The following is a 53,021-nucleotide window of genomic DNA, read 5'->3' on the forward strand; positions in this document are numbered from 1 at the left end:
CCTGCCGTGGATCGACCTGGGCATCGACACGCCGGCCCAGGCCGCCATCGCCTGCATGGTGCTGCTGTACATCGTCGCGGCGCTGTTCAACCTGCGCATCCCGCGCACCGACACCGAGATGGAGCCACTGACGGGCGGCGTGTCCGACCTGGTGCGCGACTTCAGCCAGTGCAACGCGCGCCTGTGGGACGACAAGCTGGGCCAGATCTCGCTGGCCACGACGACGCTGTTCTGGGGCGTGTCCAAGAACCTGCAGTACGTGGTGCTGGCCTGGGCCGGCGTCGCGCTGAGCTATTCGACGACGCGCGCGTCGTCGCTGGTGGGCGTGGTGGCGATCGGGACGGCGGCCGGCGCGGTGCTGGCGTCCATGTCGACGCGGCTCGATCACGCGGTGCGCGTCATCGTGCTGGGCGTCGTGATGGGCCTGCTGGTGGCCACGATGAACACGATCCACACCGTGATGATCGCCGCGCCGTTCCTGATCGTGCTGGGCGCGCTGGGCGGCTACCTGGTGGTGCCGATGAACGCGCTGCTGCAGCATCGCGGCCACAACCTGATGGGCTCGGGGCGCTCGATCGCGGTGCAGAACTTCAACGAGCAGGCGGCCATCCTGGGGCTGGGCGCGTTCTACACCGGCATGACGCGCATCGGGGTGTCGGTCTACGGCTCCATCACGATCTTCGGGCTGTTCACGGCCATCGTCAGCCTGCTGGTGATGTACTGGCACTGGCGCAACCTGAAGAACCATCCGGAGGAGCTGCGCAACCTCCTGGACATCGCCCGCAGCGACAAGCATTGAACGTGACGACCGCCTCGCTTCCGCGGCCCCGCTCCGCGGGACCGGTGCTCGCCCTGATGGTCAACGCCTTCGTGTGGGGCGTGTCCTGGTGGCCGTTCCGCCACCTGCAGGCGATGGGCCTGCATCCGCTGTGGGCCACGGCACAGATCTACGTGCTGTCGGCGCTCGCGATCATCGCCTGGCGGCCGGGCTCGCTGCGCCAGCTGCTGCGCCATCGCGCGCTGTGGCTGATCTTCCTCGCGTCGGGCGCCACCAACGCCACGTTCAACTGGGCGGTGAGCATCGGCGACGTCGTGCGCGTCGTGCTGCTGTTCTACCTGATGCCGCTGTGGTCGCTGCTGCTGGCGCGCGTGATCCTGAAGGAGAGGCTCACCCCCAGCTCGGTCGCGCGCGTCGCGATGGCGCTGGCGGGCGCGGCGCTCGTGCTGTCGCACGGCGAACCGTCGGCCGGCGGTGCGGGCCACCGCGCGGCGATCTTGCCGGACGTGCTCGCGCTGCTGGGCGGCTTCGCGTTCGCGCTGAACAACGTGATGCTCAAGCGCGAGTCGGCGCAGCCCGAGGAAGGCCGCGCGCTGGCGATGTTCTTCGGCGGCGCGGTGGTGGCGGGCGTCACGGCGACGCTGCTGTCGACGGGCGGCGCCGCGGGCGTGGGCTGGCCGGTGGGGCTGGACCAGTGGCTGCTGCCTGGCCTGGGCCTCGCGATCGCCTTCATGATGTCCAACCTGTGCCTGCAGTACGGCGCGGCCCGGTTGTCGGCGGCCGTCACGGCGGTGGTCATGCCCTGCGAGGTGCTGTTCGCCGCGCTCACGTCCGTCTGGTGGGGCGGCGCGATGCTGCACCCCGCGGTGCTGGTCGGCGGCGCGCTGATCCTGGCCGCCACGCTCGCCAGCGTGCTCGAGAAACACTGAGGCCGGCGTCGCGCGCGCGACGCGCGCGGACGCGGCGAACGATCTACCATCCGCACCACATCTCCAGGAGCCTCCATGTCCGCCAAGACGCTTTACGACTTTTCCGCCACCTCGATCCAGGGCAAGCCCGCCGACTTCGGCGCCCAGCGCGGCAAGGTCTTCGTGATCGTCAACACGGCCAGCAAGTGCGGCTTCACGCCGCAGTTCGCCGGCCTGGAGAAGCTCGCCGCCGACTACAAGGCCCGCGGCCTGGAGGTCGTCGGCTTCCCGTGCAACCAGTTCCTGTCGCAGGACCCGGGCTCCAACGAGGAGATCGAGAGCTTCTGCCAGCTGAACTACGGCGTCTCGTTCCCGATGATGGCCAAGGTGGACGTCAACGGCGCCAGCGCCGACCCGCTTTGGAAGTGGCTCAAGTCCGAGAAGCCTGGCATGCTGGGCATCGAGGCGATCAAGTGGAACTTCACCAAGTTCCTGGTCGGCAAGGACGGCAAGGTGATCAAGCGCTTCGCGCCGAACGACGAGCCCGATTCGATGCGCGCGGACATCGAGGCCGCGCTCGCGGCCTGAGCCGTCGCGCGCGCCGGCGGGCGCATGGCCATGGTCGCTGGATGCATTACGAAGGCTCGGGTGCAGGGCTCGTCGATAATCGACGGTCGTCCCTCCAACCGAGCCCAAGCCCCATGTTCGAGCACATTGAACCGTTCGCCGGTGACCCGATCCTGTCGTTGAACGAGGATTTCCAGAAGGATCCGCGTCCCCACAAGATCAACCTGTCGATCGGCATCTACTTCGACGACGAGGGGCGCATCCCGGTGCTCGATTGCGTGAAGAAGGCCGAGGCGCAGCTGCTCGAGAAGAGCGGCGCCAAGCCCTACCTGCCGATCGAGGGCAACGCCGATTTCCGCCGCGCCGTGCAGACGCTGCTGTTCGGCGCCGGCTCGAAGGCCGTGGCCGACGGCCGCGTCGTCACGCTGCAGACGGTGGGCTCCAGCAGCGCGCTGAAGGTCGGCGCCGACTTCATCAAGCGCTGGTTCCCCGACTCCGGCGTGTGGGTCAGCGACCCGACCTGGGACAACCACCGCTCGATGTTCGAGGGCGCGGGCATCAAGGTGTCGACCTATCCGTACTACGACGCGGCCACCGGCGGCCTGAAGTTCGACGCGATGGTCGCGGCGCTGTCCGACCTGCCCGCGCGCAGCATCGTGCTGCTGCACGCCTGCTGCCACAACCCGACCGGCGTCGACCTGACGCCGGCGCAGTGGGAAGCGCTGATCCCCGTCCTGAAGTCGCGCCAGCTGCTGCCCTTCCTCGACATCGCGTATCAAGGCTACGGCGACGGCATCGACGAGGACGCGTTCGCGATCCGCGCGCTGGCCGACGCCGGCGTGCCGTTCTTCTGCGCCAATTCGTTCTCCAAGAGCATGAGCCTGTATGGCGAACGCGCCGGCGGCCTGAGCGTCTGCTGCCCGACGGCCGCGGAGGCGCAGCTCGCGCTGGGCCAGCTCAAGGCGACGGTGCGCCGCAACTACTCGAGCCCGTCCATCCATGCCGGCGGGGTCGTCGCCACGGTGCTGGACTCGCCGGTGCTGCACGAGTCCTGGGTCGCCGACGTCAACGCGATGCGCACGCGCATCAAGACGATGCGCAAGACGCTGCATGGCGTGCTCAGCGCCAAGGTGCCCGGCCGCAACTTCGACTACTTCCTGACGCAGCGCGGCATGTTCAGCTACACGGGCCTGTCCGCAGCCCAGGTCGATCGCCTGCGCGAGGAGTTCGGCGTCTACCTGATCCGCTCGGGCCGCATGTGCGTGGCGGGGCTGAACACGCGCAACGTCGAGGCGACGGCCAACGCGATCGCCGCGGTGCTTTGAGCCATCGAGCAATCGGGGGCTCGCTCACTCCTCCAGGAACTTCCAGGTGTCCGCGCCGTCGAACTTGCGGACACGCACGGAGGCGATGAGCTGGGGATCGAAGTTGCCGAGGTGGACACCGTGCCTGGCGCCGGCCACCGCCTCGACCGGCTCCCAGTGGGTCACGCAGCCGCAATGCCGGCAGCGGATCGTGCGCAGGGTCCGGTCGCCCTGGACGTAGTCCTCGGTCGAGTCGGGGTGGCCTTCGATCGCCACCGTTCCGAACTCGAAATAGACCCACGGCCCCCCGATCCTGCGGCAGAGCGAGCAGTTGCACGATGTCGCGACTTCCGGGGTCGACGGCAGCGTGAGGCGGACAGCGCCGCAGTGACATGCGCCTTGATGCATTTCGGGACTCGCAGTTGATCCAGGACCAGGACAGGCTATCCGAAAGCCGCCCGCCGTGGCCCCGAATTTTCCCGCCGACCTGCCTGGCGCTAGCGCCGCACCAGGGTCTGCCGCGCCGCCGCGTCGACCAGCAGCTGCCGCAGCCAGCGATGCGCCGGGTCGTCGTCCTTGCGCAGGTGCCACACCATCTCGACGTTGACCGACGACAGCGACAGCGGCAGCGGCTTCTGCACCAGCCGGTGCTCGACGCCCGTGGCCGGCAGGAACTGCTGCGGCAGCACGGTCAGCAGGTCGGAGCGCGCGACGACGCTGCCGGCGGTGGCGAACTGGTTGACGGTCAGCACGATGCGGCGCTGGCGGCCCAGCGCGGCCAGCGCCTCGTCGACGAAGCCGTGCGCGCGGCCCGAGAAGGTGACGAGCAGGTGGTGCGCCGCGACGAAGGTGTCCAGCGTCAGCTCCGCGGCGGCCAGCGGGTGGTCGCGCCGCATCACGCAGACGTATTCGGTCGCGTAGAGCTGGCGATGGTGCAGCGTGGCCTCGTCGCCCTGGGCGACGATGGCGGCGATCGCGTTCGGGAAGTAGCCGACGGCCAGGTCGGCATCGGCCTCCTCGACCAGCCGGCGCGGGTCGCGCGTGGTCAGCGGCAGCACGCGGATGTTGGCCAGCGCCCGCGCCGCCTCGATCGCCGAGACCACCTGCGGCAGCAGCATCGCGGCGGTGGCGTCGGCCATGGCGATGTTGAAGGTGGCGGCGTCACGGGTCGGGTCGAAGCTGGGCGGCGACAGCGCGGCCTGCAACTGGGCCAGCGCGGCGCGCACCTGCGGCCACAGCAGCTCGGCGCGCGCGGTGCCGCGCATGCCGTGCGCGGTGCGATGGAACAGCTCCTCGCCGACCGCCCCATGCAGCCGTTTCAGTGCGTGGCTGGCCGCCGGCTGGGTCATCGCGAGGCGTTCCGCGGCGCGCGTGAGGCTGCCTTCGGCCATCACGGCATCGAAGACGCGCAACAGGTTGAGGTCCAGCGTGCGGAAGTTCACGGAGAAGAGGGGTCACCGGAGATATGCACAGTATGCATATCTTGGATGCTCAACATTCATTGGAGCATCCAGGGGAAAACCCTTAAAGTTCCTCCATCGCCTCTTATCGAGAGGCCTCAGCAGGGGACATCACCATGACCGCCATCACTTCCGGTACCTACGGCCACAGCCCGCTCTTCGGCGGCTCGCTGCGCCAACTCGCCAATTCGTTGTTCTCGTCGCGCCCCGCCGCGAAGAAGTCGGCCGCCGCGCCGATCAGCGCGACCTCGGTCGCCAGTTCGTTCCGCGTCCGCGTTCGCGAAGCCAACGAAGTGCGCGACCTGGCGCGCAGCGTCGAGCTGCACTCCCCGGGCTTCGCCGCCGACCTGTACGCCGCCGCGTCGCGCCACGAAGGCTACGACGACTGAGCTTGACGCCGGCTCCTGAGGAGCCGGTGCATCGAGGCGATCTCGCTATCGCTTCTCGACGATCGTGGGCACCAGTTGCAGCGCCGTGCGGATGCGCTCCGCCGCGCCCTTGGCATCGTCCCGCGTCACGTAAGGCCCGGCCTGCAGCTTGTTGAGGCCGTGGTCGTTGAAGACCGCCAGCAGCGGCGCCAGCCAGGGCTGCTCGTCGATGAGCCGGCGCTGGAAGTCCAGCGCGCCGTCACGCTGCTTGAACGCGCCCAGCTGGAGCCACCAGCCGATACCTGCCGTGGTATCGGCGCGTCCGCGCTCGTCGGGCTTGTCCGGCGCGCGCGCTGTGGTGCTGGCCACGACCGTCTCGCTGACCGTCGTCACAGCACCGGGCACGGCCGAGGCCGAATCCGCCGCCGCGGCGGCCCCCAGGTCGACCCCCGGTGCAGGCGTCGCGCTCGGCGCGCCGACGGCCGTCGCCGGACGCAGCGGGTCGACGGCCGCCGCCACCACGTCGCCGGACGTCGGCGGCAGCGGCGTCGCCACCGACGATGCCGCCGCGGCGACCGGCTTCGCGCGCGAGGTCGCCAGCGGGCGATCGAGATCGCCGACGGCCACCACGGCCGGCTTGTCGGCCGCCATCGTCGCCGGCTTGCTGAGCGCGGCGCCGGTGCGGATGTCGTCCTGCGTGATGCGCGTGATCTCCACCGGCGTGACGCCGTTGAGCACGCCCAGCTTCAGCGCCGCGGTGTACGACAGGTCGATGACGCGGCCCGGCGAGAACGGCCCGCGGTCGTTCACGCGCACGATCACCTCCTTGCCGTTGGACGGGTTGCGCACGCGCGCGTAGCTCGGGATCGGCAGCGTCTTGTGCGCGGCGGTCATCGCGTACATGTTGTAGGCCTCGCCGCTCGCGGTGCGATGCCCGTGGAACTTCTTGCCGTACCAGGACGCCAGGCCCTTCTCGGTCAGCGCGCGGTCGTCGGTCAACGGCACGTAGGTGTGGCCGGCGATCTCGTACGGCTTGTTCGGGCCGCCCGGGCGCACGGGCTCGATTTGCGGGACGGCGTCCGGCACGGCCTCCAGGTTGGGCGGCGGATGGGCCTCGGGGCCGTCGCGATCGGCGTTGCCGGGCGGCAGGCGCGAGACGTTGCCCGGGCCGGCCGGCGGGGTCGGCGTCGTCTGGCAGGCGGCCAGCACGGCCAGCAGCACGGGGGCGATCGTGAGGCGCAGCGCGCGCAGCGGCAGGGTCGGCGGCGATGGACGGGCGCGAGTCAGCATTCGGCGCGAGCTTACACCGCGTGCCGCCTACGACTGTCTCAGATGGCAAGCGACCTGGTGACCCGGCGCGATCTCCTTCAGCGCCGGCCGCTCGACGTCGCACAAGCCCTTCTGCGCGATCGGGCAGCGCGTGTGGAACGCGCATCCGGCGGGCGGATCGAGCGGGCTGGGCACGTCGCCCTTGAGCACGATGCGCGCGCGCCGCACGCGCGGGTCGGGCACCGGCACCGACGACAGCAGTGCCTCGGTGTACGGATGGCGCGGCCGCGTGTAGAGGTCGTGCGACGACGCGATCTCGACGATGCGCCCGAGGTACATCACGGCGACGCGGTCGCTGATGTGGCGCACCACGGACAGGTCGTGCGCGATGAACAGGTAAGCGAGGCCCAGACGCTGTTGCAGATCTTGCAACAGGTTCACGACCTGGGCCTGGATCGAGACGTCCAGCGCCGACACCGCCTCGTCGCAGACGATCAGCCGCGGGTTCGTCGCGAGCGCGCGCGCGATGCCGATGCGCTGGCGCTGGCCGCCCGAGAACTCGTGCGGATAGCGGCGCGCGTGTTCGGCCTTGAGCCCGACCAAGCTCAGCAGCTCGGCCACGCGCGCGGCGCGCTCGCCCGCGTTGGCCGCGAGCTGGTGGATCACGAGCCCCTCGCCGACGATCGCGCCGACCGTCATGCGCGGGTTGAGGCTGGCGAACGGATCCTGGAAGATGATCTGCATGGCGCTGGCCAGCGTGCGCCGCGCGGGGCCTTTCAGCGTGCCGGTGTCGACATTGTCGAAACGCACCTCGCCCGAAGTCGGCTCGACGAGGCGCAGCACGCAGCGGCCGGTGGTGCTCTTGCCGCAGCCGGACTCGCCGACCAGCCCGAGCGTGGTGCCGGCGTCGAGGTCGAAGCTCACGCCCTCGACGGCGTGCACCTGGCCCGTCTGGCGCTGCAGCAGGCCGCCGCGCACGGGGAAGCGCTTGACGAGATCGCGCACGCTCAGCAGCGGCGGGCTCATTGCGGCGCCTCCTCGAGGATGCAGGCGACCCGATGCCCGGGCCCGACCTGGCGCAGCGCGGGCGTCGCCTGCGTGCACGCGTCCCGCGCGTACGCGCAACGCGGCGCGAAGCGGCAGCCGGGCGGCGGCTCGACCAGCGACGGTACGGTGCCGGGTATCGACACCAGCCGCGACCCGCGCGAGGCGTCGGCGTCGATGCGAGGGATCGAGCGGATCAGCCCCTGCGTGTACGGATGCCACGGCCGCTCGAAGACCTCGTCGACGCTGCCCTCCTCGATCACCTGCCCGGCGTACATCACCACGACGCGCTGCGCGACCTCCGCGACCACGCCCATCGCGTGCGTGATCAGCAGCACGGCCATGCCCAGGCGCTGCTTGAGCTCGTCGAGCAGGTCGAGGATCTGGGCCTGGATCGTGACGTCCAGCGCGGTGGTCGGCTCGTCGGCGATTAGCAGGCGCGGCTTGCAGGCGAGCGCCATCGCGATCATCACGCGCTGGCGCATGCCGCCCGAGAACTGGTGCGGGTAGTCGTGCACGCGGCGCGACGGCTGCGGGATGTGCACCAGCGCCAGCAGTTCGGCGGCGCGTTCCATCGCCGCGGCGCGCGACAGGCCCTCGTGCAGCCGCAGCCCCTCGCAGATCTGCTCGCCCACCGTGTAGACCGGGTTCAGCGCGGTCATCGGTTCCTGGAACACGACGCCGATCTCGCGCCCGCGCAGCTTCTGCATCTCGGCCGGCGGCAGCGGCACGAGGTCGCGGCCGTCCCACAGCACCTGGCCGGCGACGATGCGCCCCGGCGGCATCGGCACCAGCTTGAGCACCGACATCGCCGTGACCGACTTGCCCGAACCCGACTCGCCGACGAGGCATACGGTCTCGCCGCTGTTGACCGACAGGTCGACGCCGTCGACCGCATGCACCCAGCCGTCGTCGGTCTTGAAGTGGGTCTTGAGACCGCGGATCTCGAGCAGCGCCATCTCAGAGCACCCTGCGCGGATCGAGCGCATCGCGCAGTCCGTCGCCGACGAAGTTGATGGCCATCACGGTCAGGAAGATCGCGCCGCCGGGAAACAGCGCCCAGTGCGCGGCGATGTCCAGGTGATCCTTGCTGTCGAACAGCAGCCGGCCCCAGGTCGGGATGTCGGGCGGAAAGCCCAGGCCGAGGAACGACAGCGTCGACTCCGCGATGATGGCCGAGGCCACGTTGATGGTGCCCGCGACGATCACCGGGCCGAGCGCGTTGGGCAGGATGTGGCGCCAGACGACACGCGTCGTGGTCGCGCCCAGCGCCCGCGCGGCCTCGACGAACTCCTTCTCGCGCAACGAGAAGAACTGCGCCCGCACCAGCCGCGCCACCTGCATCCAGCCGAACAGGCCGATGACCAGCACGATCAGCACGAACACGCCGCCCTCGGGCCCGAACACGGCCTTCAGCGGCTCGCGGAACAGGTAGATCAGCAGCAACAGCAGCGGCAGTTGCGGAAGCGACAGGAACAGGTCGGTGAGCCACATCAGCGCGGCGTCGACCGGGCCGCGCGAGATGCCGGCCACGGCACCGATGGTCACGCCCACCAGCACCGCCATCCCCATCGCCGCGACGCCCACCGCCAGCGAGATGCGGCCGCCGTAGAGCATGCGCGCCAGCAGGTCCTGGCCGAGGTCGTCGGTGCCGAACGGATGCGCCGCCGACGGGCCCCGCGTCGTCGCCGAGAAGTCGATCGCGTCGATCGGCATGCGCCACGCGAACGGCCCCAGCACGACGGCGGCGACGAGCAGCGCCAGCACGCCCAGGCTGATGGTGGCCATGCGGTGCCGCCGGAAGCGCCGCCAGGCCTCGGCCCACGGCGAGACCGGCCTACCGGTAAGCGATGCGGGGATCGAGGAGGCCATACAGCAGGTCGGCGACGAGGTTGAAGAGGATGACGAGCACGGAGAACACGAAGGTCACGCCCATGATCACCGGCGTGTCGTTGCGCAGGATCGCGTCGATCAGCAGCGAGCCGATGCCCGGCACGCGAAAGATCTGCTCGGTGACGATCGCGCCGCCGAACACCGTGGGCATCTGCAGCGCGACCAGCGTGACGACGGGGATCAGCGCATTGCGCAGCACGTGGCGCGTGATGACGCGGCGCTCGGGCAGGCCCTTGGAGCGCGCGGTCGTCACGTGGTCGAGGCGGATCACGTCAAGCACCGCGGAGCGCACGTAGCGCGTCCAGCCGGCGCCCTGGAACAGGCCCAGCACCGTCACCGGCATGACGGCCTGGCGCACGTGCTCGGCGACGGCGCGCCAGCCGGTGGCCTCGACGTCGGCGCGGTAGACGAAGGGCAGCCAGTCCAGCTTGATCGAGAACAGCAGGATCAGCAGGATGCCGGTGAAGAACGTCGGCAGCGAGAAACCGGCCAGCGTGATGGTGCTGGCGATGCGGTCGAACCACGAGTACGGCTTGACGGCCGACAGCGTGCCCACGGGAATCGCGATGGCCAGCGCCAGCAGCTGCGACGTGCCGATCAGCCCCAGCGTGACCGGCACGCGCTGCCAGATCAGCGTCGTGACGTCGATGCGGCTGATGAACGAGAAGCCCCAGTCGCCGTGCAGCATCGCCCAGAGCCAGTGCAGGTAGCGCAGCGGCACCGGGTCGTCGAGCCCGAGGCTGGCGCGCAGGTGCACGCGCACCTCGGGCGGCACGTTGGAGTTGGTGGCGAGCTCGGCGAACGGGTCGCCCGGCGCCAGCGCCAGCACCGCGAACAGCACGACGCTGATCCCCAGCAGGCTGGGCAGCGCCAGCGCCAGGCGGCGCAGGATGAAGCCTCCCATGCCTCAGGCGGCCACTAGGTGCGGAACCAGTCGTGGATGCCCGACATGTCCAGGTCCCAGCCGGTGAGCGGCGCCGAGATCGACTTGCTCAGCGCCGTGACCTGCGCGCGCACCGCCACCGGCACGACGTAGCCGGCGTTGCAGGCCATGTCGTTCATCTGGATGAACAGCGCGGCGCGCTTGACCGGGTCGAGCTCGTTCTCCGACGCGCGAAACGCCTTGTCGTACTCCGGGCTGGACCAGCGGCACTTGTTCGCCAGCTGCCAGCCGTTGGACTTCTGGCAGATTTCCCACGACACCCATTGCTGCATCGTGCGATCGGGGTCGGTGCCGGCGCGGCTGTTGAGGAACATCTCGATGTCCGAGAAGAACTTGCCGTAGGTGTCCGGGTTGGTCAGGTCCGACGAGAAGAACACCGACGCCTGCACCGTCTTCAGCTCGATCTCGATGCCGGCCTTGCTGCAGGCCTGCTTGACGATGGCCTGCACCTTCTGGCGCACCGAGTTGATCGAAGTCTGGAAGACCAGCTTCAGGCGCTTGCCGTCCTTGGCGCGCACGCCGTCGGCGCCGCGCTTCCATCCGGCGGCGTCGAGCAGCGCGTTGGCCTTGTCGACGTTGAACTCGGCGACGATCGCCTTGCTGTTGTACTGCGCCGGGTTGTTGAGCGCGTTCGCCGTGGCCGCGGCGGCGCGGCCGTAGACGAAGTCCTCGATGCTCTTGCGATCGATCAACAGCCCGAACGCCTTGCGCACCGCCGGGTCCGAGAAGGCGAAGTGCTTCGACTTCACGCTGGCGCGCTCGCCGTCGACCTCGGCCCAGGGGTCGGCCGCGTTGAGGAAGATCGACTCGGGATTGCCGGACGGCTTGAACACGACGCGGCCCTTGCCGGAAGCCTCCATCGTCTTCAACACGTTGTCCTCGACCTGGATGTTCCAGGCGTAGTCGAACTCGCCGGTCTGCAGCACCGCGCGCGCGGCCGACGTGGCGTCGCCGCCGCCCTTCATCTCGATGGTGTCGAAGAACGGCCGGTTGGGCAGGTGGTAGTTCGGATTCAGCTCGCCGCGCACGAGGTCGCCCGGCGTGAAGGCGACGAACCTGTACGGGCCGGTGCCCACGGGCTTCTGGTTGGCCGGCGCCTCGCGCGACTTCGCGCCCACGTAGCCCGAGAACAGGTGCTTGGGGATCAGCCAGAGGTTGCAGCTGCGATCCCAGATGGGCGTCGGCTTGAGGAAGTTGATGCGCACCGTGTGGACGTCGATCTTCTCGACGCTCCTGACGTTCGCGTAGAAGCCGACGCTGAACGCCCCGCCGGCCGGATCCGTGGCGTACTGCCAGTTGAAGACGACGTCGTCGGCCGTGAACGGCTGGCCGTCGTGCCATTGCACGTTCTGCTTCAGCTTCCAGGTGGTGGACAGGCCGTCGGCCGCGATGCCGCCGTTGGCACGGGTCGGGATCTCGGCGGCCAGCACCGGCACCAGCGCGCCGTCGGCGTCGTAGCGTGCGAGCGACTCGTAGAACGGGCGCGAGCCTTCCTGGTCCTTGGTGCCGGTGGCGAAGTGCGGGTTGAGCAGCGTCGGGCCTTGCCACAGCAGCAGGCGCAGCGGGCCGCCGCCGCCGCGCTTGGTCGGCTTGTAGGGCGCCTCGATGCTGCTGCCCTGGGCGACGGCGACGTCGGCCAGCATGGCCGATGCCAGCGGCACGCCCACGCCCAGCGCCACCATGCGGGCGATGAAGTCGCGCCGCGCCAGCTTGCCGTCGCGCACCTGGTCGACCAGGTCGCGCAGTGTCGTTTCGTTCATGGAGCCTCCCGCCGTGTCCGGGCGTGTGTCGCCGGTGTAGGCCGGACTCTAGGGGAATGCCAACGGGCGCGAGTAAGGGTCTACGCGCAGCCCGCAGTCGGGGCGCACGAAGGCGGTGCGATGCACCAGCATGTCCACTGGTTCCTACCCGGTGCGCGAAGCTGTTCGAGGTGATCCAATGCCTGCGCGCCCGATGCGGGCGCGAGAGCGCCAGAGCGATGCCGTCGCGTCGAGGGAACCCCTGCATGCCGATCGATCTGCTTCGCCAGTCTGCGCGCCTGGGCGCGTGGGCCGTCCTCGGTGCGGGCCTGTGCGCCTCCGCGGCCGTCATCCCGCCCGGCACGCCGCTCGCGGCGAAGCAGGAGATGGTGCGCAACAACGGCGAGGAACCCGAGTCTCTCGACCCGGCGCTGACCGAGTCGACCGCCGCCGGCAACATCCTGCAGGACCTGTTCGAGGGCCTGACCGCCGTCGACGATCACGGCCGGGTCGTGGCCGGTGTGGCGCAGTCGTGGCAGCAGACCGACCCGGCCACCTGGGTCTTCAAGCTGCGCCGGGATGCTCGCTGGTCCAATGGCGAGCCGGTCACAGCGCAGGATTTCGTCTACGGCTGGCAGCGACTGGTCGACCCGAAGACCGCCGCGCCGCAGGGCGCGATCTACGGCGCCTATCTCCTCAACGGCCTTGCCATCACGCAGGGCAGGATGCCGGCGTCCGCGCTCGGCGTACGCGCGATCGACGCCGGCACGCTGGAGGTCAGGACCGCCGGCCCGCTGACCTTCCTGCCGATGCTGCTGGTCAGCCCGCCGTTCAGCCCGGTGCCGCGAGCGACCGTCGAGAAGTTCGGCCGCGACTGGACCAAGCCGGGCAACATGGTCAGCGACGGCGCCTACGTGCTGAAGGACTGGCAGGTCAACAGCAAGGTCGTCGTCGAGAAGAGCCCGAAGTACTGGGACGCCGCCAACGTCGCGCTCACGCGGGTGACCTACCTGGCCGTGGCGGACGGCAACGCCGACCTGAAGCTCTACCAGTCCGGCGAGGAGGACATGGTGCTGCGCCTGCCGCCTGGCACGTACGCCTCGCTCAAGGCCCAGTATCCGAAGGACATCCACACCAGCGTGCTGGTCGCGATGCGCTTCTACAGCCTGAACACCGCCGACCCCTTGCTCAGGGACGTCCGCGTGCGCAAGGCGCTGTCCATGGTGATCGATCGCGAGATCCTGGCCGGCAAGATCACGGCCGATGGCCAGACGGCGCTCTACGGCATGACCGTCAAGGGCAGCGAAGGCGTCGACCCGGTGCGCTACGACTGGGCCGACTGGCCGATGGACAGGCGCGTTGCCGAGGCCCGCAGGCTGCTCGCCGAGGCCGGCGTGAAGCCCGGCACGCGGCTGGGCTTCGTCTACAACACCAGCGAGTACTACAAGAAGATGGCGATCTTCACGGCCTCCGAGTGGAAGACCAAGCTGGGCCTCGACACCGGACTCGACGCCATGGAGCTGAAGGTGCTGATGCGCCGATCGCACGACGGCAACTTCCAGGTCGGCCGCAAGAACTGGACGCCCGGCTACGCCGACATCACCGGCTTCCTGCAGCTGGTGCAATGCGGCGCGGAGGAGAACGACAGCCGCAGCTGCAACCAGGCCGCCGACGACCTGATCCACCAGGCGAGCGCGCTGTCCGACCCCGCCAGGCGCAAGGCGCTGATGACGCAGGCGACGCGGCTCGAGATGGACGACTACCCGATGATCCCGCTGCTGCAGATGTCCGTCGCGCGGCTCGTCAAGCCGTGGATCGGCGGCTACGACGACGCCAACGACCAGGACGCGTTCCGCAGCAAGGATTTCTACGTGATCAGGCACTGATCCCGTGGCCCGGAACCTGCTTCTCGGGATTGACGAGCGACCCCTATACTTCACCGCGCCGTGTCCCCGTCATTCTTGGAGTCTTCCGCAATGAGCCCGCGTCGCCAGCCACCGCTCGCACGAGCCCTTCTTGTCCTGGCACTCGGCGCGATCGCCGTCGCGACGGCGACCGCCGCCACCATTCCCCCGGGCACGCAGCTGGCGGCCAAGCAGGAGATGGTGCGCAACAACGGCGCCGAGCCGGAGTCGCTCGATCCGGCCTACATCGAGTCGGTCAACGGCGCGGAGATCGAGCGCGACCTGTTCGAGGGCCTGACGTCCACCAACCATCACGGCGACGTCGTGCCCGGCGTGGCCGAATCGTGGAAGCAGGCCGACGCCACGACCTGGGTCTTCACGCTGCGCAAGACGGCGGTCTGGTCCAACGGCCAGCCCGTCACGGCCGACGACTTCGTCTATGCGTGGCGGCGCTTCCTCGATCCGAAGACCGCGTCCAAGATCGCGAGCACCTACGGCATCTACCTGCTCAACGGCCTCGACGTCGTCGGCGGCAAGAAGCCGGTGACCGAGCTCGGCGTGCGGGCGATCGACAAGGAGACGCTGGAGGTCAGGACCGCCGGGCCGGTGTCGTTCCTGCCGCAGGTCGTGTCGGTGGCGCAGTATTCGCCGCAGCCGAAGGCGACGATCGAGAAGTTCGGGCGCGACTGGACCAAGCCGGGCAACATCGTGGGCAACGGCGCCTTCGTGCTGAAGGACTGGTCGGTCAACAGCAAGGTCGTCATCGAGAAGAACCCGAAGTACTGGGACGCGGCCAACGTGCAGCTGACGCGGGTGACCTTCCTGTGCGTGGAGGACAACAACGCCGACCTGAAGCTGTACCAGTCCGGCGAGGAGGACTTCATGCAGCAGCTGGCGCCCGGCGCGTACACGGCGCTCAAGGCGCAGTACCCGGCCGAGATGCACAACGGGCCGATGCTGGGCATCCGCTACTACTCGCTGAACAACCTTGATCCGCTGCTCAAGGACATCCGCGTGCGCAAGGCGCTGTCGATGGTGATCGACCGCGACATCCTCGCGAGCAAGGTGACCGCCGACGGCCAGGCGCCGTTGTATGGCCTGGCGGTCAAGGGCCTGGCGGGCATCAGCCAGACCCGCTACGACTGGGCCGACTGGCCCATGGACAAGCGCGTCGCGGAGGCCAGGAAGCTGCTGGCCGACGCCGGCGTGAAGCCGGGCACGCACGTGAAGTTCACGTACAACAACAGCGACTATCACAAGAAGATGGCGATCTTCGCGGCCTCCGAGTGGAAGACCAAGCTGGGCCTCGAGACCGACATGGACAGCCTCGAGTTCAAGGTGCTGATCCGCAAGCGCCACGACGGCGACTACCAGATCGGCCGCAACGGCTGGATCGCCACCTTCAACGACGCGACGATCTTCCTGGCGCTGGTGCAGTGCGGCTCGGAGTCCAACGACGACAAGAACTGCAACCCCAAGGCCGACGAGCTGATCGTGCAGGGCAACCAGCAGACGGATCCGGCCAGGCGCGAGGCGTTGCTGACGCAGGCCGCCAAGCTCGTGATGGACGACTATCCGATGATCCCGCTGCTGCAGTACACGGTGCCCCGGCTGATCAAGCCCTGGATCGGCGGCTACGACGATACGAACGGCACGGATCGCTATCGCAGCAAGGACTTCTACATCGTGAAGCACTGAGGCGGGCGAACCCGACATGTGGGCCTACGTCGTCAGACGCCTCCTCGTCACGATCCCCACGGTGCTCGCCGTGGTGACGATCTGCTACCTGCTGCTGCACTTCACGCCGGGCGGCCCGTTCGACAGCGAGCGCAAGGTGTCCGACGCGGTGCTGGCCAACCTGCAGGCCAAGTACCACCTCGACATGCCGCTGTGGAAGCAGTACCTGTATTACCTGGACAGCCTGCTGCACGGCGATCTCGGGGCGTCGTTCCGCTACGCCGACTGGTCGGTCAACGACCTCGTCGCGCGGGCGCTGCCGGTGTCGCTGGCGATCGGCGGCACCGCGATGGTCATCGCGGTGGTCGTCGGCGTGGCGATCGGCATCGTCGCGGCGCTGCGCCAGAACAGCGCGGTCGACTACGCCGTCATGCTGGTCGGCAACGTGGGCAGCGTGCTGCCCTCATTCGTGCTCGGGCCGGTTCTGGTGCTCGTCTTCGCGATCGCGCTGCCGTGGCTGCCGTCGGGGGGCTGGGACGACTTCGCGCCGCGCTACATGATCCTGCCGATCGCGCTGCTCACGCTGATCAACATCTCCACGATCGGCCGCATCATGCGCGGCAGCCTGATCGAGGTGCTCAGCTCCAACTTCATCCGCACCGCGCGCGCCAAGGGCCTGCCGATGCGCGTGGTCGTGATGCGTCACGCGCTGCGGCCGGCGCTTCTGCCGGTCGTCTCGGTGATCGGGCCGCTGGCGATCGCGTCGATCACGTCGGCCATCGTCACCGAGTCCTGGTTCTCGATTCCCGGGCTGGGCAAGCTGATCGTCAACGGCGCCTCCGACCGCGACTACACGCTGGTGCTCGGGCTCGTCGTGCTGGTCACGGTGCTGGCGGTGTTCCTGAACCTGGTCGTCGACCTGATGTACGCCTGGCTCGACCCGAAGATCCGATATTGATGACTGCCGCTCTCACTCCCGTCGACATCGCCCCCGCCGGGCGCAGCCCGTGGCGAGACGCCCGCGTGCGCTTCCTGCGCAACCGCGCCGCGGTCGCCAGCGTCGTCGTGCTCTCGATCATCGCGCTGGCGTGCGTGTTCGGCCCGATGCTGCTGCCCAACGCGTTCGACTCCGTCGACTGGAACCTGATGAGCGCCGCGCCGACGCGCGCCGGCTGGCACCTGTTCGGCACCGACGAGCTCGGGCGCGACCTGCTGGTGCGCACGCTGATCGGCGGGCGCATCTCGCTGCTGGTGGGCGTGCTGGCGACGCTGGTGTCGGTGACGATCGGCGTCGTCTGGGGCGCCGTGGCGGGCTTCGCCGGCGGGCGTGTCGACAGCGTGATGATGCGCATCGTCGATATGGCCTACGCCGTGCCGTACCTGCTGATCGCCATCCTCGTGGTCACCGTGTTCGGGCGCGACATCCTGCTGGTGGTCGCGGCGATCGCGGCGTTCTCGTGGCTGGACATGGCGCGCGTGGTGCGCGGCCAGACGCTGTCGATCAAGTCGCGCGAGTTCGTCGAAGCCGCGCGCGCGATCGGCGTGCCCACGTGGCGCATCATCTTCCAGCACGTCGTGCCCAACCTGATGGGCGTGGTCGTGATCTACACGTCCATCGTCGTGCCGGGCGTGATCCTGAGCGAGTCGGTGCTGTCGTTCCTCGGTCTTGGCGTGCAGGAGCCGATGACCAGCTGGGGCGTGCTGATCCACGACGGCGCCGCCGTGATGTCGGCCACGCCGTGGATGCTGCTGTTCCCGGCCGCGGCGCTGTCGATCACGCTGTATTGCGCCAACTTCATCGGCGACGGCCTGCGCGACGCGCTCGACCCGAAGGAGCGCTGAGATGGCCGACACGACGCCCGTGCTGCAGGTCAGGGATCTCAGCGTCCAGTTCCGCACCAACGACGGCCCGGTCTACGCCGTCAACCACGTGGATTTCGAGCTGGGCCGCGGCCAGACGCTGGGGATCGTTGGCGAGTCGGGCTCGGGCAAGTCGCAGACGATGCTGGCGATGATGGGCCTGCTCGCGCGCAACGGCACGGCCAGCGGCGAGGTGCTGCACCACGGCCGCAACCTGCTGGGCCTGCCGGCCGCCGAACTCAACGCCGTGCGCGGCGACCGCATCGCGATGATCTTCCAGGATCCGATGACGTCGCTCAACCCGTACCTGAGCGTCGAGCGCCAGATGACCGAGGTGCTGGAACTGCACCGCGGGCTGGGCCGGCGCGAGGCGCGCGTGCGCGCGATCCAGGCGCTCGATGCGGTGAAGATCCCCGACGCGAAGCGCCGCATCGACTTCTACCCGCACGAGTTCTCCGGCGGCATGCGCCAGCGCGTGATGATCGCGATGGCGCTGCTGTGCGAGCCCGAGGTGCTGATCGCCGACGAGCCCACCACCGCGCTCGACGCCACCGTGCAGGCGCAGATCACGCAGCTGCTGCGCGAGCTGCAGCGCGACCACGGCACGGCCATCGTGATGATCACGCACGACCTGGGCGTCGTCGCCGGCCTGTGCGACGACGTGATGGTGATGTATGGCGGCCGCGTGATGGAGCACGCGTCGGCCGACGACATCTTCCACCGCCCGTCGCACCCGTACACGCGCGGCCTGCTGGCGGCGCTGCCACGGCTGGACACCACGGGCCCGCTCGCGAGCATCCCCGGCAATCCGCCCAACATGAACGCGCTGCCGCCGGGCTGCCCGTTCTCGGCGCGCTGCCGCTTCGTGGAGCAGCGCTGCGTCGCGACGATGCCGATGCTGCAGCAGCTCGCGCCGACGTCGCGCACGCTGCGCGCCTGCCATCGCCCGGTGGCCGATCTCGACGCGATGGAGGCCGCCGGTGTCTGAGCCGCTGCTGTCGGTGCGCGACCTCAAGGTGCACTTCAGGGTGCGCGACCGCAAGGCCTGGCCGTGGACGGCCGCCGCCACGCTCAAGGCCGTCGACGGCGTGTCCTTCGAACTGCGCGCCGGCGAGACGCTGGGCATCGTGGGCGAATCGGGCTGCGGCAAGTCGACGCTGGCGCGCGCCTGCCTCAACCTGATCCCGGCCACCGGCGGCGAGGTCGTGTGGGCGGGCAAGACGCTGCGGCCCGACGACCACGCCGCGTGGCTGGCGGCGCGGCGCGACATCCAGATCATCTTCCAGGACCCTCTGGCGTCGCTGAACCCGCGCATGACCGTCGCGCGCATCATCGGCGAGCCGCTGCGCGTCCACCGCCCCGAGCTGAGCGACGACGAGGTGCACGCGAAGGTCGCCGCGGTGATGGCCGAGGTGGGCCTGACGCCGCAGCAGATCAACCGCTACCCGCACGAGTTCTCCGGCGGCCAGTGCCAGCGCATCGGCATCGCGCGGGCGCTGGTGCTCGAGCCGAAGCTCATCATCTGCGACGAGCCGGTGTCGGCGCTCGACGTCTCGATCCGCGCGCAGATCGTCAACCTGCTGCAGGAGCTGCAACGCCGCAAGGGCCTGGCGTTGATCTTCATCGCGCACGACCTCGCGGTGGTCAAGCACATCAGCGACCGCGTGCTGGTGCTCTACATGGGCAAGGCGATGGAACTCGCCGAAAGCGACGCGCTGTACGCGCGGCCGGGGCACCCGTACACCGAGGCGCTGCTGTCGGCGATCCCGATCCCCGACCCGCGCATCGAGCGCAGCAAGGTGCTGCAGCTGCTGTCCGGCGACATGCCCTCGCCGATCGACCCGCCGTCGGGCTGCGTGTTCCGCACGCGTTGTCCGAAGGCGATCGCGGTCTGTGCGCAGGAGCGACCCGCGTTGCGGCAGCTCGATGCCGAGACGGCGGCGGCCTGCCTGCTCGCGGCGGAACGTGCGGATCGAACGTAGAAAAGCCCCGCCAATCACGGATCGGCGAGGCTTCGCATCTGGCGCGCCCGACACGGTTCGAACGTGCGACCCCTGCCTTCGGAGGGCAGTACTCTATCCAGCTGAGCTACGGGCACTGAAGGCGCAAGTTTAGCCGATCGTGGGCGCGGGCCCGTCACGCGGGCGCTTTAGACTGGCTCGATGACGCAACACTCCTGGCCCGCCATCGCGCTGGCGCGGGCCTGCGACGGCCCGCCGCGCATCCCGTTCGTGCTGATGGACGAGCGCGGCCCCGTGCTTGGGTCGGTGGCGATCCGCCACCTCGACGCGCTGCGCGAATGGCCCGACGCCTTCGAGCTGCTGGCGGCCGACGACGGCACGCCGAGGGCGCTCGCGCTGCGCCTGCCCGCGCACGCGCGTGACGCGCGCCTCGCGCAGGTCCATGCGCGGCTGCGCGCGGACGGGCTGATCGTCGCATGGCGCGACGAGCCCTATCCGCTGCGCGACCGCCGCGGCGGCGAGCACGGCAGGCTGGAGCGCGCCGCCACTCGCTTCTGGGGCATGCTGACGCTGGGCGCGCATTGCAACGGCTACGTGGCCGATGCGTCGGGCCGCCCGACGCATCTGTGGATCGCGCGGCGCTCGCTGACCAAGCCGACCGATCCCGGGCGGCTCGACAACCTGATCGGCGGCGGCGTGCCTGCGGGGCAGTCGCCGCGCGACGCCGTCGTGCGCGAAGGCTGGGAGGAGGCCGGGCTCGAGGCGCGGCAGATGGCCGGGCTCGCGACGGGCGGGCTGGTCGACCTCGAGTGCGACATCCCGGAAGGCCGCCAGCACGAACGCCTGCACGTGTTCGACCTCGCGCTGCCCGCTGGCCTCGTCCCGCGCAACATCGACGGCGAGGTCGCCGAGCATCGCCTGATGCCGGTGGCCGAGGCGCTCGCACGCGCGGCCGCCGGCGAGCTGACCACCGACGCGGCGCTCGCGACGCTGGACTTCGCGGTTCGTCACGGCCTGGTTGAACCGGCCCCGGGCGCGCGGGAATCCACTCCGGCGGTGCTGACGGCGGCGCAGCGACGGGCCTTCGAGGCGCTCCGACCCACGATCTCGGGGAGTTGTAAGGGCTTGAAGGGCTGAACTACCATTCAAAGCAACTGAAGTGCGGCGTCAATCGCACTCAACCGAACGGTGTCGCAACGCCCGGACACTGCCTTCACGATGCCACGCCGCATCCAACGCACGCCCCGCAACGCCATGAACCAGCCAGCCACCCGCTACTCGAGCACCGCCATCGCCCTCCACTGGCTGATGGCGCTGGCGATCGTCGGCAACTTCTGCCTGGGCTGGTACATGTCGGACCTGCACATGTCGCTGCTGCGGCTCAAGCTCTTCAACTATCACAAGTGGGCGGGCGTGACGATCCTGCTGCTGGCCACGCTGCGCCTGCTGTGGCGCCTGGCCAAGCGGCCGCCGGCCGACCTGCCGGCCCCGAAGTGGCAGCACGTCGCCGCGCACGTGACGCACTGGGCGCTGTATGCGCTGTTCTTCGCCGTGCCGCTGGTCGGCTGGGCCTACAGCTCGGCGTCGGGCTTCCCGATCGTGCTGTTCGGCGTGCTGCCGCTGCCCGACTTCGTCGCCAAGAACCACGAGCTGGCCGAGACGCTGAAGGGCCTGCACGGCACGCTCGCCTGGACGCTGATCACGCTGGTCGGCCTGCACATCGCGGCCGTCGGCAAGCACATGGTCATCGACCGCGACGGCCTGCTGCGTCGCATGATGCCCGGCCGCGCCTGAACTCCTTCGACTGAGAGAAACCACCATGCTCAAGATCCGCACCGCCGTCGTCCTCGCCGCCTCGCTTGCGCTCACGGGCGTCGCCTTCGCCCAGGCCAAGGTCGTTCCCGCGCAGAGCCAGATCACCTTCGCGATCAAGGAGATGGGCGTGCCCGTCGAAGGCAAGTTCGGCAAGTGGACGGCCGACATCGCGTTCGACCCGAAGCAGCCTGCGGCGGGCAAGGTCGCGTTCACGATCGTCACGGCCAGTGCGTCGTTCGGCGTCCCGGAGACCGATGCCGAGGTGCCCAAGCCCGAATGGTTCAATGTCGCCAAGTTCCCCAACGCGACCTTCGCATCGACCGCGATCACGGCCAAGGGCGGCGGCAAGTTCGACGTCGCCGGCAAGCTGACGGTCAAGGGCACGACCAAGGACGTCGTCGTGCCGATCGCGCTGACGCAGGCCGGCCCGACCACCACCGCCACCGGCGCGTTCACGATCAAGCGCAACGACTTCAAGGTCGGCGAAGGCGAGTGGAAGGACACCTCGCAGCTGGCCGACGACGTGTCGGTCAAGTTCAAGATCGCGCTGACGGGCGTCGCCCCGCTTTAATCGATTCCTCAAGCCCCGCACGGGGCGGCAGCCGGTGGCGCGGGTCAGCGCCGGGACGCTTTCATTCCTTTGTTCCTGACCCGCGGAGACCCTCCCATGAAAAAGCTTTCCCTGATCGTCGCCGCACTCGGCTTCTTCGCCGCCGCCGCCCACGCCGAACCGGCCACGTACTCGGTCGATCCCAGCCACACGTTCGCCTCGTGGGAGATCGCCCACTTCAACACGTCGACCAACCGCGGCCGCTTCAACAAGACGACCGGCAGCGTGACGCTGGACAAGGCCGCCAAGACCGGCTCGCTGGACGTCACGGTCGACACGACGTCGCTGGACACCGGCACCGCCGCCTTCACCAAGCACATCTCCAGCGACGAGATGCTCAACGTCGCGGCCTTCCCGGCGGCGCACCTGGTCGCCAGCAAGTTCGTCTTCAACGGCGACAAGGTCAGCGAGATCGACGGCAACCTGACGCTGATGGGCAAGACGAACCCGGTCGTGCTGAAGGCGACCAACTTCAACTGCTACATGAGCCCGATGGTCAAGCGCGAGGTCTGCGGCGGCGACTTCGACATGATGATCACGCGCAGCCAGTTCGGCGTGTCGTACGGCCTGAACTACGGCTTCCCCGACACCATGCGCGTCGTCATCCAAGTTGAAGCCGTCAAGCAGTGAGCCCCCGGTCGGCGGATCACCGCTGACAGCCCCCCGAGGGGGCGCGCGGCCTTGCTCCGGAGCGGCCGCGCGCGGCGGCCGCGCGCTTTCGCCCTGCGCCTGGCCGGCACGCACCGTGGCTTCATCGATGGTTGCACTTCTGTGCGCCTGCCCGGGATTCGCTCTCGCGCAGGCGCAATCCGTTTCCGGCCCGATCACCTACAGGCTCGACCCGAACCACACGTTCGCGACGTTCGAGGTGCGCCATTTCGGCACGTCGACGCTGCGCGGGCGCATCGGGCCGATCACGGGCGAGGTGATGGTCGACCGCGCGGCGAAGGCGGGCGACCTGCGGCTGCGCATTCCGGTCGCGAGCGTCGAGACCGGCATGGGCGTGCTCGATGCGCGGCTGAAGGCGCCCGACCTGCTCGCGACGGCCGAATACCCGGAAGCGTATTTCGTCGCGACGCGGTTCCAGTTCGACGCCGCCGGCGGCGTCAAGGAAGTGCGCGGCGAGTTCACGCTGCGCGGCGTCGGCGAGCCGCTGTCGCTGGTCGCGCGGTCCTTCGCGTGCCGGCACGACGAGATGCTCGAGCGCGACGTCTGCGGCGGCGATTTCGAGGCCGACCTGAAGCGCGGCCGCTTCGGCGCCACGCTGGGCGAGCCGTTCGTCAGCGACGACGTGCACCTGGTGATCCAGGTCGAGGCCATAGCCCCCTGACGCGCGGACGCAACGCCGCTGCCCGATAATCGGGCATGCGCCGCCGCGTGCGGCACGCATTCCACGAAAGCCTTGGCGATGACTCTCCCTGACGATTGGCGGCACGACCGCGAGATCGGCGTGCAACCCGGCACGACGCTGGACACCACGCGCGTCGACGACGTGCGCATCGGCGCCGTGCGCCCGCTCATCTCCCCGGCGCTGCTGCTGGACGACATGCCCGCGCCCGACAGCGCGGTGTCGCTGGTCGAACACGCGCGCGTCGAGCTGGCCAAGGTGCTCAGCGGCGCCGACGACCGGCTGATCGTCGTGGTCGGCCCGTGCTCGATCCACGACCACGACCAGGCGCTGGAGTACGCGCGCCACCTGAAGGTCGTCGCCGACGCGTTGAAGAACGAGCTGGTCGTCGTGATGCGCGTCTATTTCGAGAAGCCGCGCACCACCGTCGGCTGGAAGGGCTACATCAACGATCCACGCCTGGACGGCAGCTTCCGCATCAACGAGGGCCTGCGCAAGGCTCGCCAGCTTCTGCTGGACGTCGCCGAGATCGGCCTGCCGGCTGGCACCGAGTTCCTCGACCTGCTGAGCCCGCAATACATCGCCGACCTGGTGTCCTGGGGCGCGATCGGCGCGCGCACCACCGAGAGCCAGAGCCATCGCCAGCTGGCGTCGGGCCTGTCGTGCCCGGTCGGCTTCAAGAACGGCACCGACGGCGGCATCAAGGTGGCGGCCGACGCCATCCTGGCGGCCAACTCGTCGCACGCCTTCATGGGCATGACCAAGATGGGCCAGGCCGCGATCTTCGAGACGCGCGGCAACGCCGACTGCCACGTGATCCTGCGCGGCGGCAAGGCTCCGAACTACAAGGCGCCGGATGTCACCGCCGCCTGCGGCGCGCTGGCCGAACGCGGCCTGCGCGAGCAGGTGATGATCGACTTCTCGCACGCCAACTCCGAGAAGAAGCACATGCGCCAGATCGACGTCGGCGCCGACGTCGCCGGGCAGATCGCCGGCGGCGACCGCCGCATCACCGGGGTGATGATCGAGAGCCATCTGGCCGACGGCCGGCAGGACCTGAAGCCGGGCGTGACGCCGGCCTGGGGGGTGTCGATCACCGACGCGTGCATCAGCTGGGCCGACACCGAGCCGCTGCTGGTGCGCCTGGCCAAGGCGGTGCGCGAGCGCCGCGCGGGCGCGGCGTCGTGAGCGTCGATGCGCTCGCGGGTGCCGTGGAGCGCCAGGCGGAAGGCGTCCGCTACGTCGGGTTCTGGGCCCGCCTGGCCGCGGGCCTGCTCGACCTGATCCTGGTGCTGTTCGTCGTCATCCCGGTGCTGGTCTGGCTGTTCGGCGACGGCTGGACGGAAGGACGAGGCGTGGTCGGCTTCGTCGTCAACTGGGTGCCGCTGGGCGGCGCCATCATCGCGTTCTGGGTGATGAAGGGCGCGACGCCCGGCAAGATGGCGATCTCGGCGGTCGTGGTCGATGCGCAGACACACTCGCCCGTCGACTTCTGGCAGGCGCTCACGCGCTACGTTGGCTACTTCGTCTCCACCATCCCGCTGTTCGCCGGCCTGGCCTGGGTGGCGTTCGACGCGCGCAAGCAGGGCTGGCATGACAAGATGGCGCGCACGGTGGTGGTCTACCGCCCACGTTGAGCGAGGACGGCAGCGATGCAACGAGTGACCGGGATCGGCGGCGTCTTCTTCAAGGCGCGCGACGCCGACGTGCTGCGAGCCTGGTACAAGCGCCACCTGGGCCTGGACATCCAGGACTGGGGCGGCCTCGCCTTCCCGCCGGCACCCACGCAGCCCGCCGGGAGCAAGTCGCCGCTTGCCTCGCACACCACCTGGTGCATCTTCCCGGGCGACAGCGACTACTTCGGCGGCACGCGCGGCGCGGGCTTCATGGTGAACTACCGCGTCGCCGACCTCGACGCGCTGCTCGCCGTGCTCAAGCGCGAGGGCTGCGCCGTCGACGACAAGACCGAGGTCTCCGAGTACGGCAAGTTCGGCTGGGTGACCGACCCGGAAGGCAACCGCGTGGAGCTCTGGCAGCCGCCTTCCTAGCGCCGGTCAGACGCGTTCGACGACCAGCGCGATGCCCTGGCCCACGCCGATGCACATCGTGCACAGCGCGTAGCGGCCCCCGGTGGCATGCAGCTGGTTGACGGCCGTCGTCACCAGCCGCGCGCCGCTGGCGCCCAGCGGGTGGCCGAGAGCGATCGCGCCGCCGTTCGGATTGACGCGCGGGTCGTCGTCGGCCACGCCCAGCTGACGCAGAACGGCCAGGCCCTGCGCGGCGAAGGCCTCGTTCAGCTCGATGACGTCCATCTGCGAGATCGTCAGCCCCAGGCGCGCGAGCAGCTTCTTGGACGCCGGTGCCGGCCCGATGCCCATCACGCGGGGCGCGACGCCGGCCACGGCCATGCCCAGCACGCGGGCGCGCGGCGTGAGGCCGTGCGTCTTCGCGGCGCTGGCGCTGGCGAGCAGCAGGGCGCAGGCGCCGTCGTTGACGCCGGAGGCGTTGCCCGCGGTGATCGTGCCGTTCGGGCGCACGATGGGCTTGAGCTTCGCCAGCGCGTCGAGCGAGGTCTCGCGCGGGTGTTCGTCCCTGGCGACGACGAGGGCGTCGCCCTTCTTCTGCGGCACGCTGACCGGGGTGATCTCGGCGTCGAAGAAGCCGCGCTTCTGGGCCTCGACCGCGCGCAGCTGCGAGCGCAGCGCCATCGCGTCCTGGTCGGCGCGGTTGACGCCGAAGTCGTCGGCGACGTTCTCCGCCGTCTCGGGCATCGAATCGACGCCGTATTGGGCCTTCATCTGCGGGTTGACGAAGCGCCAGCCGATGGTCGTGTCGTAGATCGCGTTCTCGCGCGCGAAGGCCGAGGTCGCCTTGGGCATCACGAACGGCGCGCGGCTCATGCTCTCGACGCCGCCCGCCAGCAGCAGGCCGGCCTCGCCGGAACGGATCGCCTGGGCGGCGCTGCCGACGGCGTTCAGGCCCGAGCCGCACAGGCGGTTCAGCGTGACGCCGGGTACGTCCACGGGTATGCCCGCCAGCAGCGCGCTCATGCGGGCGACGTTGCGGTTGTCCTCGCCGGCCTGGTTGGCGCATCCGTACAGCACGTCGTCGATCGCCGCGGGGTCGAGTTCGGGATGGCGTGCGAGCAGCGCGCGGATTGGAATGGCCCCGAGATCGTCGGCGCGCACCGCCGACAGGGCGCCGCCGTAGCGGCCGAAGGGGGTGCGCAAGGCGTCGCAGATGAAGGCGTCGGTCATGGTGGGGTCGTCTCGCTGGCGTGGAATTTGTTCGCAGGAAGAACAATTATTCGAATAGTGGCTCCTGCCGTCAGGATTTTGCTCGTTTTCGGTGCGCTCCCGGTTTATATGGGATCTGTCCGCTCAAGTCGGGCAGGGGAATGGCCGATTCCAGCTGAGGAAAGAAACCGTTCGCGAGCCTGCGTGCGGTGAGGACAACTCCGAATGACGACCCCTATCCAAGCGAGCGCCTTGCGAATCGGCATGTTCGTTCATCTGAACGTCGGCTGGATGTCGCATCCGTTCCCGTTGTCAAGCTTCAAGCTGACCTCCAGCGAGCAGATCGAGACGATCCGCTCGCTCGGCCTGACGCGCCTGACGTGGAGCCCGGAGCGCAGCGACATCGAGGAGCCGGCCGTCGAGGCGTCCGCCGCCGCGGCGGGCGTGCCGCCGGTCGAGGAAGAGGCACCCAAGCCGCTCGACGCGCGCCAGCTGGCCAGGCTGGCGCTGCACGCGCAGATGGAGATCGCCCAGCGCTGCGAGCGCCAGTTCACCGAGGCGTGCCGCGACCTGCGGCGCGCCAACGACAAGGTGCTGACCGACCCCGCGCAGGCCAACGCCGACGCGCAGCAGCTCGCGCGTGCGATCCTGGACAAGATGCTGGTCGAGGGCGAGCCCTGCCTGCGCGTGCTCGGCGAGATGGCCAGCGACCGCCACGCCGCCCATTCGCTCAACGTCACCGTCGTCTCGCTGATGCTGGGCCGCCAGCTGTCGATACCCGCCAATGTATTGCTGGAACTGGGCGTCGGCGCGTTGATGCACGACATCGGCAAGGTGGCGCTGCCCGATCGCGTGCGCCTCGCGCGCGAGGATTTCAACGCCGGCGAGGCCGCGCTCTATCGCGACCACGTCGCCCAGGGCCTGATCCTGGGCCGCCGCATGGGGCTGTCGGCGGACGCGCAACTGGTCATCGCCCAGCACCACGAGCTGGCGGACGGCAGCGGCTTCCCGAGCGCGCTGATGCTGCCGCGGATGTCGCTGCCCGCGCGCATCGTGGCGCTGGTCAATCGCTACGACAACCTGTGCAACGCCGCGTCGCCGGCGCAGTCGATCACGCCGCACGAGGCCTTGTCGCGCCTGTTCGCGCAATGCCGTTCGAAGTTCGACGAGACGCTGCTGTCCGGCTTCATCAAGATGATGGGCATCTACCCGCCGGGTTCGGTGGTGCAGCTGAGCGACGACCGCTACGCGATGGTGATGACGGTCAACGCCGCGCACCCGCTCAAGCCGCGCGTGCTGGTCTACGACCCGGCCGTGGCGGCCGAGGACGCGATCCATCTCGACCTCGAGAAGACCCCGCAGCTGGGCATCCGCCGCAGCCTCAAGCCGGTGCAGCTGCCCACGCGCGCCGTCGACTACCTCAAGCCGCGCCAGCGCATCTCGTACTTCTTCGACGTCGAGAGCGCGCCGAAGGAAGACGCGCGGGAAGAGGCGGCGGCATGACCTCCACGCTGCCGCTCCTGACGCAGGTCGCGGCCAAGGAGTCGTTCAAGGGCCTGCTCGCGGGGGTCGCCGCGCTGGGCCACGCCGCGTGGATCGTCGACGCGGCGCAGGGCCACATCCTGGCCGCGAACGCCGAGGCCGAGGAACTGCTCGAGCGCAAGGACCTCGAGGGCCTGGACGCCGACGACGCCATCGCCGACCTCGAGGACATGGCCTACTGGGACGGTGTGCGCTGCGGCGTCGTGACCGTGCTCGAGAGCGACGCCGAGCTGCACCTGCCCAGCGGGCGCAGCGTGGCCGTCTCGCGCCGCATCGCGCCCGTCTGGCTCGCCGACGGAACGCCGCTGTTCCTCGTGCACGTGCGCGACCGCAGCCGCGAGCACCGCATCGAGGTCGAGCGCGAGACCGCGCTGGCCGAGCTGCGTGCCACGCTCGAGGCGACGGCCGACGCCATCCTCGTGACCGACCTTGCCGGCAACATCCGCGCGTTCAACCGCCGCTTCGCGCGCATGTGGTCGCTGCCCGACGCCGTGCTGCACGCGGGCGACGACCGCGCCGTGCACGACTGGGTGCGCATGAACGTGATGGACGTCGACGCCTACGACCGCCGGCTGGAGGACGTCTACGCGCACACGCTGTCCGAGGCGGTCGACCGGATCGGGCAGGTCAACGGCGCGATCATCGAGCGCCACGCGCAGCCGCAGTGGAGCCACGGCCGGCCGATCGGCCGCGTGTTCTCGTTCCGCGAGACCAATCCGCACCGCGCCGGCGCGCCGCGCGAGCCGGGCAACCTCGGCGTCGACCAGCTCACGCACTTGCCCAACCGCACCGGCTTCCTGGCGACGCTGGAGGACGCGCTGCGGGCGAGCCGCCAGAGCGCGGGCTTCGCCGTGCTGTGCATCGAGTTCAACCGCGACGCGCTGTTCGGCGAGGGCGGCGACAGCGCCGCCGGCGCGCGCCGGCTGTCCGAGCTGGCCGGCCATGTGCGCGGCGCGATGCGCCAGCCGCACCATTGCGCGCGCCTGGGCGGCAGCCGCTTCGGCGTGCTGATCGCCCACGCCAGCGAGGCCGCCGCCGAGGCCGCGGCGCGGCGGCTGATCGACCTGCAGGAGCGCGCCGACGGCGTGCCGGTGGCGATCGGCATCGGCACCTATCCGGGTGCCGGGCTGTCGGCCGACGAGGTGCTGCGCCACGTCGAGATCGCGATGCATCGCGCGCAACAGGCGAGCCGCTCGTCGTTCGCGGTGCACAAGTTCGGCTTCGAGTCCTGGCAGCGCAAGCGCGACCGCGTCGAGGCCGGCCTGCTGCGCGCCGCCGGCGAAGGGCGCTTCCGCCTCGCCGCGCAGCCGCGCTTCGACACCGCCAGCGGCCTGGCCGTCGCGCTCGAGGTGCACCTGCGCTGGCGCGACCGCGAGCTCGGCGAGGTGCCGGCGAGCCAGTTCATGGGCGTCGCCGAGGAGCGCGGGCTGGTCGGCGCGCTCGACGACTGGGTGCTGGAGCACGGCCTGCTGCAGCAGCGTCGCTGGCGCGCCGCGGGCCACGCGCTGCGCCTGAACATCAACGTCTCGGACTGGCAGCTGACGCAGCCGGGCTACGCGCGCCGCGTCGCCGCCGCGCTCGAGGCGGCCGGCTGCGCGCCGTCCGAGCTCGAGATCGACGTCGCCGAATCGGCGCTGGACACCGACCCCGACGCCGCGCTCGCGGCCGTGCGCTCGCTGGCGCGCCAGGGCGTGCGCGTGATGCTCGAAGGCTTCGGCGACGGCACCAGTTCGCTCGCCGTGCTGCAGCGCCTGCCGCTGGCCGGCGTCAAGCTGGACTCGGCGCTGTCGCAGGCCTGCGCCGGTGCGGGCGCCGAGGCGCGCTGGGTGCCGGCGCTGGTGCAGCTCGCGCACGCGATGCAGCTCGAGGTGCACGCCACCGGCGCCGACACCGAGCTGCAGTGCGCCGCGCTGATCGCGGCCGGCTGCGACGGCCTGCAGGGCCGGCGTCTGGGGACGTGGATGGAAGAGCGCGCGCTCGAGTCCTGGTTCAGCCTGCCGGCGTCGCAAAGAAGGCTCTAGGCATCCTGCATCTGGTCTTCGCCGCCCAGGTTGGGCGCGATGTCCTCTTCGAGATCGAGATCTTCGGCGGGCGCCTCGCCCTCGCGTGCGGGCGCGGGCGGCGGCTTGGGCGAGGGCGGAGGGGCGGGCGTGCTCATGGGAATCCTTTCTGCAACGCAGTCGACGGCTTCGATTCTGATCCTCGCACGCCCCCAGCGCCGCCTGGCGTAGGACAGGCACTACAGGGCGTCGGGACACCGGCCGGCAGCCAGCGGCGCGCTTTCGGCGCATTCTCGGGGCGTCCGTCCAAGCCATTCCGCGAAAGCGTCGTCCCATGTCCGTCTTTTCCGTCCGCAACGTGCTGCCCGTCGTCACCTCGGTGGTCGCCACGCTGTTCCTCGCCACCGCCGTGCCGCACGGCCTGGTGCCGGAGGCCGCGGCCGCGGAGTTGACGCCGGACGTCATCATCGGCGCCGAGGTGCAACGCTGCGAGGCGAGCGGACGCGACACCGACGCCTGCCTCGACGAGGCGGACGGCAAGGCCCTGGTGGAGCGGGCCGAATGGCTGGCGCGCGACGACAGCGCCTCTCGACGAGCGAGCCGCCGATGAATCCCCGGGGCGCCACCGCCGATGCCGCAGGCGCCGCCCTGCGAGTCCGGCCGCGCGGTGACGACGCGCCGGCGCGCGCGCTGGAGGTCTATGTCGTCGAGGACAACGTGATCGTCCTCGAGAGCCTGATCGCCGCGCTCGAGGAACTCGCGCCCGTGCGCGTGGTCGGCACCGCGTCCGACGAGAGCGTGGCCGTCGACTGGCTGCGCGCCGACGGCGAGCGCTGCGACCTGGTGATCATCGACATCTTCCTGCGCACCGGCTCCGGCCTGGGCGTGATCGCCGCCGCGCGCCAGAAGCGCCCCGGCGCGGCGCTGGTCGTCCTCAGCAACTATGCGACCGACGAGATGCAGGCGCGCTGCCTGGCCAGCGGTGCCGACCGCGTGTTCGACAAGTCGCGCGACATCGACCAGCTGGTCGCCTACTGCATCGCGCTGTGGTCGCGCGAACCGGGCGAACTGCCGCACTGATTCTTGCGTCGGCGGCGCGGTCTTGGCCCCGCGGTGCAGCCCGAGCGCGCATGCTGATTGCCCTGTAGTTCGCGTCCTACGGCTGTGACCGTGCCCGCCCGACAAGCAGGCGCGCCCCAGCCCTACCGGCAAGCGCAGGCCTGTCGCGCACACTGAAAACGTCTCTTCAGAGCTTTGGCCGCACCCCCGGCTGCAGCGACGAATCCAACCTATCCAGGAGCTCAAAACATGTCCGAAACCTCGCTGTCCAACGCCGCTTCCACGTCTTCCGATCACTTCAACCGCGCCGCTGCGTCGCTGAAGGCCGCCGAGCGCGATGCCCGCACCGCCATCGACAGCGCCGTCGACGGTCTGACCAGCGCCTATGGCGAAGCCAAGCCGGCGCTGTCGCGCTATGCCCAGCGCGCCCGCGACTACGCCAGCGACGGCTACGACGCTGCCCGCGAACGCGCCGCCGCGCTGAAGGATCGCGGCCAGCAGGCCGTCGAATCGACGCGTGGCTACGTGTCGGAAGAGCCGATCAAGTCGCTGCTGATCGCGGCGGCCGTCGGCGCTGCCGTCATCGCGCTGGTCGAAGTGGTGCGCATCCGCCGCAACCGCTGAACGTAACCCCTCGAAACGCTGGGTGGTTCACGTCGAACCGTCGAGCGGATCGTCGACAATCGCGGCCAGGGCTTCCCCGGCCGCTTTTTTTTGTGGAAGCGAACCATGATCTACAAGTTCAAGAGCAAGGCCACCGGCGACCTCATCATGACGCAGCCGGTCGGCGAGCGCGTGCTGTCGCTGATCGGCAAGCCCGCCACGCCGCAGGGCATCATCGACGTCGACCAGCTGGCCGCCGCGATGAGCGCGCTGGAGGCCGCGGTGGCGGCCGAGAGCCCGGCGCCCGCCGGCTCCGACGACACCGCGCCGAAGGGCGATCGCGTCAGCCTGCGCCAGCGCGTGTGGCCGATGGTGGAGATGATGAAGCGCGCGCTGGCCGAGAAACAGCCCATCACGTGGGGCGCATGACGTTGGAAAGAGTGTTCGAATGAGCCACGGGGAAGCGACGCGCCTGATCGCGGTGCGGCACGGCGAGACGGCCTGGAACGTCGAGGCCCGGCTGCAGGGCCAGCTGGACATCCCGCTCAACGAGCGCGGCCTCGAGCAGGCGCGCCGCACGGCCCACTGGCTCGCGGAGGATTGCCCCGACGTGGTCGTCAGCAGCGACCTCGCGCGCGCGCAGGCGACCGCGCAGGCCATCGCGAGCTTCAACCGAATTCCGCTGGAGCTAGACGCCGGCCTGCGCGAACGCAGCTTCGGCGGCTTCCAGGGCATGACGCACACCGAGGTGTCCGAACGCTGGCCCGAATTGTCCGCGCGCTGGAAGAGCCGCGACCCCGAGTTCGCGCCCGGGATGAACGGCGACGGCGAATCGCTGACCGCCTTCTACGCGCGCTGCATCGAGGCCACGCTGCGCATCGCCGAGCGCCACGAAGGCAAGACCGTGGTGTTGGTGGCGCACGGCGGCGTGATGGACTGCCTTTACCGCGCCGCCACCCGCGTGCCGCTCGACGCGCCGCGCATCTGGCAACTCGACAACGCGGCGATCAACCGGCTGCTGCACACGTCGTCCGGCCTGACGATGGTGGGCTGGAACGACACCAGCCACCTCGATCTCAACGCGCCGACGCTGGACGAATCGGCGGACAAGATGCCGGTGGCCGCGGCGCTGGCGGCGCGCACCGACTGACGCCGCCCTCGGCGCTCAGAATTCGGGCGGGACGCCGAAAAGGTCCGAGCCGTTGCGCGCGGGCGGCGCCAGCCCCAGGTGCCGATACGCCGCCACCGTCGCGATGCGTCCGCGCGGCGTGCGCTGCAGGTAGCCCTGCTGGATCAGGTAGGGCTCGATGACGTCCTCGATCGTGCCCGACTCCTCGCCGATGGCCGCGGCGACGTTGTCCAGGCCGACGGGGCCGCCGTCGAAGCGGTGCACGATGGCCTCGAGCAGCTTGCGGTCCATCACGTCGAAGCCTTGCGGATCGACGTCGAGCATCGCGAGCGCCAGGTTGGCCACCGGCACGGTGATGCGGCCCTGGGCCTTGACGTCGGCGTAGTCGCGCACGCGGCGCAACAGGCGGTTGGCAATGCGGGGCGTGCCGCGCGAACGGCGGGCGAGCTCGAAGGCGCCGTCCGGATCGATGGGCACGCCCAGCAGGCCGGCCGAGCGGGTGACGATGGCGGCGAGTTCGTCGGCGGTGTAGAACTCCAGCCGCGCGACGATGCCGAAGCGGTCGCGCAGCGGGTTGGTGAGCATGCCGGCGCGCGTGGTGGCGCCCACCAGCGTGAACGGCTGCAGGTCGAGCTTGATCGAGCGGGCGGCGGGGCCGTCGCCGATCATGATGTCGATCTGGAAGTCTTCCAGCGCCGGGTACAGGATCTCCTCGACGACCGGCGACAGGCGGTGGATCTCGTCGATGAACAGCACGTCGTTGCGCTCGAGGCCGGTCAGGATGGCCGCCAGATCCTTCGGCTTCTCCAGCACCGGGCCGGAGGTCTGGCGCAGGTTGACGCCCAGTTCGGCCGCGATGATGTGGGAGAGCGTGGTCTTGCCCAGGCCCGGCGGGCCGAACAGCAGCACGTGGTCGAGCGACTCCGCGCGCTTGCGGGCGGCGCCGATGAAGATGTCGAGCTGCTCGCGTGCCTTGACCTGGCCGACGTAGTCGTCCAGCCGCTTGGGGCGCAGCGCGCGTTCCATCGCCTCTTCGTTGGGCGACGTCGGATTGGCGCCGACGACGCGCGCGGGACGCGGATCGCGAGCACCGGCGCCGTTGAAATCGTCGGTCTGTATGGACATGCAGTGATTATCAGCGCTTAGTCGAGCCTGCGGCTACGATGACGAGCAATTGAATCGCTCCGGACGTCCTTGATGATGAAAATCGCCGCTTTTGCCGCCGTCGCCGTGTTCGCGACCGCCGCCGCCAACGCCCAGGTCACCGTCGACAAGCCCTGGGTGCGCAGCACCGTCGCCCAGCAGACGACGACGGCCGCCTACCTGACGATCACCTCGGCCAGGGGCGGCAAGCTGGTGTCCGCCAGCTCGCCGGTGGCCGCCGCGGTGGACGTGCACGAGATGAAGATGGACGGCGACCTGATGAAGATGCGTGCCGTCGACGCCGTGCCGCTGCCGGCGGGCCAGCCGGTGGAATTCAAGCCCAACGGGCTGCACGTGATGCTCACCGGCCTGAAGGCGCCGTTGAAGGCGGGCGACGTGGTGCCGATCAAGCTGGTCGTCGAGGACGCGAAGGGCAAGCGCGAGACGGTGGACGTGAAGGCCGTCGCGCGGCAGAACTGACGACTCCCGAAGGCGTGTCAGGCCATGGGGCGCTACGACAAGGCCTTCATCGCCAGCTTGATGCCGTCGCTGACCCCGACGTCCTTCGGCAGCCCCTTGATCGCCATCGCCGCTTCCTTCTCGTTGTAGCCGAGCGCGATCAGCGCCTGCACGATGTCGCCCTGCGCGTCGCTGGCGATCGCCGCGCCGCTGACGACGAGCTCCGGCCCGAGCTTGCCCTTGAGTTCGAGCAGCAGGCGCTCGGCGGTCTTCTTGCCGATGCCCGGCACCTTCTGCAGCCGGCCGCCTTCCTGGCGCGCGACGGCGCCGGCGAGGTCGGCTACCGACAGCCCCGACAGGATGCCGAGCGCGGTGCGCGGCCCGACGCCGGAGATCTTGATCAGCGTGCGGAAGGTCGCGCGCTCCTCCGGCGTGAGGAAGGCGAACAGCTGCTGCGCGTCCTCGCGCACGACGAAATGCGTCAGCAGGGTCACGCGTTCGCCGAGGCCCGGCAGGTTGCAGAACGTGCTCATCGGCACGTCGACCTCGTAGCCGACCCCCTGCACGTCCAGCAGAACCTGCGGGGGCGTTTTTTCCGCGACGATGCCCGTGAGACGACCGATCATGCGGCGATTATCGGTTGGACGGACAATCGCGCCTCGCTCCCTCCAACGCACCCACCCACGTGATCGTCCGCCGCGCCTTCTCCCCACCCGACAACGAACGCCTCGCGCACGTCTGCGGCGTCCTCGACGAGAACCTGCGCGCGATCGAGCAGGGGCTCAACGTCGTCATCACGCGGCGCCAGGAGCACTTCCGCGTCGAGGGCGGCAAGCTGCAGGCGCCGCGCGCGCTGGCGCTGATCGAGGCGCTGTACGAGCGCAGCGGCCGACCGATCGACGAGGAGCAGCTGCAGCTGATGCTCCACGACGCGCAGCGCGACGTGATCCAGGGCCACGCCAAGCCGGTGCCGCCGGCCGAGCCCGCCGCGGGCGGCGAGATCGTGCTGCACACGCGGCGCGCCAACCTGATCGGCCGCACGCCCAACCAGGTGCAGTACCTGCGCCAGATCCTGTCGCACGACATCACGATCGGCCTCGGCCCGGCCGGCACGGGCAAGACCTTTCTCGCGGTGGCGTGCGCGGTCGACGCCCTCGAGCGCGCGAGCGTGCAGCGCATCGTGCTGACGCGGCCGGCGGTCGAGGCCGGCGAGCGGCTCGGCTTCCTGCCGGGCGACCTGTCGCAGAAGGTCGACCCCTACCTGCGCCCGCTGTACGACGCGCTGCACGACCTGATGGGCTACGAGCGCGTGACCAAGGCCTTCGAGCGCGGTGCCATCGAGATCGCCCCGCTCGCATTCATGCGCGGGCGCACGCTCAACCACGCGTTCGTGATCCTCGACGAGGCGCAGAACGCCACGCCCGAGCAGATGAAGATGTTCCTGACGCGCATCGGCTTCGGCACCAAGGCGGTCGTCACCGGCGACCTGACGCAGGTCGACCTGCCGCGCGGCGCCCGCAGCGGGCTGGCCGACGCGTCGGAGATCCTGCGCGATGTCGCGGGCATCGCGGTGACGCGCTTCGGCGCGTCGGACGTCGTGCGCCATCCGCTGGTCGCGCGCATCGTCGAGGCCTACGAGGCGGCCTCGTCGCGCGGCGAGAACGGCGCGCCCGCCGAACGCCCCGAACGCGCCGCGCCCGCGCCGGCCACGTTCCAGGAAGGCCGGCGCAGCAGCCGCGGAGGACGTTCCTGATGGCCCGCACCCCCCTGCCCGACCTGCAACTGAGCCTGCAGTTCGCCGACGCCACGCACCGCGCGCTGCTGCCGCGCCACAAGGTCGCCCGCTGGATCCGCGCCGGGCTGGAACTGCCGGCGGCCATCACCGTGCGCATCGTCGGCGAGGACGAAGGCCGCACGCTCAACCGCGAATACCGCCACAAGGACTACGCGACCAACGTGCTGACCTTCGACTACGTGCAGGAGCCCGAGATCGAGGCCGACCTGGTGCTGTGCGCGCCGGTGGTCGAGCGCGAGGCGCGCGAGCAGGAGATCGACCTCGTGGCGCACTACGCACACCTGCTGGTGCACGGCACGCTGCACGCGCAGGGCTACGACCACGAGGTCGACGACGAGGCCGCGTGCATGGAGGCGCGGGAGACCGAGGTGCTGGCCGGGCTGGGCTTTCCCGATCCCTACGCCTGAGCCGGCACGCGCGGCAGCTGGGGCGCGTCCAGCCCGGCGAACGGGTCGGACCACGCCGGCAGCGCCTGCAGGCGTGCGTACCAGGCGACCACGGCCGGATAGTCGTCCAGAGGCATCCGCGCCGCGTCGTTGAAGGGCAGGAAGGCGGCCATGCGGAAGTCGGCATAGCTCAGGCCGCTGGCGAGCAGCCAGTCGCGCCTGCGCAGGTGCGCGTCGAGGATGGCGGCGCTCTCGTGGAACACGCCCAGGCCTTCGGCGACGAGCGCCTCGTCGATCGGCCCGATGCGGTAGCGCTGCTTCGTGCCGCGTTCGAAGTGGACGACGTCGCAGGCGCGCATGAAGTGGTCGCGCGCCCAGCTCACCCAGCGGATCATGTCGGGCAGTTCGCGCCCCGTGCGCCAGAATTCCGAGCCCGTGAGCTGCGAAAGCCGACACGCGATCGCGTCGGCCTCGAACAGCGCGCTGCCGTCGTCTTCCTCGAGGATGGGAATGCGCAACGACGGGTTCATCGACCGGTAGCGCTCGGCCTGGCCGGGCGCGAACGGCGCCGCGAAGACGAACGAGACCGGCGCGTCGAGGTGGCGCGCGACGGCCACTGCCAGCCGGGGATTGGGGTTGCGGGAGAAATGCAGCTTCATCGCGGTCCCCGCCACCGGTCGTTCAGCCTCGCTTGAGCACCCGCGCCGCTTCCAGCGCGAAGTAGGTCAGCACGCCGTCGGCGCCGGCGCGCCGGAACGCCAGCAGCGACTCCATCATCACGGCCTCGCCGTCCATCCAGCCGTTCATCGCGGCGCCCTTGAGCATCGAGTACTCGCCGCTGACCTGGTAGACGTAGGTCGGCATGCGGAACTCGTCCTTCACGCGGCGCACGATGTCCAGGTACGGCATGCCGGGCTTGACCATCACCATGTCGGCGCCTTCGGCGATGTCGAGCGCGACTTCGCGCAGGGCCTCGTCGGCGTTGGCCGGGTCCATCTGGTAGACCTTCTTGTTGCTCCTGCCCAGGTTCGCCGCCGATTGCACCGCGTCGCGGAACGGGCCGTAGAACGCGCTCGCGTACTTGGCGCTGTAGGCCATGATGCGCGTGTGCAGGTGGCCGTCGGCCTCCAGCATCGCGCGGATCGCGCCGATGCGGCCGTCCATCATGTCGCTGGGGGCGACGATGTCGACGCCGGCCTCGGCCTGCACGCGGGCCTGGCGGGTCAGCACGGCCACGGTGGTGTCGTTGACGATGTAGCCCGTCTCGTCGAGCAGGCCGTCCTGGCCGTGCGACGTGAACGGATCGAGCGCGACGTCGGTCATCACGCCCAGCTCGGGGAACTGCTTCTTCAGCGCGCGCACGGTGCGCGGGATGAGGCCGTCCGGGTTCAGCGCCTCGGCGCCGTCGGGCGTCTTCAGGTGCGGCTCGATGGCCGGGAACAGGGCCAGCGCGGGCACGCCCAGGCTGACGCATTGCTCGGCCACGCCCAGCAGCCGGTCGACCGTCAGGCGCTGCACGCCCGGCATGCTGGGGATGTCCTGCACCTGGTTGTGGCCGTCGATCACGAACACCGGCAGGATGAAGTTGCCGGCGCTCAGCCGGTGCTCGCGCATCAGCTCGCGGCTGAAGGCATCGCGGCGCATCCGGCGCGGGCGGCTGGCGGGAAATGGGGGCAGGTGCGACACAGTCGAATCAACCTTTTACTTCAAAAACACTGATCAGTCGTGCTGTTGACAGCAGTTTGCTGTCGCGCAAGGCGCATGATCTGCTACATTCCGTTTCGGACGATGTCCGTGAGGATATTGTCCCCTGCTTTTCCTCCCTGAGCAGGTGCCTTGCGTGATGACAGCGTCAAGGCTTTGCAGCCTCGGTCGTCCACCTCGTGGATACCGGGGCTCTTTCTTTTGGACCGCGCCGCGCGGTTCGTGCCAGGGACGCGCCGAGTCGGCCGACATAATGGCCGGATGATCGGACTTCTCCCCTGGGTCAAGGCCCTGCACATCGTCTTCGTCTCCAGCTGGTTCGCGGGGCTGTTCTACCTGCCGCGGATCTTCGTCAACCTGACCCAGGTGCCCAGCGACAGCCACGCCGAACGCGAGCGCCTGCTGCTGATGGCGCGCAAGCTGTACCGCTTCGCCAGCCTGCTGATGGTGGTCGCGATCGTCCTGGGAATCACGCTGGTCGCGCTCGAGCCGTTCGTGCTGCGCGGTCAGTACTGGCTGCACGCCAAGCTGCTGCTGGTGGTCGTGGCGATCGGCTACCACCACATGTGCCGCGGCATGCTGCGCAGCTTCGAGAAGCTCGAGAACCGCCGCCGCGAGCGCTGGTTCCGGGTGTTCAACGAGATGGCGGTGCTGCTGTTCGCGGCCATCGTCATCCTGGTCGTCGTCCGGCCGTTCTGAGCGGCGGCGCGGCCTTCAGGCGACTGCAGCGATGGCCCCGCCCCCCCGCGCCGCCGCGCGCATCCCGCGCCTGCCGGCCGGCGCGCCTGCGCGTCCGCGCGAGAGCTCCGCGCTGACGCTGGCCGTCGTCTTCACCGGACTGGTGATCTACGCGAGCCTGTATCCGTTCAGCGGCTGGTTCTGGCCGGCCGGGCAGCCGCTGTCGGCGCTGCTGGTGCTGCGCTGGCCGCGCTACCACGGCGGCTTCGACGACTGGTCCAACTTCGTGGGCTACATGCCGCTGGGCGCGCTCGTCTACGCCAGCGCGCTGCGGCTCGGGCGCCGGCCGGTCGTCGCCGGGCTGGTCGGCCTCGTCTTTCCGTCGGTGCTGTCGTGGGCGATGGAGTTCACGCAGCACTTCCTGCCGGGGCGCTATTCGTCGCTGATGGACTGGGCGCTCAACTCGCTGGGGGCCGCCGCCGGCCTGAGCCTGGCGGTCGCCATCCATTCAGCCGGCCTGGGCGTGCGCTGGTCGACGCTGCGCGAGAACTGGTTCGTGCCGCACAGCGGCGCGACGATCGCGCTGCTGGTGCTGTGGCCGGTGGGCTTCCTGTATCCGAGCACGATCCCCTTCGGCCAGGGCGTGTCGTGGGAACGCGTGCAGGAGGCCGCGTACGACCTGCTGAGCGACCACCCGCTGGCGCCCTGGTTCGGCTGGTTCTGGGCCAGCCTGGGCGAGAACACCGGCACGATGTCGCAGGCCGCCGAAGGCTTCGCGGTGGCGATCGGCCTGCTGGGCCCGTGCCTGCTGGCATTCTCGATCACGCGGCGAGGCTGGCGCCGCGCGCTGCTGGTGCCGGTCGCCGTGGCGGTGGGCCTGGCGGCCAACACGCTGTCGGCCGCGCTCAACTTCGGTCCGGTGCACGCGCTCGGCTGGGTGACGTCGACCGTGCCGATCGGACTGGCGCTCGGCGCGCTGCTGGCGCTGGCCTGCGTCTTCATCGGCGAGCGTCCGGCGGCCGCGCTGGGGCTGGTGGCGTTGTGCGTCAACGTCGCGCTGGTGGCGCAGGCGCCGTCCGATCCGTACTACGCCGAGAGCCTGCAGCAATGGGAGCAGGGCCGCTTCATCCATTTCCACGGACTCGCCCAGTGGGTCGGCTGGCTGTGGCCGTTCGCGGCCGGGGCCACGCTGTTCGGGCGCCTCGTGCGCAGCGACGGCGCAGGTCTGGCGTGACCCACCCGGCCCGCCCAGGGCCGCTTCGCGCAGCTCTGCCGTCCCGTCTTCCTACAATGCAGGCCATGTACTACAAGCACCAAATCTTCTTTTGCCTCAACGAGCGCAAGCCGGGCGAGGACAGCTGCGCGCTGGTCGGTGCCCAGGCCGGGTTCGACCACTGCAAGTCGCGCATCAAGTCCGCGGGCCTCGCCGGGCCGGGCGGCATCCGCGTGAACAAGGCGGGCTGCCTCGACCGCTGCGCCGGCGGCCCGGTGGCCGTCGTCTATCCGGACGAGACCTGGTACACGTACGTCGACAAGAGCGACATCGACGAGATCGTCGATTCGCACCTCGTCGGCGGCAAGCCTGTCGAACGCCTGCTGCTGCCGCCGGACGTCGGCCGCTGATCGATTTCCTGCCCCAGCCATGAACACCTTCACCAAGCGCGGCGAGATCGCCGGGCCGGCGGGCGCGTTGAGCGTCGCCGTCGACACCACCACCGACGTCCCCACGCGCGGACTCGCGGTCATCTGCCATCCGCATCCGCTGCAGGGCGGCACGATGGACAACAAGGTCGTCACGACCGTCGCGCGCGCGCTCGTCCAGCGCGGCTGGCGGGTGGTGCGCTTCGACTATCGCGGCGTCCGGCAATCCGCCGGCAGCTGGGACGAGGGCCGCGGCGAGGTCGACGACGCGCTCGCGGTGGTCGCCGCCCACCGTGTCGCCGGCGAGCCGCTGGTGCTGGGCGGGTTTTCCTTCGGCGGTTTCGTCGCGGCCAGCGCGGCCGCGCAGCTTGCGGAGGCCGACAAGCCTCGGAGCATGGTGCTCATCGCGCCGTCCACCGCCAAGCACGATGCCCCGCCGGTCATCGCGGACACCTTGCTGGTCCACGGCGAGGTCGACGACGTCGTCCCGCTGTCTGCCTCGATGGACTGGGCGCGTCCGCAGGCGCTGCCGGTGGTGGTCGTGCCGGGAGCCGGGCATTTCTTCCACGGCCAGCTCGTGCTGCTGAAGTCGCTGGTCTTCCGCCATTTTGCCGAGTGACGTCGGCGTTCCGATGAAAAGACTGTTCGCACTCGTGGCCCTGGCCACCGCCGGCATCGCGGCCTTCGGCCAGGCGCTGCCCGCCCCCGAGATCGCCGCGCGCGAGTACCTGCTGATCGACATGAACGCCGGCCAGGTGCTGGCCGAGCGCGCGGCCGACGCACCGGTCGATCCGGCGTCGCTCGCGACCCTGATGACGGCCTACGTCGTGTTCGTGCAGCTGAAGGAGCACAAGCTGTCGCTCGACCAGAAGCTGCCGGTGTCCGCGCGCGCGCTGGCCGAGCGCAAGGGCGGCGGGGCGTTGATGTATGTCGACGCGACGGCCACGCCCACGGTGGACGAACTGCTCCAAGGCCTGGTGGTCGACTCCGGCAGCGACGCCGCCGTGGCGCTCGCCGAAGGCGTGGGCGGCAGTGTCGACAACTTCGTCGCGATGATTAACCGCCAGGCCCAGGCCTGGAACCTGAAGAACACGACGTTCAGGAACGTCACCGGGCTGACCGAGGTCGGCCAGCGCAGCACGCCGCGCGACCTGGTGACGATCGCGCAGCACGTCATTCGCGACTTCCCCGAGTACTACCGCTACTACGCGCAGCGCGACTTCACGTTCGGCAACATCCACCAGGACAATCGCAACATCCTGCTGCGGCGCGACCCGAGCGTGGACGGCATGAAGACCGCCTACACCGAGGCCGCGGGCTACTGCCTGCTTGCGAGCGCGCAGCGCGACTTCCCGAACGGCAAGCGCCGCCTGGTCGCCCTGGTGATGGGCACGGGCGCCAAGGAGGCGCGCGCCGACGAGGCGCAGAAGCTGCTCAATTGGGGCTACACCGCGTTCGACGACATCCGTCTGGTCGAGGCCGGCAAGGCGGTGGGCGCGCCCGTGCCGGTCTGGAAGGGCAGGCAGGCCCAGGTCGCGCTCGGCAGCGCCGATGCCATCTACGTGGCGGTGCCCAAGGGCGAGGGCGATCACCTGAAGACGCAGATCGAGCGCACCGACCCGCTCGTGGCGCCGTTGACCAAGGGCCAGCGCGTCGGTTCGCTGAAGGTTGCGACGGCCGCGGGGGTGCCGATTGCCACGATTTCGCTGACCGTGCTCGAGGATGTGCCCCAGGCCGGGCTGTTCGGACGCGCATGGGATGCCATCCGGCTCTGGATCAAGTAGTCTTGTGACCTGAGCGAGGAACGCGTCGAACCGATGCCTCCCCTCGCGCGGGTTTCCAGTGCCGCCGCGCCGCGGCTCGCCCAGGAGCTTTCACCATGATCGCCTTGCCCGATTCGCTGTGCTACCTCGACGGAGAGTTCCTGCCGTTGAACCAGGCCAAGGTGTCGGTGATGGATCGCGGCTTCCTGCTCGGCGACGGCGCGTACGAGTCCATCCCCGTCTACGGCCGGCGGCTGTTCCGCTTCGACGACCACATGGCGCGCTTCGAGCGCAGCCTGGGCAAGCTGGACATCGAGGTCGACCTGGATCGCGAGACCTGGCTGGCGCGCCTGCGCAAGGTCGTCGAGGCCTTCCCGGCCGACGAGCAGCTGGCCTACCTGCAGGTGACGCGCGGCGTCGCGCCGCGCTCGCACCTGATGCCGGCCGGCCTGTCCCCCACCGTGTTCATCACCACGAGCGAGCGGACGCTGCCCACGCCGGCGCAGCGCGTGCAAGGGCTCGCCTGCGTCACGGCACGCGACTTCCGGTGGCAGCGCGCCGACATCAAGAGCACCTCGCTGCTGGGCAACGTGCTCGCACGCAAGATCTCCGCCGACCAGGACGCCGACGAGACGATCCTGCTGCGCGACGACGGCCCCGGCGGCCCGTGGCTCACCGAAGGCTCGCACAGCAATGTCTGGATCGTGCACGAAGGCGCGCTGCTCGGGCCCGCACCCGACGAACACGTGCTCGCCGGCGTGCGCATCGAGCTGCTGCGCGAGCTGTGCGAGGAGACCGGCATCGCGTTCAACCTGCGGCCGGTGAGCGAGGCCGACGTGCGCGCGGCCGACGAGGTGCTCCTGAGCTCCGCGTCCAAGGAAGTCATCGCGGTCACGCGCATCGACGGCGAACAGGTCGGCCACGGCGCATTGCGCGGTCGGCCGGGTCCGGTTTATGCCCGTCTGCACGAGGCTTACCAACGTGCGATCCAATCGCAATCCATCTGAACGAACCAGACCACCATGCACGAGATTCCTCCCGAACAGTCGCTGATCACCTACCCCAGCGCGTTCCCCATCAAGGTGATGGGCCCGCAGGCTGACGGTTTCGTCGAGGCGATCGTGCAGGTGGCCAAGCAGTTCGATCCGGATTTCGACCACACGACGGTGGAGACCAGACCCAGCAAGGGGGGTAATTACCTGGGCATCACGATCACGGTCACAGCCACCAGCCGTCCGCAGCTGGATGAGTTGTACCGGACATTGACCGCGCATCCGATGGTCAAGATCGTTCTGTGATGGACAGGTGGGGGAAGCGACTCTCAGAGGCTTCATGCATCTCACCAGAAACGAGACCGAAAAGTGCGTGATGGCACGCATCGTTCGGCAGAAAAAGCTACATCAGAAGAACTTCACGCTGAAGCAGTTCGGCACCTGGGCCAAGGCTGAAACCGCGGCCCGGAAGTGGGTCAAGGTGACTCTCGCCGAACTGCCGCCACCGATCGGCATGAAGAACCGGATGACCAGCCGCAACACCTCCGGCGTTGTCGGCGTGCGTCTGGTTCACGCGGTGCGCCGGCGCGAGGACAAGGAATATCCGGACTGGCGCTGGATCGCCTTCTGGCCCGGCTGCCCCAATTCGGGCGGCATCGGCTGGTCGGTGAACAAGTACGGCGACGAGCACGCCTTCGTGCTCGCATGCCTCGCGCGCAAGCTCGAGAGCGTCGATCGCGATGCCATCGACGCCGAGTTCGAGACGTTCAAGACCACGCGCGACTACAAGCGCTTGCTGAAGCTGAAGCAGATCACCCCGGCCTGAACGGCGGGAAGGCCGGTGCCTTAAAATCGGGCATGCGGCGCGCTCCTGCGCCTGCAGGAAAGTTCCCTGTCGATGACCATCGCGGCTGACCAAGGCCCACCCATCCCGCCTTTGCTGCGCCCGCTCGGCCGCGTGCCCTATGAACCGACCGTGGACGCCATGAAGGCGTTCACCGCGGGCCGCGGCCCCGAGACACCGGACGAGATCTGGATCGTCGAGCACCCGCCGGTGTTCACGCAGGGCCTCGCCGGCAAGTCCGAACACCTGCTCGATGCCGGCGACGTGCCGGTCGTCCAGACCAACCGCGGCGGCCAGGTGACGTACCACGGGCCCGGCCAGGTGGTCGCCTACCCGCTGGTCGACCTGCGGCGGCAGGGCATCTACGTCAAGGAATTCGTCTTCCGGCTCGAGGACGCCGTGCTGCGCACGCTGGCCGACTTCGACGTCACCGGGCACCGCGTGCCGGGCGCGCCGGGCATCTACGTGAAGCTGGCGGATCCGTTCGGGCACGCGGCGCTCGGCAACGACAGGCCGGCCTCGGATCCGTTCCAGGGTCTCGGAAAGATCGCGGCACTGGGCGTCAAAGTGAGCAATCACTGTACGTATCACGGCGTCGCACTCAACGTCGCGATGGATCTGCAACCCTTCGAGCGAATCAACCCGTGCGGTTATGCCGGGCTGAAAACCGTCGCCCTCGCTACACTGGGCGTCGTTGCCGACTGGGCAACGGTGGCCGACGTGCTGGGCCGCCACCTCGGCGCAAGGTTCACGCGCTGAGCTGAAAGGGGCGTTCCGCCGGCCCCGCCGCAGCCCATTTCCGAGCCTGACGCTCGATCCATCCCCGCACCGAATGTCCACCGAAGCCAACACCCCCGACGTCGCCACGCCCGCCTACGATGCCACGGCCAAGCAGAAGGCGCAGGCCAAGACGTCGCGCATCCCGATCAAGATCGTCCCGGCCGAGCAGTTGAAGAAGCCGGACTGGATCCGCGTGCGCGCCGCGCTGCCCAGCAGCCGCTTCTACGAGATCAAGCAGATCCTGCGCGAGCACAAGCTGCACACGGTGTGCGAGGAGGCGTCCTGCCCCAACATCGGCGAGTGCTTCGGCAAGGGCACGGCCACGTTCATGATCATGGGCGACAAATGCACGCGCCGCTGCCCGTTCTGCGACGTCGGCCACGGCCGGCCTGACCCGCTGGACGTCGACGAGCCCAAGAACCTCGCGCGCACGATCGCGGCGCTCAAGCTCAAGTACGTGGTCATCACCAGCGTCGACCGCGACGACCTGCGCGACGGCGGCGCCGGCCACTTCGTGGAGTGCATCCGCCAGATCCGCGAGATGTCGCCCGAGACGCGCATCGAGGTGCTGGTGCCCGACTTCCGCGGCCGCGACGACCGCGCCCTCGAAATCCTGAAGGCCGCGCCGCCCGACGTGATGAACCACAACCTCGAGACCGCGCCGCGCCTGTACAAGCAGGCGCGCCCGGGCAGCGACTACCAGTTCAGCCTGAACCTGCTCAAGAAGTTCAAGGCGATGCACCCGGACGTGCCGACCAAGAGCGGCATCATGGTGGGCCTGGGCGAGACCGACGAGGAGATCCTGCAGGTCATGGCCGACATGCGCGCCCACGACATCGACATGATCACGATCGGCCAGTACCTCGCGCCGTCGGGCCATCACCTGCCGGTGGCGCGCTACGTGCACCCGGACACGTTCAGGATGTTCGAGCAGAAGGCCATCGAGATGGGCTTCAGCCACGCCGCCGTCGGCGCGATGGTGCGCTCGAGCTACCACGCGGACAAGCAGGCCGAGCACGCCGGGCTGGACATGGGCCCCGCCAACTAGGCTGGCTTCAGCCTCCGCTCGAAGAACGCCAGGATCTCGTCGCGTGCGGCGAGCGTCGGCTGGCCCGCCTCGTCGATCAGGTGCACGGTGACGACGCTGTGCGCGCCCTTGATCACGTGCTCGAAGAACGGCGGCAGGTCGCGCGTGTTCGCTGAGTCGTCGGGCAGCACGCGGCCCTCGAAACGATCGCCGAGCGCCGCCGAATAGGCCGCGAAGCGTTGCGCCGTGCAGAAGCGGTCCCCGGCGAAGCGCCAGGCGCGCACGGTGAGGTCGTCGCGCTCCAGGCGCGCGCGGATCGCGGCGAGTTCCTGCGGGCCGCTTTCCACCGACGCCGCATCCTCCAGCGGCATCGAAGGCTGGCACAACACCGGCGCGAGCACCGCGGGCTCCAGCATCATCGTCAATGCGTAGTTGCCGGTGAAGCACATGCCGATCGCGCCGACGCCGGGGCCGCCGCACTCCGCATGCGCGATCCGTGCGAGGCCGCGCAGCCAATGCGTGATCGGGCTCGGCTGGTCGGCGGCCAGCTTGCGGAACTCGGCGCTGACGCAGGTGCGCCTGAAGGTGGCGACGGCCTCCTCGGCGTCGGGCAGCGCGCCGTCGCGGCCGAACAGCGACGGCATCCACACGGCGAAGCCGGCGTCGCGAACCCAGCGTGCGAATCGCGCCAGGTGCGGGCTGATGCCGGGCGTCTCGGGCATCACGATCACCGCCGGGCCGGCGCCGGCCACGTGCACGGTCCTGGCGATGCCGTCGACGTCGACGTGGCGCGGCGCGAAGTCCTCGAGCGGGTCGGGCTCGGTCAGCTTGCGTTGCAGGGAAATGGTCTGCGGCATGGGGTCTCCTGATTCGGGACTGGCATTGCACCTGTCGCGGCCCTAGACTGCGAGTGTCCGATCAGGCATTTATCGAGCGAAACAGGACATGCACGATTTCTCGATCCTCGTCTTGCCGGGAACCTACGCGAGCAGCGTGTCGGTGACGCTCGACATCCTCCAGGCCGCGGCCACGCTCGCGCCCCGCGCGAAGACGCCGCGCCCGACCTGGCGCGTGCTGTCGCCGGATGGCCAGGCCGTCGCCCTCAGCGCGGGCCTGCGGCTGGACGCGGCGCCGTTGCCCGCGAGGGCGCGCGTCGATTCGTCGACGTGGATCGTCCCGGGGCTCGGCACCGACAACCCCGGCGTGATCGAGCAGCGTCTCGCCCGGGACGACGCGCGTCGCGCGATCGCCGCGATCCGCCGCCACGCCGCTCGCGGCGGGGCCGTCGCGGCCTCGTGCTCGGCGGTGTTCCTGCTGCAGGCCGCCGGGCTGCTGGCGAACCGGCGCGCGACGACCTCGTGGTGGCTCGCGCCCGAACTGCGGCGCCTGGAGCCGGCCTGCATCGTCGACGCCGACCGCATGGTGTGCGCCGACGGCCCGGTCACGACGGCCGGTGCGGCGCTGGCGCAGTCCGACCTGATGCTGCACCTGCTGCGCGAGCGCTTCGGCATCGCGCTCGCGGATGCGGTGGGCAAGGTGCTGCTGATCGACGGCCGCCAGGCGCAGGCCCCGTTCGCAGTGCCGGCGATGATGGCCAACGGCAGCGAGCTGATCCGCCGGCTGACGCTGCGCATCGAGGCGGCGCTGCCGAATCCGCCGAGCGTCGCGGCGTTGGCCGGCGAGCTCGCGATGTCGCCGCGCACGCTCGCGCGTCACGTGCGCGCCGCGAGCGGGCGCGGGCCGCTGGCGCTGGTGCAGAGCGTGCGGCTCAATCGGGCACGGCAGCTGATCGAGTCGAGCCGGATGACGATCGCCCAGGTGGCCGAGAGCGTGGGCTACGAGGACGCCACCGCGCTGCGGCGCCTGATGCGCAAGGCGGCCGGCGCGGTGCCGAGCCGCTTCCGCGCGGCCTGGCCCACGACCTAACCCCGGCCGTCGAGCTCCGCGATGAGCGGCGCCAGCGCTTCGAAGTCGGTCTTGCCGACCCAGCGCTTGACGATCTCGCCGCGCTTGTTGATCAGCAGCGACGTCGGCGTGAACTGCACGTTGCCCAGCCTGCGTGCGACCTCGCCGGTGTTGTCGATGACCACGCCGAACGGCAGCGCGCGCGCCTGGGCGAAGTTGGAGACGAGTGCGGGCGGGTCGGTCTGCATCGCGACGGCCAGCGTCTCGAAGCCTTGCGGCGAGAAGCGGCGCCAGTTGGCGACCATCGCCGGCATCTCCTCGACGCAGGGCGCGCAGTCGGTCGCCCAGAAGTTCACCAGCACGACGTGGCCGCGCAGCGCCGCGAGTTCGGTCCGGCGGCCATCGAGCAGCGTGTACGAGACGGCGGGTGCCTGTTCGACGCGACTGCAACCCGATAGCATGGCAGCCACCAACGCCGCGGCGGGTGCGAGCAGGGCCAGGGCGCGATCAGACTTCATGGGGATCCACGATGCAACGACGTCAGTTTACGCCGGCCCTGGCCGCGCTCTTTCTCGCACGCGCGGCCTGCGTCGCGCTGCTGGGCGAGTCCGCGAAGGCGTTCGCGCTCGATGAAGGCACGGCGGCCTCGGGCGTGCGCGCGGCGCTCGAGCGCGGGGCGGACAGCGCCGTCTCCCTGCTCGGCAAGCCGGGCGGCTTCCTGGACAACCCGCAGGTCCGGATCCCGCTGCCCGGCGCCCTGAAGAGCGCGGCCTCCATGCTGCGCGCGCTCGGCCAGCAGCAACGCGTCGACGACCTGGTCAATTCGATGAACCGCGCCGCGGAGCAGGCCGTGCCGGCCGCCAAGCCGTTGCTGCTGAACGCGGTGCATGCGATGTCGGTGGAGGACGCGGTCAAGATCGTGCGCGGCGGCGACACCTCGGTCACCGATTTCTTCGCCGCCAAGACGCGCGCACCGCTGGGCGAGAAGTTCCTGCCCATCGTCACGGCCGAGACGGAGAAGGTGTCGCTGGCGGCCAAGTACAACGCCGTCGCGAGCAAGGGCTCGTCGTTCGGACTCGTCAAGCCGGAGGACGCCAACGTCGAACAATACGTCACGCGCAAGGCGCTCGACGGCCTGTTCCTGATGATCGGCCAGGAGGAAAAGAAGATCCGCGCCGACCCGATGGCCACCGGCAGCGCGATCCTCAAGTCGGTCTTCGGCGGGCATTGAGCCCGCGTGGCATCGCGCTCAGACCGTTCGCGAGAGTTCGTAGATCAGCGCCGAGGGCAGCGACTGCATCACGGCGTCGCGGCCGATGCGCGCGTGGTTGTCGGCGCTGTTCGTCGACAACTGCAGCGCGCCGCCTTCGGGTGCCACCTCGATGAACACGAACGTCGGCATGTCCATCGAGATGCCCAGGCGCAGCTTCTGGAACTTCTCGTTGGCCAGCACCGATTCGTAGATGATCGCGTGCGGCAGCGCCTCGCGGCAGAACTCCTCGGCCTCGTCGACGCTGCCGACGAAGTCGACCAGCAGCCCCATGTGGCGGATCGATTCCTTGATCAGCGAACGCATGTCGCGCGAACCCGCCACCACCAGCACGTGGCTGCCGGCCAGCGGCTTGGAGTTCTCGGACACGCCGAAGCCCTGGTCGATCTCGACGACGCTGACGCCCTCGATCTCGTCGTGCACGGTGCGCGGGAACTCGATCGTGAGCGTGGTCTCGCTGTCGGAGACGGTGCGGTCGAGCACCAGGCCCAGCGTCCACGAGATCTGCTGCACGAGGCGCCACGACATCGAGTCGAGCGACGGCAGCGGCGTGCCGACCGGGGTCAGGCGGTCGGAGGCATCCGAGCTCGAGTGCGAGAAGCGCGCGGACAGGCGGCCGTACGGCGGCCAGGCCTTGATCTCGATCTTGAATTCGAGATTCTTGCGCGCGAGATCGAGGCTCCAGTCGACGACGGCCTGCATCAGCGCGTACAGCAGCGTGGCGTCGGCGACGACCTCGGCCGGCTTCAGCGCCTGGCTGATCTCGATCTGGCGCGCGGTCGCCTCGCGGCCTCGCTGCAGCAGCACCTCGCGCAGCATCTGCGTGACGCTGATCTGCTCGGGCGTCTGGCGGATCCGGCCGGAGGCGAAGCGGGCGAGCTGCTGGCCGATCATGCCGGCGCGGCGGGCGCGTTCGATCTCCTCGCGCAGCATGCGCAGGCCGGCGCGGTCGATCTTGCCGGTGGTCGCGAGCACTGTGACGCGTTCGAGCGCCGCCGACAGCGGCAGTCCGACCTCGGTGCCGATCTGGCCGATGATCTCGCGCCAGTGGGCCTCGTCCGGCTCCGGCGGCTTGTCGTAGATCGGGTCGTTCATTGTCGATCGGCTCGATGCGAGTGTCATTGTCATGGGAACCCTCCGTCACACGTCACGCGCCGCTTCCGACGTTCAGGCCATTGTGCGCCTTGGTTGCACGGGTTACAAAGCGTATCAAATGCAACCGTGATGTCCGTCATATTGCCCAGCGAACGCCCGTCGGCCCATCCCCAAGGAGGGTGAGTCGGGGGCGCACGTGCTTCCATGAATGATGAACTGATGGATCCCAAAAAGCATTCGGATACACCCGTTGCCCGGCTTTCAAGTCGCAGCCCGTCGCGATTTGCCGTCTGCGCGGCCATGGTGGCGCTCGCCGGATGCAGCCCGACCTTCGATTGGCGCAGCGTCCCGCTGCCCGACACCCAACTTGTAACCGAACTGCCCTGCCGCCCGGGCCGTTTCCAGCGCGACGTGACGGTGGCCGGCGTGCCGCTGAAGCTGTTCATGCTGTCCTGCGAGGCCGGCGGCATCACGTATGGCGTCGCGACGGCCGACGTCGGCGATCCGGCGCGCGTCGACGCGGTGCTGCACGCCCTGCGCGAGAGCGCCGCGATGGCGATCCGGTCGGCCGATTCGCCGGCTGGCGCGTTGAACATGCCCGGGGTCACCCCGTTTTCAGGAAATTCCAGTGCGCACCTGCATGGCCGACGGCCGGATGGCCAGACGATCGACGAGGCGATCCGTGTCTTCGGGCGGGGCACGCGCGTCTACCAGGCCAGCGCCGTGGGACCCTCGCTGCCGGAGAGCGCCGTCAGGCCGTTCGAGGACGGCTTGCGCTTCGACCTGGAAAAAGTCGCACCTGACCCCACGTAGGCTTCAAGTTGGTGCGTTGCGCACAAGGAAGCGTGCAAATGCGCCACTAAATGCGGCGAGTTCCCCCGCATCCCGACTGCGCGTACTAGGTTTGCCGAGCTTCCAGGCCGATAATCTTTTGTTTGCGTCGTTTCAAGACGCTCGGATTTGAGTCCACGTGGCCGCTGTATTGCTGATCGCTCATGCCCCCCTCGCTTCGGCGTTGTTGTCCGTCGCGGGACACTGCTATGAGGAAAAGGGCCACCTGTTCGAGGCCATCGACGTCGAACCGACAATGTCCGCCGAAACGGTCGAGGCGCTTGCGCGCGCGGCGCTGGAGCGGCTCAACACCCGCGAGGTGCTGGTGCTGACCGACGTGTTCGGCGCCACGCCCTGCAACGTCGCGCAACGGCTGTCCGATGGCGTCAACGTCCGCGTGGTGGCCGGCGTCAATGTGCCGATGCTGTGGCGCTCGCTGTGCTATCTCGGCGAGCCGCTCGACGCGCTGGTCGCCCGCGCGGTGTCCGGCGCTTCCCAAGGCGTGATGCAGGTCGCCCAGACGCGGCCGCAAAACCAGACCCTTTCTCCCATCACGAATGATCCGAACAACGCTCGCCATCAGCAATAAGCTCGGCCTTCACGCCCGGGCATCGGCCAAACTCACGAAGCTCGCCAGCAGCTTCAAGTGCGAGGTGTTCATGGCCCGCAACGGGCGGCGCGTCAACGCCAAGAGCATCATGGGCATCATGATGCTGGCCGCCGGCCTCGGCGCCGAAGTCGAGCTCGAGACCGAGGGCGAGGACGAGCAGCAGGCCACCGACGCGATCACCGCGCTCGTCAACGACAAGTTCGGCGAAGGCCAGTAGACCGGCGCCTCGGGCGCTCGTCCGGGCGTTCAGCCCAGGAAATGGCGCCTGTAGCGGGCCGGGATGTCGGCCACGCGCGTCAGCATCGGCAGGTCGGCCGTGTTGAATTCCGGATCCCACGCCGGCGCGCCCAGCACCTTGGCGCCCATGCGCAGGTAGCCCTTGATCAGCGCCGGCGCTTCCACGTCCAGGCCCTGGTTCAGGTCGTCCACCGGCAGCGCCACGCGCGGACGCACCTGCCATTCGACCGGCGCGAGGTGCGTCTCGCGCAGGCTCGCCCACAGGCTTGCGGCGCAATGGCCGCCGTCGCGCATCGAGATGCTCGCGCAGCCGATCACCGTCTCCATGGCGTTGTGCTCCATGAACTGGGCCAGCGCGCCCCACAGCGCCAGGATGACGGTGCCGGAGCGGTGATCCCGGTGCACGCAACTGCGGCCGAGCTCGACCATGCGCTCGCGCAGCGGGCGCAGCTGCGTCAGGTCGAATTCGGTGTCGCTGTAGAAGCTGCCGGCGCGGCGGGCGGCGCTGGGCGTCAGCACGCGGTAGGTGCCGACGACCTCGCCGAGCTCGTCGTTCGCGGGCGCGGTGCGAACGATCAGGTGTTCGCAGAATTCGTCGAACAGGTCGATGTCGTGGCCGGCCGGAGCACCGGGGACGGGCGTCGGCTGCGCGCCCATCTCCTCGACGAAGACCTGGTGGCGCAGGCGCTGGGCGGCGCGGACGTCGTCGAGCTGGCGCGCCCACACGACCTGCAGTGTCGGGGCGACGTGCGAGCGCTGCGCGCGGCCGGCCGGGCGGTCGGGCCGGCGCAGGCTGTCGAGCTGGCCGCCGGCGGCCAGCCCGGGTGTGTTGACGAACTCGGTC

Annotated in this window: 62 protein-coding genes and 1 tRNA gene (2 of these 63 running past the window's edge); 44 read left to right on the forward strand and 19 right to left on the reverse strand. The window is 69.7% G+C overall.

Annotation, left to right across the window (positions count from 1 at the left end; translation table 11 throughout):
• From lplT to LPC04_RS18580, 4 genes are all read left to right on the forward strand, one after another.
• On the forward strand, positions 1–799 hold the 3' portion of the coding sequence (lplT, locus tag LPC04_RS18565; protein ID WP_275683752.1) for a lysophospholipid transporter LplT. Its footprint begins 479 nt before the window's first position; 799 of the gene's 1,278 nt are visible here — the last part of the coding sequence; the start codon falls outside the window, past its left edge; its stop codon occupies positions 797–799.
• A gap of 2 nt (positions 800–801) precedes the next feature.
• Entirely contained in the window at positions 802–1,707 is a 906-nt protein-coding gene (locus LPC04_RS18570) for a DMT family transporter (RefSeq protein ID WP_338055447.1), read from the forward strand.
• A 75-nt stretch (positions 1,708–1,782) separates the two neighbouring features.
• A complete protein-coding gene (locus LPC04_RS18575; protein ID WP_275683753.1) occupies positions 1,783–2,274 on the forward strand; it encodes a glutathione peroxidase in 492 nt (163 codons plus the stop codon).
• A 113-nt stretch (positions 2,275–2,387) separates the two neighbouring features.
• The gene (locus LPC04_RS18580) at positions 2,388–3,578 is read left to right on the forward strand and encodes an amino acid aminotransferase (protein WP_275683754.1); all 1,191 of its coding nucleotides are present in this window, start codon (positions 2,388–2,390) and stop codon (positions 3,576–3,578) included.
• A gap of 24 nt (positions 3,579–3,602) precedes the next feature.
• Here LPC04_RS18580 and LPC04_RS18585 read toward each other — a convergent pair whose 3' ends face one another.
• A complete protein-coding gene (locus LPC04_RS18585) occupies positions 3,603–3,965 on the reverse strand; it encodes a GFA family protein (RefSeq protein ID WP_275683755.1) in 363 nt (120 codons plus the stop codon).
• An 89-nt stretch (positions 3,966–4,054) separates the two neighbouring features.
• The gene (locus LPC04_RS18590; RefSeq protein ID WP_275683756.1) at positions 4,055–4,999 is read right to left on the reverse strand and encodes a LysR family transcriptional regulator; all 945 of its coding nucleotides are present in this window, start codon (positions 4,997–4,999) and stop codon (positions 4,055–4,057) included.
• A 134-nt stretch (positions 5,000–5,133) separates the two neighbouring features.
• Between LPC04_RS18590 and LPC04_RS18595 the strand changes: the two genes are divergently transcribed.
• Positions 5,134–5,406, forward strand: coding sequence for a hypothetical protein (locus tag LPC04_RS18595; RefSeq protein WP_275683757.1), 273 nt, complete (start codon positions 5,134–5,136; stop codon positions 5,404–5,406).
• Between the two features lie 45 nt (positions 5,407–5,451).
• On the opposite strand, the gene LPC04_RS18600 is transcribed toward LPC04_RS18595, so the two are convergent.
• From LPC04_RS18600 to LPC04_RS18625, 6 genes are read right to left on the reverse strand one after another with little or no spacing between them, the layout of a single operon-like run.
• Positions 5,452–6,675 (reverse strand): septal ring lytic transglycosylase RlpA family protein, encoded by a 1,224-nt coding sequence (locus LPC04_RS18600; protein WP_275683758.1) that lies wholly within the window; start codon positions 6,673–6,675, stop codon positions 5,452–5,454.
• Between the two features lie 27 nt (positions 6,676–6,702).
• Positions 6,703–7,680 (reverse strand): ABC transporter ATP-binding protein, encoded by a 978-nt coding sequence (locus tag LPC04_RS18605; protein WP_275683759.1) that lies wholly within the window; start codon positions 7,678–7,680, stop codon positions 6,703–6,705.
• Positions 7,677–8,657 (reverse strand): ABC transporter ATP-binding protein, encoded by a 981-nt coding sequence (locus LPC04_RS18610; protein ID WP_275683760.1) that lies wholly within the window; start codon positions 8,655–8,657, stop codon positions 7,677–7,679. The genes LPC04_RS18605 and LPC04_RS18610 overlap by 4 nt, the downstream gene beginning before the upstream one ends.
• Before the next feature lies 1 nt (position 8,658).
• Complete coding sequence (locus LPC04_RS18615; RefSeq protein WP_275683761.1) at positions 8,659–9,570, reverse strand: ABC transporter permease; 912 nt, start codon at positions 9,568–9,570, stop codon at positions 8,659–8,661.
• The gene (locus LPC04_RS18620) at positions 9,536–10,495 is read right to left on the reverse strand and encodes an ABC transporter permease (RefSeq protein ID WP_275683762.1); all 960 of its coding nucleotides are present in this window, start codon (positions 10,493–10,495) and stop codon (positions 9,536–9,538) included. The genes LPC04_RS18615 and LPC04_RS18620 overlap by 35 nt, the downstream gene beginning before the upstream one ends.
• A gap of 14 nt (positions 10,496–10,509) precedes the next feature.
• Positions 10,510–12,294, reverse strand: a complete 1,785-nt coding sequence (locus LPC04_RS18625) for a peptide ABC transporter substrate-binding protein (RefSeq protein ID WP_275683763.1) — start codon at positions 12,292–12,294, stop codon at positions 10,510–10,512.
• 245 nt (positions 12,295–12,539) lie between these two features.
• On the opposite strand from LPC04_RS18625, the gene LPC04_RS18630 reads away from it, so the two are divergent.
• The 6 genes from LPC04_RS18630 to oppF all read left to right on the forward strand — a co-directional run bounded on the left by LPC04_RS18630 (position 12,540) and on the right by oppF (position 19,696).
• The gene (locus tag LPC04_RS18630; RefSeq protein WP_275683764.1) at positions 12,540–14,159 is read left to right on the forward strand and encodes a peptide ABC transporter substrate-binding protein; all 1,620 of its coding nucleotides are present in this window, start codon (positions 12,540–12,542) and stop codon (positions 14,157–14,159) included.
• A gap of 90 nt (positions 14,160–14,249) precedes the next feature.
• Positions 14,250–15,875, forward strand: a complete 1,626-nt coding sequence (locus LPC04_RS18635) for a peptide ABC transporter substrate-binding protein (protein WP_275683765.1) — start codon at positions 14,250–14,252, stop codon at positions 15,873–15,875.
• Positions 15,876–15,891: 16 nt separating this feature from the next.
• Positions 15,892–16,812 carry an oligopeptide ABC transporter permease OppB gene (gene oppB / locus LPC04_RS18640; protein ID WP_275683766.1) on the forward strand — a complete coding sequence of 307 codons (921 nt, stop codon included), beginning with the start codon at positions 15,892–15,894 and terminating at the stop codon, positions 16,810–16,812.
• Positions 16,812–17,696: an ABC transporter permease subunit gene (locus LPC04_RS18645; protein WP_275683767.1), complete on the forward strand. Its 885-nt coding sequence runs from the start codon at positions 16,812–16,814 to the stop codon at positions 17,694–17,696. Before oppB ends, LPC04_RS18645 begins: the two co-directional genes overlap by 1 nt.
• Before the next feature lies 1 nt (position 17,697).
• Positions 17,698–18,702, forward strand: a complete 1,005-nt coding sequence (locus LPC04_RS18650) for an ABC transporter ATP-binding protein (protein ID WP_275683768.1) — start codon at positions 17,698–17,700, stop codon at positions 18,700–18,702.
• Positions 18,695–19,696, forward strand: a complete 1,002-nt coding sequence (gene oppF, locus LPC04_RS18655) for a murein tripeptide/oligopeptide ABC transporter ATP binding protein OppF (RefSeq protein ID WP_275683769.1) — start codon at positions 18,695–18,697, stop codon at positions 19,694–19,696. The genes LPC04_RS18650 and oppF overlap by 8 nt, the downstream gene beginning before the upstream one ends.
• Before the next feature lie 39 nt (positions 19,697–19,735).
• Here the strand turns inward: oppF and LPC04_RS18660 are convergent.
• Positions 19,736–19,812 (reverse strand) — tRNA-Arg (locus tag LPC04_RS18660).
• Positions 19,813–19,876: 64 nt separating this feature from the next.
• Between LPC04_RS18660 and LPC04_RS18665 the strand changes: the two genes are divergently transcribed.
• The 8 genes from LPC04_RS18665 to LPC04_RS18700 all read left to right on the forward strand — a co-directional run bounded on the left by LPC04_RS18665 (position 19,877) and on the right by LPC04_RS18700 (position 25,496).
• On the forward strand, positions 19,877–20,812 hold the full coding sequence (locus LPC04_RS18665) for an NUDIX hydrolase (protein WP_275683770.1): 936 nt from the start codon (positions 19,877–19,879) through the stop codon (positions 20,810–20,812).
• 117 nt (positions 20,813–20,929) lie between these two features.
• Positions 20,930–21,469 (forward strand): cytochrome b, encoded by a 540-nt coding sequence (locus tag LPC04_RS18670; protein WP_275683771.1) that lies wholly within the window; start codon positions 20,930–20,932, stop codon positions 21,467–21,469.
• A gap of 25 nt (positions 21,470–21,494) precedes the next feature.
• Positions 21,495–22,061: a YceI family protein gene (locus tag LPC04_RS18675; protein ID WP_275683772.1), complete on the forward strand. Its 567-nt coding sequence runs from the start codon at positions 21,495–21,497 to the stop codon at positions 22,059–22,061.
• Between the two features lie 96 nt (positions 22,062–22,157).
• A complete protein-coding gene (locus LPC04_RS18680; RefSeq protein WP_275683773.1) occupies positions 22,158–22,730 on the forward strand; it encodes a YceI family protein in 573 nt (190 codons plus the stop codon).
• Between the two features lie 127 nt (positions 22,731–22,857).
• Positions 22,858–23,430, forward strand: a complete 573-nt coding sequence (locus LPC04_RS18685) for a YceI family protein (protein WP_275683774.1) — start codon at positions 22,858–22,860, stop codon at positions 23,428–23,430.
• A gap of 78 nt (positions 23,431–23,508) precedes the next feature.
• Positions 23,509–24,636 (forward strand): 3-deoxy-7-phosphoheptulonate synthase, encoded by a 1,128-nt coding sequence (locus LPC04_RS18690; RefSeq protein ID WP_275683775.1) that lies wholly within the window; start codon positions 23,509–23,511, stop codon positions 24,634–24,636.
• The gene (locus LPC04_RS18695) at positions 24,633–25,085 is read left to right on the forward strand and encodes an RDD family protein (protein WP_275683776.1); all 453 of its coding nucleotides are present in this window, start codon (positions 24,633–24,635) and stop codon (positions 25,083–25,085) included. Before LPC04_RS18690 ends, LPC04_RS18695 begins: the two co-directional genes overlap by 4 nt.
• Before the next feature lie 15 nt (positions 25,086–25,100).
• The gene (locus LPC04_RS18700) at positions 25,101–25,496 is read left to right on the forward strand and encodes a VOC family protein (protein WP_275683777.1); all 396 of its coding nucleotides are present in this window, start codon (positions 25,101–25,103) and stop codon (positions 25,494–25,496) included.
• Positions 25,497–25,502: 6 nt separating this feature from the next.
• On the opposite strand, the gene pcaF is transcribed toward LPC04_RS18700, so the two are convergent.
• A complete protein-coding gene (pcaF, locus tag LPC04_RS18705) occupies positions 25,503–26,705 on the reverse strand; it encodes a 3-oxoadipyl-CoA thiolase (protein ID WP_275683778.1) in 1,203 nt (400 codons plus the stop codon).
• 243 nt (positions 26,706–26,948) lie between these two features.
• Here pcaF and LPC04_RS18710 point away from each other — a divergent pair, with 243 nt between their 5' ends.
• The gene (locus LPC04_RS18710; protein ID WP_420854741.1) at positions 26,949–28,187 is read left to right on the forward strand and encodes an HD-GYP domain-containing protein; all 1,239 of its coding nucleotides are present in this window, start codon (positions 26,949–26,951) and stop codon (positions 28,185–28,187) included.
• On the forward strand, positions 28,184–30,247 hold the full coding sequence (locus LPC04_RS18715; RefSeq protein ID WP_275683780.1) for a GGDEF domain-containing phosphodiesterase: 2,064 nt from the start codon (positions 28,184–28,186) through the stop codon (positions 30,245–30,247). The genes LPC04_RS18710 and LPC04_RS18715 overlap by 4 nt, the downstream gene beginning before the upstream one ends.
• Here LPC04_RS18715 and LPC04_RS18720 read toward each other — a convergent pair.
• Positions 30,244–30,384, reverse strand: coding sequence for a hypothetical protein (locus tag LPC04_RS18720; protein WP_275683781.1), 141 nt, complete (start codon positions 30,382–30,384; stop codon positions 30,244–30,246). The two genes, LPC04_RS18715 and LPC04_RS18720, sit on opposite strands and share 4 nt — an antisense overlap.
• 176 nt (positions 30,385–30,560) lie before the next feature.
• On the opposite strand from LPC04_RS18720, the gene LPC04_RS18725 reads away from it, so the two are divergent.
• The 5 genes from LPC04_RS18725 (at position 30,561) to LPC04_RS18745 (ending at position 33,038) form a co-directional block, all read left to right on the forward strand.
• Entirely contained in the window at positions 30,561–30,836 is a 276-nt protein-coding gene (locus LPC04_RS18725; protein ID WP_275683782.1) for a hypothetical protein, read from the forward strand.
• The gene (locus tag LPC04_RS18730; RefSeq protein ID WP_275683783.1) at positions 30,833–31,306 is read left to right on the forward strand and encodes a response regulator; all 474 of its coding nucleotides are present in this window, start codon (positions 30,833–30,835) and stop codon (positions 31,304–31,306) included. Before LPC04_RS18725 ends, LPC04_RS18730 begins: the two co-directional genes overlap by 4 nt.
• A gap of 228 nt (positions 31,307–31,534) precedes the next feature.
• Positions 31,535–31,909: a hypothetical protein gene (locus LPC04_RS18735; RefSeq protein WP_275683784.1), complete on the forward strand. Its 375-nt coding sequence runs from the start codon at positions 31,535–31,537 to the stop codon at positions 31,907–31,909.
• Between the two features lie 105 nt (positions 31,910–32,014).
• Entirely contained in the window at positions 32,015–32,317 is a 303-nt protein-coding gene (locus tag LPC04_RS18740) for a DUF1840 domain-containing protein (protein ID WP_275683785.1), read from the forward strand.
• Positions 32,318–32,336: 19 nt separating this feature from the next.
• Complete coding sequence (locus tag LPC04_RS18745; protein WP_275683786.1) at positions 32,337–33,038, forward strand: histidine phosphatase family protein; 702 nt, start codon at positions 32,337–32,339, stop codon at positions 33,036–33,038.
• Between the two features lie 15 nt (positions 33,039–33,053).
• Here LPC04_RS18745 and ruvB read toward each other — a convergent pair whose 3' ends face one another.
• Complete coding sequence (ruvB, locus tag LPC04_RS18750; protein WP_275683787.1) at positions 33,054–34,142, reverse strand: Holliday junction branch migration DNA helicase RuvB; 1,089 nt, start codon at positions 34,140–34,142, stop codon at positions 33,054–33,056.
• A gap of 75 nt (positions 34,143–34,217) precedes the next feature.
• On the opposite strand from ruvB, the gene LPC04_RS18755 reads away from it, so the two are divergent.
• The gene (locus LPC04_RS18755; RefSeq protein ID WP_275683788.1) at positions 34,218–34,640 is read left to right on the forward strand and encodes a copper chaperone PCu(A)C; all 423 of its coding nucleotides are present in this window, start codon (positions 34,218–34,220) and stop codon (positions 34,638–34,640) included.
• A 32-nt stretch (positions 34,641–34,672) separates the two neighbouring features.
• Here the strand turns inward: LPC04_RS18755 and ruvA are convergent, their stop codons facing one another.
• A complete protein-coding gene (ruvA, locus tag LPC04_RS18760) occupies positions 34,673–35,245 on the reverse strand; it encodes a Holliday junction branch migration protein RuvA (RefSeq protein WP_275683789.1) in 573 nt (190 codons plus the stop codon).
• A gap of 59 nt (positions 35,246–35,304) precedes the next feature.
• Between ruvA and LPC04_RS18765 the strand changes: the two genes are divergently transcribed.
• A complete protein-coding gene (locus LPC04_RS18765; RefSeq protein ID WP_275683790.1) occupies positions 35,305–36,372 on the forward strand; it encodes a PhoH family protein in 1,068 nt (355 codons plus the stop codon).
• Positions 36,372–36,821, forward strand: a complete 450-nt coding sequence (gene ybeY / locus LPC04_RS18770) for an rRNA maturation RNase YbeY (RefSeq protein ID WP_275683791.1) — start codon at positions 36,372–36,374, stop codon at positions 36,819–36,821. The genes LPC04_RS18765 and ybeY overlap by 1 nt, the downstream gene beginning before the upstream one ends.
• On the opposite strand, the gene LPC04_RS18775 is transcribed toward ybeY, so the two are convergent.
• Together LPC04_RS18775 and hemB are read right to left on the reverse strand one after the other, a co-directional pair.
• Entirely contained in the window at positions 36,812–37,459 is a 648-nt protein-coding gene (locus tag LPC04_RS18775) for a glutathione S-transferase family protein (protein ID WP_275683792.1), read from the reverse strand. The genes ybeY and LPC04_RS18775 overlap by 10 nt on opposite strands.
• Positions 37,460–37,481: 22 nt before the next feature.
• A complete protein-coding gene (hemB, locus tag LPC04_RS18780; protein ID WP_275683793.1) occupies positions 37,482–38,486 on the reverse strand; it encodes a porphobilinogen synthase in 1,005 nt (334 codons plus the stop codon).
• A gap of 279 nt (positions 38,487–38,765) precedes the next feature.
• On the opposite strand from hemB, the gene LPC04_RS18785 reads away from it, so the two are divergent.
• The 10 genes from LPC04_RS18785 to lipA all read left to right on the forward strand — a co-directional run bounded on the left by LPC04_RS18785 (position 38,766) and on the right by lipA (position 46,250).
• Positions 38,766–39,203: a CopD family protein gene (locus LPC04_RS18785; protein WP_275683794.1), complete on the forward strand. Its 438-nt coding sequence runs from the start codon at positions 38,766–38,768 to the stop codon at positions 39,201–39,203.
• 31 nt (positions 39,204–39,234) lie between these two features.
• Positions 39,235–40,416, forward strand: coding sequence for a VanZ family protein (locus tag LPC04_RS18790; RefSeq protein WP_275683795.1), 1,182 nt, complete (start codon positions 39,235–39,237; stop codon positions 40,414–40,416).
• 65 nt (positions 40,417–40,481) lie between these two features.
• A complete protein-coding gene (locus LPC04_RS18795) occupies positions 40,482–40,805 on the forward strand; it encodes a (2Fe-2S) ferredoxin domain-containing protein (protein WP_275683796.1) in 324 nt (107 codons plus the stop codon).
• Positions 40,806–40,824: 19 nt separating this feature from the next.
• A complete protein-coding gene (locus tag LPC04_RS18800) occupies positions 40,825–41,442 on the forward strand; it encodes an alpha/beta hydrolase (protein ID WP_275683797.1) in 618 nt (205 codons plus the stop codon).
• Positions 41,443–41,455: 13 nt separating this feature from the next.
• The gene (locus LPC04_RS18805) at positions 41,456–42,607 is read left to right on the forward strand and encodes a D-alanyl-D-alanine carboxypeptidase family protein (protein ID WP_275683798.1); all 1,152 of its coding nucleotides are present in this window, start codon (positions 41,456–41,458) and stop codon (positions 42,605–42,607) included.
• Positions 42,608–42,702: 95 nt separating this feature from the next.
• Positions 42,703–43,593, forward strand: a complete 891-nt coding sequence (locus LPC04_RS18810) for an aminotransferase class IV (RefSeq protein WP_275683799.1) — start codon at positions 42,703–42,705, stop codon at positions 43,591–43,593.
• A gap of 15 nt (positions 43,594–43,608) precedes the next feature.
• Positions 43,609–43,884 carry a DUF493 family protein gene (locus LPC04_RS18815; protein ID WP_275683800.1) on the forward strand — a complete coding sequence of 92 codons (276 nt, stop codon included), beginning with the start codon at positions 43,609–43,611 and terminating at the stop codon, positions 43,882–43,884.
• A gap of 34 nt (positions 43,885–43,918) precedes the next feature.
• Positions 43,919–44,404, forward strand: coding sequence for a hypothetical protein (locus tag LPC04_RS18820; protein ID WP_275683801.1), 486 nt, complete (start codon positions 43,919–43,921; stop codon positions 44,402–44,404).
• Positions 44,405–44,476: 72 nt separating this feature from the next.
• Positions 44,477–45,181 (forward strand): lipoyl(octanoyl) transferase LipB, encoded by a 705-nt coding sequence (lipB, locus tag LPC04_RS18825; protein WP_275683802.1) that lies wholly within the window; start codon positions 44,477–44,479, stop codon positions 45,179–45,181.
• 73 nt (positions 45,182–45,254) lie between these two features.
• The gene (gene lipA / locus LPC04_RS18830) at positions 45,255–46,250 is read left to right on the forward strand and encodes a lipoyl synthase (protein WP_275683803.1); all 996 of its coding nucleotides are present in this window, start codon (positions 45,255–45,257) and stop codon (positions 46,248–46,250) included.
• Here the strand turns inward: lipA and LPC04_RS18835 are convergent.
• Entirely contained in the window at positions 46,247–47,086 is an 840-nt protein-coding gene (locus tag LPC04_RS18835; protein ID WP_275683804.1) for a dienelactone hydrolase family protein, read from the reverse strand. The genes lipA and LPC04_RS18835 overlap by 4 nt on opposite strands.
• 88 nt (positions 47,087–47,174) lie before the next feature.
• On the opposite strand from LPC04_RS18835, the gene LPC04_RS18840 reads away from it, so the two are divergent.
• Positions 47,175–48,155, forward strand: a complete 981-nt coding sequence (locus LPC04_RS18840; RefSeq protein ID WP_275683805.1) for a GlxA family transcriptional regulator — start codon at positions 47,175–47,177, stop codon at positions 48,153–48,155.
• On the opposite strand, the gene LPC04_RS18845 is transcribed toward LPC04_RS18840, so the two are convergent.
• Positions 48,152–48,652, reverse strand: coding sequence for a TlpA disulfide reductase family protein (locus tag LPC04_RS18845; RefSeq protein WP_275683806.1), 501 nt, complete (start codon positions 48,650–48,652; stop codon positions 48,152–48,154). The two genes, LPC04_RS18840 and LPC04_RS18845, sit on opposite strands and share 4 nt — an antisense overlap.
• An 11-nt stretch (positions 48,653–48,663) precedes the next feature.
• Here LPC04_RS18845 and LPC04_RS18850 point away from each other — a divergent pair, with 11 nt between their 5' ends.
• Positions 48,664–49,365 (forward strand): DUF4197 domain-containing protein, encoded by a 702-nt coding sequence (locus tag LPC04_RS18850; protein WP_275683807.1) that lies wholly within the window; start codon positions 48,664–48,666, stop codon positions 49,363–49,365.
• Between the two features lie 18 nt (positions 49,366–49,383).
• Here LPC04_RS18850 and LPC04_RS18855 read toward each other — a convergent pair whose 3' ends face one another.
• Positions 49,384–50,499 (reverse strand): hypothetical protein, encoded by a 1,116-nt coding sequence (locus LPC04_RS18855; RefSeq protein WP_275683808.1) that lies wholly within the window; start codon positions 50,497–50,499, stop codon positions 49,384–49,386.
• Between the two features lie 204 nt (positions 50,500–50,703).
• Here LPC04_RS18855 and LPC04_RS18860 point away from each other — a divergent pair, with 204 nt between their 5' ends.
• From LPC04_RS18860 to LPC04_RS18870, 3 genes are all read left to right on the forward strand, one after another.
• Positions 50,704–51,312, forward strand: coding sequence for a hypothetical protein (locus LPC04_RS18860; protein ID WP_275683809.1), 609 nt, complete (start codon positions 50,704–50,706; stop codon positions 51,310–51,312).
• Between the two features lie 157 nt (positions 51,313–51,469).
• The gene (locus LPC04_RS18865) at positions 51,470–51,919 is read left to right on the forward strand and encodes a PTS sugar transporter subunit IIA (RefSeq protein ID WP_275683810.1); all 450 of its coding nucleotides are present in this window, start codon (positions 51,470–51,472) and stop codon (positions 51,917–51,919) included.
• Positions 51,888–52,157, forward strand: coding sequence for an HPr family phosphocarrier protein (locus tag LPC04_RS18870; protein ID WP_275683811.1), 270 nt, complete (start codon positions 51,888–51,890; stop codon positions 52,155–52,157). The genes LPC04_RS18865 and LPC04_RS18870 overlap by 32 nt, the downstream gene beginning before the upstream one ends.
• A 29-nt stretch (positions 52,158–52,186) precedes the next feature.
• Here the strand turns inward: LPC04_RS18870 and LPC04_RS18875 are convergent, their stop codons facing one another.
• Positions 52,187–53,021, reverse strand: partial view of a GNAT family N-acetyltransferase gene (locus LPC04_RS18875; RefSeq protein ID WP_275683812.1) — the 3' portion only. It continues 2 nt past the right edge of the window; only the last 835 of its 837 coding nucleotides appear in the window; its start codon straddles the right edge of the window (only 1 of its three bases is visible, at position 53,021); the stop codon is at positions 52,187–52,189.

Source organism: Scleromatobacter humisilvae, assembly GCF_023231945.1.
GTDB lineage: Bacteria > Pseudomonadota > Gammaproteobacteria > Burkholderiales > Burkholderiaceae_C > Scleromatobacter > Scleromatobacter humisilvae.

What these genes read in the sequence shown, in the direction of transcription:
- LPC04_RS18575 (WP_275683753.1), top strand. Translation starts at nt 1,783, where the DNA reads ATGTCCGCCAAGACGCTTTACGACTTTTCCGCCACCTCGATCCAGGGC.
- LPC04_RS18580 (WP_275683754.1), top strand. Translation starts at nt 2,388, where the DNA reads ATGTTCGAGCACATTGAACCGTTCGCCGGTGACCCGATCCTGTCGTTG.
- LPC04_RS18585 (WP_275683755.1), bottom strand. Translation starts at nt 3,965, where the DNA reads ATGCATCAAGGCGCATGTCACTGCGGCGCTGTCCGCCTCACGCTGCCG.
- LPC04_RS18595 (WP_275683757.1), top strand. Translation starts at nt 5,134, where the DNA reads ATGACCGCCATCACTTCCGGTACCTACGGCCACAGCCCGCTCTTCGGC.
- LPC04_RS18600 (WP_275683758.1), bottom strand. Translation starts at nt 6,675, where the DNA reads ATGCTGACTCGCGCCCGTCCATCGCCGCCGACCCTGCCGCTGCGCGCG.
- LPC04_RS18605 (WP_275683759.1), bottom strand. Translation starts at nt 7,680, where the DNA reads ATGAGCCCGCCGCTGCTGAGCGTGCGCGATCTCGTCAAGCGCTTCCCC.
- LPC04_RS18610 (WP_275683760.1), bottom strand. Translation starts at nt 8,657, where the DNA reads ATGGCGCTGCTCGAGATCCGCGGTCTCAAGACCCACTTCAAGACCGAC.
- LPC04_RS18615 (WP_275683761.1), bottom strand. Translation starts at nt 9,570, where the DNA reads ATGGCCTCCTCGATCCCCGCATCGCTTACCGGTAGGCCGGTCTCGCCG.
- LPC04_RS18620 (WP_275683762.1), bottom strand. Translation starts at nt 10,495, where the DNA reads ATGGGAGGCTTCATCCTGCGCCGCCTGGCGCTGGCGCTGCCCAGCCTG.
- LPC04_RS18625 (WP_275683763.1), bottom strand. Translation starts at nt 12,294, where the DNA reads ATGAACGAAACGACACTGCGCGACCTGGTCGACCAGGTGCGCGACGGC.
- LPC04_RS18630 (WP_275683764.1), top strand. Translation starts at nt 12,540, where the DNA reads ATGCCGATCGATCTGCTTCGCCAGTCTGCGCGCCTGGGCGCGTGGGCC.
- LPC04_RS18635 (WP_275683765.1), top strand. Translation starts at nt 14,250, where the DNA reads ATGAGCCCGCGTCGCCAGCCACCGCTCGCACGAGCCCTTCTTGTCCTG.
- oppB (WP_275683766.1), top strand. Translation starts at nt 15,892, where the DNA reads ATGTGGGCCTACGTCGTCAGACGCCTCCTCGTCACGATCCCCACGGTG.
- LPC04_RS18645 (WP_275683767.1), top strand. Translation starts at nt 16,812, where the DNA reads ATGACTGCCGCTCTCACTCCCGTCGACATCGCCCCCGCCGGGCGCAGC.
- LPC04_RS18650 (WP_275683768.1), top strand. Translation starts at nt 17,698, where the DNA reads ATGGCCGACACGACGCCCGTGCTGCAGGTCAGGGATCTCAGCGTCCAG.
- LPC04_RS18665 (WP_275683770.1), top strand. Translation starts at nt 19,877, where the DNA reads ATGACGCAACACTCCTGGCCCGCCATCGCGCTGGCGCGGGCCTGCGAC.
- LPC04_RS18670 (WP_275683771.1), top strand. Translation starts at nt 20,930, where the DNA reads ATGAACCAGCCAGCCACCCGCTACTCGAGCACCGCCATCGCCCTCCAC.
- LPC04_RS18675 (WP_275683772.1), top strand. Translation starts at nt 21,495, where the DNA reads ATGCTCAAGATCCGCACCGCCGTCGTCCTCGCCGCCTCGCTTGCGCTC.
- LPC04_RS18680 (WP_275683773.1), top strand. Translation starts at nt 22,158, where the DNA reads ATGAAAAAGCTTTCCCTGATCGTCGCCGCACTCGGCTTCTTCGCCGCC.
- LPC04_RS18685 (WP_275683774.1), top strand. Translation starts at nt 22,858, where the DNA reads ATGGTTGCACTTCTGTGCGCCTGCCCGGGATTCGCTCTCGCGCAGGCG.
- LPC04_RS18690 (WP_275683775.1), top strand. Translation starts at nt 23,509, where the DNA reads ATGACTCTCCCTGACGATTGGCGGCACGACCGCGAGATCGGCGTGCAA.
- LPC04_RS18700 (WP_275683777.1), top strand. Translation starts at nt 25,101, where the DNA reads ATGCAACGAGTGACCGGGATCGGCGGCGTCTTCTTCAAGGCGCGCGAC.
- pcaF (WP_275683778.1), bottom strand. Translation starts at nt 26,705, where the DNA reads ATGACCGACGCCTTCATCTGCGACGCCTTGCGCACCCCCTTCGGCCGC.
- LPC04_RS18710 (WP_420854741.1), top strand. Translation starts at nt 26,949, where the DNA reads ATGTTCGTTCATCTGAACGTCGGCTGGATGTCGCATCCGTTCCCGTTG.
- LPC04_RS18715 (WP_275683780.1), top strand. Translation starts at nt 28,184, where the DNA reads ATGACCTCCACGCTGCCGCTCCTGACGCAGGTCGCGGCCAAGGAGTCG.
- LPC04_RS18720 (WP_275683781.1), bottom strand. Translation starts at nt 30,384, where the DNA reads ATGAGCACGCCCGCCCCTCCGCCCTCGCCCAAGCCGCCGCCCGCGCCC.
- LPC04_RS18725 (WP_275683782.1), top strand. Translation starts at nt 30,561, where the DNA reads ATGTCCGTCTTTTCCGTCCGCAACGTGCTGCCCGTCGTCACCTCGGTG.
- LPC04_RS18730 (WP_275683783.1), top strand. Translation starts at nt 30,833, where the DNA reads ATGAATCCCCGGGGCGCCACCGCCGATGCCGCAGGCGCCGCCCTGCGA.
- LPC04_RS18735 (WP_275683784.1), top strand. Translation starts at nt 31,535, where the DNA reads ATGTCCGAAACCTCGCTGTCCAACGCCGCTTCCACGTCTTCCGATCAC.
- LPC04_RS18740 (WP_275683785.1), top strand. Translation starts at nt 32,015, where the DNA reads ATGATCTACAAGTTCAAGAGCAAGGCCACCGGCGACCTCATCATGACG.
- LPC04_RS18745 (WP_275683786.1), top strand. Translation starts at nt 32,337, where the DNA reads ATGAGCCACGGGGAAGCGACGCGCCTGATCGCGGTGCGGCACGGCGAG.
- ruvB (WP_275683787.1), bottom strand. Translation starts at nt 34,142, where the DNA reads ATGTCCATACAGACCGACGATTTCAACGGCGCCGGTGCTCGCGATCCG.
- LPC04_RS18755 (WP_275683788.1), top strand. Translation starts at nt 34,218, where the DNA reads ATGAAAATCGCCGCTTTTGCCGCCGTCGCCGTGTTCGCGACCGCCGCC.
- ruvA (WP_275683789.1), bottom strand. Translation starts at nt 35,245, where the DNA reads ATGATCGGTCGTCTCACGGGCATCGTCGCGGAAAAAACGCCCCCGCAG.
- ybeY (WP_275683791.1), top strand. Translation starts at nt 36,372, where the DNA reads ATGGCCCGCACCCCCCTGCCCGACCTGCAACTGAGCCTGCAGTTCGCC.
- LPC04_RS18775 (WP_275683792.1), bottom strand. Translation starts at nt 37,459, where the DNA reads ATGAAGCTGCATTTCTCCCGCAACCCCAATCCCCGGCTGGCAGTGGCC.
- LPC04_RS18785 (WP_275683794.1), top strand. Translation starts at nt 38,766, where the DNA reads ATGATCGGACTTCTCCCCTGGGTCAAGGCCCTGCACATCGTCTTCGTC.
- LPC04_RS18790 (WP_275683795.1), top strand. Translation starts at nt 39,235, where the DNA reads ATGGCCCCGCCCCCCCGCGCCGCCGCGCGCATCCCGCGCCTGCCGGCC.
- LPC04_RS18795 (WP_275683796.1), top strand. Translation starts at nt 40,482, where the DNA reads ATGTACTACAAGCACCAAATCTTCTTTTGCCTCAACGAGCGCAAGCCG.
- LPC04_RS18800 (WP_275683797.1), top strand. Translation starts at nt 40,825, where the DNA reads ATGAACACCTTCACCAAGCGCGGCGAGATCGCCGGGCCGGCGGGCGCG.
- LPC04_RS18805 (WP_275683798.1), top strand. Translation starts at nt 41,456, where the DNA reads ATGAAAAGACTGTTCGCACTCGTGGCCCTGGCCACCGCCGGCATCGCG.
- LPC04_RS18810 (WP_275683799.1), top strand. Translation starts at nt 42,703, where the DNA reads ATGATCGCCTTGCCCGATTCGCTGTGCTACCTCGACGGAGAGTTCCTG.
- LPC04_RS18815 (WP_275683800.1), top strand. Translation starts at nt 43,609, where the DNA reads ATGCACGAGATTCCTCCCGAACAGTCGCTGATCACCTACCCCAGCGCG.
- LPC04_RS18820 (WP_275683801.1), top strand. Translation starts at nt 43,919, where the DNA reads ATGCATCTCACCAGAAACGAGACCGAAAAGTGCGTGATGGCACGCATC.
- lipB (WP_275683802.1), top strand. Translation starts at nt 44,477, where the DNA reads ATGACCATCGCGGCTGACCAAGGCCCACCCATCCCGCCTTTGCTGCGC.
- lipA (WP_275683803.1), top strand. Translation starts at nt 45,255, where the DNA reads ATGTCCACCGAAGCCAACACCCCCGACGTCGCCACGCCCGCCTACGAT.
- LPC04_RS18835 (WP_275683804.1), bottom strand. Translation starts at nt 47,086, where the DNA reads ATGCCGCAGACCATTTCCCTGCAACGCAAGCTGACCGAGCCCGACCCG.
- LPC04_RS18840 (WP_275683805.1), top strand. Translation starts at nt 47,175, where the DNA reads ATGCACGATTTCTCGATCCTCGTCTTGCCGGGAACCTACGCGAGCAGC.
- LPC04_RS18845 (WP_275683806.1), bottom strand. Translation starts at nt 48,652, where the DNA reads ATGAAGTCTGATCGCGCCCTGGCCCTGCTCGCACCCGCCGCGGCGTTG.
- LPC04_RS18850 (WP_275683807.1), top strand. Translation starts at nt 48,664, where the DNA reads ATGCAACGACGTCAGTTTACGCCGGCCCTGGCCGCGCTCTTTCTCGCA.
- LPC04_RS18855 (WP_275683808.1), bottom strand. Translation starts at nt 50,499, where the DNA reads ATGAACGACCCGATCTACGACAAGCCGCCGGAGCCGGACGAGGCCCAC.
- LPC04_RS18860 (WP_275683809.1), top strand. Translation starts at nt 50,704, where the DNA reads ATGAATGATGAACTGATGGATCCCAAAAAGCATTCGGATACACCCGTT.
- LPC04_RS18870 (WP_275683811.1), top strand. Translation starts at nt 51,888, where the DNA reads ATGATCCGAACAACGCTCGCCATCAGCAATAAGCTCGGCCTTCACGCC.